This window comes from Pseudoalteromonas peptidolytica, from assembly GCF_012641745.1.
GTDB classification, from domain to species: Bacteria; Pseudomonadota; Gammaproteobacteria; order Enterobacterales; family Alteromonadaceae; genus Pseudoalteromonas; species Pseudoalteromonas peptidolytica.
In genome coordinates, this window is sequence record NZ_WEHZ01000032.1 from 1 (window position 1) to 53,751 (window position 53,751).

A 53,751-nucleotide genomic window follows, 5' to 3' on the forward strand; every position below is an offset into this window, starting at 1 on the left:
TAAAGTACTTCCATGTAGTATTTCCCCTTCGCGTATCCATGCGCTCACTTCCTCGAACTGGAAGCGTTGCTTCGGTTTCTTGTGACCCAAACTCAGAAGTGAAACAAAACAGCTCGAAGGCGAGCCCCGCGAAGGGTCGGTCCCGGTCAATGATAGTGTGGGCTTCCCATGTGAAAGTAGAACATCCTACTTCGTAGCGAGCCAGGGCCTTATAAAAGGCCGATTAACCGCATTCATCCATGAATCTAATCGAAATTAGTGCATCCATGTACGTCAAACCTGTTGCAGCAATGCGACGGGTTTTTTGCTATGTGGGATTTGAAAAGAAAATCTCACAAGATAATCAACACCTCGAAAAGCAATCAATACATTACAAAACAATCAACACATCGCGAGGTAAACTCGCTCCCACCACGACACCACCATAGTGCAGCACTGGTAGGAGGCGGTTTACCCGCCGAGCTGTTGGGTCTCTCAAACAAAAAGAATAAAACAGTCTACTCTGTAACATCGCGAAGTAAACTCGCTCCCACCACGACACCAGCAAAGTGCAGCACTGGTAGGAGGCGGTTTACCCGCCGAGCTGTTCCTCGAACTGCGAAGCGTTGCTTCGGTTTCTTGTCACCCAAACTCAGAAGTGAAACAAAACAGCCGAAGGCGAGCCCCGCGAAGGGTCGGCCCCGGTCAATGATAGTGTGGGCTTCCCATGTGAAAGTAGAACATCCTACTTCGTAGCGAGCCAGGGACTTATTAGAAAAACCCGTTGCAGCAATGCGACGGGTTTTTTGCTATGTGGGATTTGAAAAGAAAACCTCACAAGATAATCGACACCTCGAAAAGTAATAAACACCTCGCGAGGTAAACTCGCTCCCACCACAACACCAGCAAAGTGCTGCACTGGTAGGAGGCGGTTTACCCGCCGAGCTGTTGGGTCTCTCAAACAAAAAGAATAAAACAGTCTACTCTGTAACATCGCGAAGTAAACTCGCACCCACCACGATATCAACAAGGTGCTGTACTTTGTAGGAGGCGGTTTACCCGCCGAGCTGTTAGGTCTATCAAACAAAAAGAGTAAAACAGTCTACTCTGTAACATCGTGAGTAAAGTTCACTCCCACCACAACATCAACAAAGTGCTGCATTGGTAGGAGGCGGTTTACCCGCCGAGCTGTTAGGTTTGCCAAACAAAAAGAATAAAACAGTCTACTCTGTAACATCGTGAGTAAAGTTCACTCCCACCACAACATCAACAAAGTGCTGCATTGGTAGGAGGCGGTTTACCCGCCGAGCTGTTGGGTTTGCCAAATAAAAAGAATAAAACAGTCTGCTATGTAACATTGCGAGGTAAACTCGCTCCCACCACAATATCAACAAAGTATTGCACTGGTAGGAGGCGGTTTACCCGCCGAGCTGTTGGGCTTGCCAAACAAAAAGAATAAAACAGTCTACTCTGTAACATCGCGAGGTAAACTCGCTCTCACCACAATATCGACAAAGTGTTGTATTGTTAGGAGGAGGTTTACCCGCGAATATTACTCTGAGTACTAGAGCGTACAATTGGCTACACTAGGAGAAAACAACCGTTTTATCTCCATTAATGAAGAGCTTGTGTTCACAAGCTAATTGCAAGGCATTGCAGAACACCGTTTTTTCTATATCCCTACCAATTTTAGCCATTTCTTCTGCGCTATGTGCATGACTTACTTGTGTAACATTCTGTGCAATGATAGGTCCTTCATCTAGCTCATCATTGACGAAGTGTGCAGTTGCACCAATGATTTTCACACCACGTTTAAACGCTTGATGGTATGGTTTTGCGCCAATAAAAGCTGGCAGTGTCGAGTGATGGATGTTGATAATTCTACCATCAAAGCGAGAGACAAACTCAGGAGTAAGAATGCGCATATATTTAGCTAGACCAACTATATCAGGGTTATATTGCTCTATGAGATCTGCCATGGCTGCGTCGTGTTCTGCTCTGCTTAAGCCTTCATGAGAAACTAAATGGAAGGGAATACCAAAACTACTTACCAGCGGTTTTAAAGTATCGTAGTTTGCTATCACAGCTTGTACTTCGATATTAAATGCCTGTTCATACTGTTTTAGTAAAACTCCTCCTAGGCAATGAGCTTCTTTTGTAGCTAATAGGACTACTTTAGTGCGCTCTTGAGCATGGAGGTTCAGCTTTGCCCCTTTTGGTAGAGTTTGTTGAAGCTGTGTTAAAAAGTCACGACTTGGGCTACCGCTGAGTTCTGTTCGCATAAAGAACCTTTGGCCTTCTTTATCGACAAATTCATTATTGCGCGTAATATTAAAACCATGTTCATGGCATAGGCTAGTTATTTTAGCGATCAGCCCTATATCATCCTTACACTCAGTGGTTAGTATATAACTCATTTCCTCATTCCTATTTGTGTAAACGAGCCTTCAGAATACTTGGAATAACGTTTGAGATAAATCTTTTGCAATAAAAAATACCGCTATTGCTATCGTATTCAATCTTGGCTCATTCACTAACGACCGTGATTGAGCAGTGCTTTTAACTTTGCAGGTTTTACAGGCTTTGACAGATAGTGAATATGGTTACTCTTTGCTATCACTTTTACTTCCTCATCTCTGACGGCTGTGATTAAAATAGCTGGTATTGTTGTTTTCCATATTGTGCGTAGGTTTTTAATCAAAGAGATACCATCATGATGATCGTTGAGCTGGTAATCCATTAAGATAATATCTGGTGCTGCATTAGACTTCGCATATGCGAGGGCTTCTTCAGCTTTGGAAAAGAGCAGGTAGTGACAAGACCATTTATCTAAAAGGCTGGACATCGCCTCTAGATTTTTTGGGTCGTCATCTACAGCAATTATATTGAGCTGTGTTTTACTCATCGGTTTTTGATTAATGTCTTCTTTTGTTTGTAACAGCTCGGCATTGCCATAAGGAATATCAATACTGAATCGACTACCGTGATTTACCATTGAGTTTACGGAAATGGTAATTGATAACAGATCACATAAACGTTTCACTACACCGAGGCCAAGCCCCACACCTTTGTTATCACCTGATTGGATACGATAAAAATCATTAAAAATTTTATTTTGTTCATGCTCAGATATACCCGGGCCTGTGTCCCAGACCTCGAGTCTGAGACTATGCTTTCGGCAGCGACATGCAATTAGCACTTTACCGCTTTCTGTATACTTCACAGCGTTAGACACTAAATTTTGAATAATACGGCGTAAATACGTTGTATCGCTGTGCACTACACTATGAGAGCTTCTGACTTTCAGCACCAAACCTTTTTCTTTAGAAATGATGGCATACTCATTAGCCAGTGGCAGTAAAATATCATCAATATTAAAGTGTCTTGGAGTGGGTTTCATGGCCCCTTGCTCTAATTTTGCGATATCTAGTAAAGCGCTCATGAGATGGACAGTGGAGTCTAGACTATCTGTCAGCTTTTCGAAGTTACTTTGATCTTTGTTGTTGAGGTTATAGGTATCTATTGCAGCTAAATATAAGCGAGCAGCATTGAGAGGCTGTAAAATATCATGACTTGCCAGTGCCAAAAATCGGGTTTTACTCTCGTTAGCTTGCTCTGCTTCTTTCTTAGCTGCCATCAATGCTTGTTCGGTTTTTTGCCTACTTGCGATTTCAGCTTTAAGATCTAGGTTGATGGCGCGGATTTCCTGAGTGCGAGCTTCAATCCGGTTCTCCAGATCCATATTGATTTCTTCAAGTGCATTTTGTGTTGCTATATGAGTAGTAATATCTGAAAAGCTGGTTACAAAGCCACCCTCAGGGAGAGGGTTGCCTGTCATCTCAAATACCTCGCCATTACGACGATGACGAATAAAGTGATGAGGCGTACCATTTTTAAGGTGCTGAACTCGCTTATCTACATGTTTGTCAATTTCGCCGGGGCCGCACTCTCCACGCTCTGCATTAAAGCGGATCACTTGCTCAATGGGTTGTCCCACTTCTAAAAATCCATCTGGATAGGCAAACATTTCGTTATAGCGTTTATTCCATGCGACTAATTTTAGATCTTTATCGACGACAGAAATACCATGACTTAAATTTTCTAGCGAGGTGAAAAGTAAGTTTTGGTTAAACTGAAGCGCTTGCGTCGTTTCATCAAAAAAGTTGACGACTTCTTCGAAAGCCATTTGTCTACCAGATGATACCGTTCTGATCAGTGCTTGTGCGGATGAGGCTCCCAATACACCAGTAAGTGCCCGTTCACAAAATGAGATAAACTCAGGGTTAGGATAGGCATCATTATCTTCGAGAATGTTATTTTGTGCATAATGCCCTAACAACTGTTGGCTGCGTTGTACCCCTAAAAATGTTTGTAGTAATACTTTGAAATCATACACAGTGGCACGAACTTGCTTATTTACTCTTTTCGCAAGTCTTGTTTGATCTTTTGGGTTTACAAAAGCAGCAGCTTGGATGCGGTCGACAAGGCGCTCTTGTGCACCAATAGAAAAACTGATGTAGCAGCTGATATTGGCTAAAAGCGCAAGGAGTGTACCTCTGGTAATAATTGTTTGGCGCGTCTCATAGTCGAGAATGTTGCCAGCTTCGAGGATGGGGAACATCAAAAATAACATCCAGCAAATGAAACCCGCTATCAGTCCTGCATATACTCCGTACGCATGGCCTTTGCGCCAGTAGAGTCCACCAATAATAGCTGGCAGTAATTGAGTAACTAATGAAAAGGCAACTAACCCCATATTCGCTAGGGCTTCCCCATGACCAAACCATTGTTGATACATATAAGACAGCAGCAAAATTGCAGCAATAACAAATCGACGTACCAAAAGTATTTGTGTTTTGAAGCTGCTATTTAAAATATTCTTTTTGAATTTGCGCTTAAACAGTAAAGGCAGTATTACGTCATTTGATAGCATCGTACTGAGAGTAAGCGTTGCGACGACAATCATTGCTGTCGCAGCAGATAAGCCACCGATGAACACAAAGGTCGCTAAAACTGGGTGATTCAACATAATGGGCAGTGCTAGCACAAAGCTATCGGGTGCTGCACCTGCACCTATTTGAGGGTGTATAGCTGCTGTTGCAATAGGGATTATCATAGCGGCAATTAACAATAGGTACAGAGGAAAAGCCCAGCGTGCTGTCTTTAGGTGTGAAGTATTATGGTTATCCACAACGACAACGTGAAACTGTCTTGGCAAGCATACGATGGCTGCTGCGGCCATCAAGGTTTGACCAACGAAATTAAAATTGAAAAAGTCAAATGACTGCCAATGCTTACTTAAGTTTGCAGTTAAGCTAGGGGCTTGAGTAAGTGACTGCCATGCCAGAACTGCGACCATACCAAGTGCGAGCAGTTTGACTATAGATTCGAATGCGACAGCTAACATTAGGCCTGAACGGTATTCTGTGACATCAACTTTTCGAGTGCCGAAAAAAATAGCAAATATAGCCATAATTAGCGTAACAGCCAATGCCAATACCGTACCTGATACCTGCCCGTCTCTTTGCAACAGTAAAAAGCTACTACTCAATGCCTTTAGCTGTAAAGCAATGTACGGTATCGTTGCAAGTAACGCTATCATGGTAACCATCACCGCTGTTGTTTGGCGTTTGCCATATCTAGCGGAGATAAAGTCCGCAATGGTGGTGATGTTTTGTTTTTTACTGACTAGGATCAGTTTACGTAGAAAGCCATGACCAAAGATGAACAATAAAATAGGGCCAAGCAAGATAGGAAAGTAGTGCCAACTGCTTGTTGCTGCAGTGCCAACTGAGCCATAATAAGTCCACGAAGTACAGTAGATCCCAAGCGAAAATGCGTAAACAAACGGATGATGACTAAATTTTAGCGCTCGAGGTGTGGTCTTGTCTCCCCAATTGGCGAGCCAAAAAAGTACGCCGATGTAAATGGCTGCAACCAAGAGTAAAATAACGGTCATAGTATTGGGTTCGATTCTTATTATTTATATCATCATACTTTATCAAACAAATACCGCTCATAGTCTAGTTTACATTGGATTTTTATCATATATGAATAAATTTATATTAAACAATATGTTATGTGCTAGCTCAGAGTAGGCTTTAGATCTTTATTCAGCAAATTAGACTAATGTCTTACTACAGGATTAAAACAGAGAAAACATCAAAATTAGCCACTTCTTAAATTCATATCTAATTGTTTATAAAGACTTTTTATTAATAATAACACCCTTTGTTTTGCAGTTTACGTAAACGTAATCTTGGTGTTACGACTAAGGTCTCAATTTCAACTTATCAAGCCATTGCTACTCTCATTAAGGTCTATTAACACTGCTTGCTCTATGTTGGAGCGGGTGATAGGAGATTTAAAATGGCTTTTAAAAGTGAAGAACAAGCGAAAGCATACTGGTCAGAAAATCTCGCCTTGATGTTTAAGCTACTCACTATCTGGTTTGTCGTTTCATTTGGATTTGGCATCCTGTTAGTTGATGTGCTCAACGAAGTTCGTTTTTTTGGATTTAAACTCGGATTTTGGTTTTCTCAACAAGGCGCAATTTATACTTTTGTTGCGTTAATCTTTGTCTATGTTTCTAAAATGAATACGCTTGACAAAAAATATGGCGTGGACGAGTGAGGAGCTAATCGATGGATGTTCAAATTTTAACTTTTATTATCGTCGGCCTCAGTTTTGCGCTCTACATCGGTATCGCTATCTGGGCAAGAGCTGGTTCAACGAATGAATTTTATGTAGCAGGCGGAGGTGTACCTCCCGTTGCCAACGGCATGGCAACTGCAGCAGACTGGATGAGTGCTGCGTCCTTTATTTCAATGGCGGGGATTATTTCCTTCGCGGGCTACGATGGCGGTGTCTATCTTATGGGGTGGACTGGTGGTTATGTACTTTTAGCACTGTGTTTAGCGCCATACTTACGTAAATTTGGTAAGTTCACAGTACCGGATTTTATCGGTGACCGTTACTATTCTCAGGTTGCACGTGTGGTTGCGATACTTTGCGCTATTTTCATCTGTTTTACCTACATTGCTGGTCAAATGCGTGGTGTTGGTGTGGTGTTCTCTCGCTTCTTAGAAGTCGATATTGAAACAGGTGTTTACATCGGTATGGTGATTGTATTCTTCTATGCTGTACTTGGCGGTATGAAGGGGATCACGTATACACAGGTCGCTCAGTATTGTGTACTCGTATTCGCTTATTTGGTTCCTGCTATTTTCATCTCACTGATGATGACAGGCCATTTGCTACCACAAACCGGTTTCGGCGCAACGCTGGCTGATGGCTCGGGCACCTATTTACTCGACAAGTTAGATGGACTCAGTACCGAGCTTGGATTTGCGCAGTATACAGAGGGCTCCAAAAGCATGATTGATGTGTTTGCGATCACAGCTGCATTGATGGTAGGTACTGCTGGTTTGCCGCATGTAATCGTTCGCTTTTTTACCGTTCCCAGAGTAAAAGATACTCGTATTTCAGCCGCTTGGACTTTAGTATTTATCGCTATCGTATATACAACAGCGCCAGCTGTCGCGTCGTTCGCTCGTGTGAACATGATCGACACGATTAACGGTAAAGATGGTAGTGGTACGGTTTATGAAGAAGCACCACAGTGGGTGAAAAACTGGGAAAGAACTGGCTTAATCATATTCAATGATAAAAACGGTGATGGAAAAATGCAGTACTCTGCGGGCAAGATTGATGATCCAGCAAGTGCAAACGAGGTGAAGATTGACCGCGATATCATGGTGTTAGCAAATCCAGAAATTGCGAATCTACCTGCATGGGTGATTGCACTGGTCGCCGCAGGTGGCATTGCAGCAGCGCTCTCAACAACTGCAGGTCTGTTGCTGGTTATTTCAACATCGGTGTCACATGATTTGTTGAAACGTACCATTAAACCAGATATCAACGACAAACAAGAATTGCTGGCTGCGCGTTTAGCTGCGATGGTGGCGATAGGGATATCAGCGTACTTTGGTATTAATCCACCGGGGTTTGTTGCCTCAGTGGTCGCATTTGCCTTCGGTTTAGCAGCGGCGAGTTTCTTCCCAGCGATTATCATGGGTATATTCTCTAAGCGCATGAACAAAGAAGGTGCTATTGCTGGCATGGTAACGGGTATAGGTTTCACCGCGGCCTATATCATCTACTTTAAGTTTGTTAGTCCTGAGCTTAATGCGCCTGCTAATTGGCTATTTGGTATCTCTCCTGAAGGGATAGGCATCATTGGTATGTTGGTTAACTTTATTGTGGCCGCAGTAGTAATGAAAGTAACTGCTGAAACGCCTGAAGAAGTTAAATTAATGGTGGAAGGGATCCGTAATCCGAAAGGGTCAAGTGCAGCTCACGCGCACTAAGCAAAGCTAGCTTAGCTGCCCAGCCCAAGTGCTGGGCAGCTTTGTTTTTGGTAAAGCGAAGTGATTTGGTTGAAAAGGATGATGAGATATGACAGCCGAAATTCAAGATATTTTTCAGTTTGTACTCAAGCAAGCACCTTTCTCTGAGCTACCAGAGTCAGCAGCAAGTTATTTTTCCAAACATATTCAAGTCGTATACCTTAGCAAATCAAATCAACAAGATTGGTTGCAAGACAGCCAGCCTAACCTTTACCTGATCCGTTCAGGTATTATTGATCTTATCTCGGCAAAAGATGAAGTCATTGGGCGCATGAGTGAAGGAGATTATTTTGGTTATCCGTCTTTGTTGACTGGTGATGCAATTCAAAACCATATTGAAGTGCAGAAGGATGGGTTGGTTTACATCTTAAAAGAGCATGATTTTGATTTTTTGCGTCGAGAATATAAGCCTTTCGAGCAGTATTTTGTTAGAGCTCACGCAAATCGCCTATTGGCATCACGTTATAAGCAACAAAGTGAAACTTGGTCTGAACGCAAGATCTCAGAGTTAATGACCAAAGAGGCTGTGACGATAACACCCGATGCAAGTATCCGTGATGCGGCAAGGTTAATAAGTGAGCATCGAGTTTCCTCGATCATGATCACTGAACATGATCGTCTAGTGGGGGTTGTTACTGATAGAGATCTGCGAAACCGTGTCTTAGCGCAGGACCGAGATCCCTGTGCATCACTTGCAGAGATCATGACAAAAAAACCAAAACATATTTTTGAAAACAACCGAGTCTTTTCAGCGCTACATTTGATGTTAAAACACAACATCCATCATTTACCTGTATTAAATGAAGCATATAAGCCGTTAGGCATGCTAACGAGTACAGATCTATTAAGACAACAAAAAAGTGATCCAGTACAGTTGATCGGGCGGATCTACAAAGCGCAGAATCTTTTAAGCATCAAGAACTATGCTCAAGAGATCCCGGATCTATTACGACAATTCTCATATCATATTGAAGACATTTCATTGATAGGGAAGTTATTGAGTGGTCTTACTGATGCTCTGACTTCAAGGCTTATTTATTTATATCAACAACAACACGGTGCGGCACCATGCCGCTTTGCTTGGATCTGTTTTGGTTCTCAAGCAAGAGAGGAGCAGACTCTTCATTCGGATCAAGATAACGGCTTGTTGCTACCGGATAATATTGATGAATCAGCACGCGAGTATTTTGCAAAGCTTGGTGCTTTTGTCTGTGAGCAGCTTAATGAATGTGGGATCCGCTCTTGTCCGGGGAATATCATGGCCAGTAACTCGGAGTGTCGTGGTACGGTTGCTCAGTGGAGCGAGCGATTTAGTCGCTGGATCTTATCACCGACACCCAAAGCAATGCTTAATTGCAAAATTTACTTTGATATGCGCTTCATTGATGGAGCGAGCGACCTATATGCCGCACTAAGTCAATCTTTGGCTAACATTAGCAAAAATGAGCTTTTTTATGCGGCAATGGCAACAGACATTAATGCGAACTCAGTACCTATTGGTATTTTTCAGCAATTTAAGTTGGAAAAAGATAAGGGTAAACATAAATACCTTGATTTGAAAAAGCGGGGAGTAGCAATTATTAATGATGTTGTACGCCTCTATGCTTTAAAAGCTGGGGTGGCTAGAGCCAATACTTTAGAGCGGCTTGAGGCACTGAATAAAGGTGCGCTATTAGCCAAATCAGATATTAATAATTTGAAGGATTGCTGGCGTTTTTTAACTCAACTGAGACTGAAAACTCAAATCAACCGCGAGGGGTTGCCTGGAAATTGTATTAACCCTGAAAGCTTGTCTTCGCTTGAAAAGCATCAGCTCAAAGAAGCATTCTATCTAGTAAAACAAGCTCAACAGGCCAGTGCGTTTAAATTTGCAAGAGGAAGCTTATAAGCGATGGAGTGGCTTTCTCGTTCTCTCGCCAAATGGCGTTACAAGCATTTATTATTTTCACAAGCTGAGTTGGTGGTGCTGGATCTGGAGCTTACTGGGTTGGATCCAAAACAGCATGAAATTGTATCAGCGGGTTGGCTACCCATTAAAAATATGCGGATCGAAGTGAAAGACGCTCAGCATTACCTTAATAAAGAAGTGCAATCACTTGAGCAAAGCCCTGTATATCATGGTATAGATAGCGCACAGCTGGCGTCTGGGTATTCGTTAAAAACACTGTTGCTCGCACTACAACAAGCGATTCATGGCAACGTTTTAGTTGGTCACAATGTGCAAATGGATTGGGCTTTTTTGAAAACCGCTTTTCAGCAGTTTAATTTGAATGTCAAACCGGCTTTGATGCTAGATACAATGCAAATTGATAAACGCCGGGTGTTAAAGCAGGGGTATCCGTTAGCGCAAGACGCATTAACACTCAATGCTTGTCGAATGCGCTATGGGCTACCACTACATCAACTTCACGATGCCTTGGGAGATGCACTTGCCACAGCGGAGCTACTACTCGCACAATCTCAAGCGATATGCCTCGGTGGCAAATGCAAAATAGCGGATTTAACTTGAATAGGTAAATTCGCTGGTTCCTAAAATAATGCTTTATGAACGCCTTGGGTTCTTTTTGAGAAGGAAAAAATTGATTAAGCCTCTTACACATTTATCCTAGGTCGATTACAATAGCGCCATCAAAACGAAGGGTAGCTTTCGTACTTGCGACTTAATGGATTTTCAATTTAATGACAATCAAGCTTGCAATAAACGGCTTTGGGAGAATAGGGCGTAATATCGTCAGGGCGCTCTACGAATCCGGTCGTGATCAACAAATAAAAATTGTAGCCATCAATGAACTCGCGGATCCGCAAGGGATCGCACATCTACTTAAATATGATACGTCACACGGGCGTTTTGGTTTTCCCGTTTCCTTGACAGAGTCTTTCTTAGAAGTAGCAGGCGATAAGATCCAGCTATTCTCCGAACCAGATCCTAGCCACCTACCGTGGCGTGCACTCGATGTTGATGTAGTATTAGATTGCACTGGTGTGTATCACTCTCGCCAACATGCACTAGCGCATATTCAAGCTGGTGCAAAAAAAGTGCTCTTTTCACATCCGGCGGATGCAGATGTTGACGCGACCGTTATCTTTGGGATTAATGAAGACGTACTGACCCCTCAACATACGATAGTGTCAAACGGTTCTTGCACAACAAACTGTATTGTCCCTGTGATAAAAGTGTTAGACGATAACTTTGGGATTGAGTCAGGTGCGATCACCACCATTCATGCTTCGATGCACGACCAGCAAGTGATTGATGCTTATCATAGTGATTTACGCCGCACACGCGCGGCAAGTCAATCCATCATTCCTGTTGATACCAAACTAGCTCGTGGTATTGAGCGAATTTTACCGCAATTTCAAGGCCGCTTTGAAGCAATCGCTGTACGTGTACCTACCATCAATGTGACCGCAATGGACTTAAGTGTAACCCTTAACCAAGATGCGACTATTGATGCCGTAAACTCAGTCTTGCAGGACGCTGCCAGTGGCCGGTTAGAGGGGATATTAAGCTATACCGAAGAGCCACTTGTATCAGTCGACTTTAATCATGATGCACATTCTTGCATTATCGATGGCACCCAGACCCGTGTAAGCCATAAACGCTTGGTTAAATTATTAGTATGGTGTGATAACGAGTGGGGCTTTGCTAACCGCATGTTAGACACGGCTGGCGAGATGATGAGAAGCTAATAATTTTAGAAATACGCTGTTATAATCAAAGCTGCTGCATAAAATTAAAACAAAAATTCAAATTTAGGTGATTAGAGTAACTTCAGTCGCCTTGTAGACAATAAAAGTATCGTTCTTAAAGGAGATGTCCAATGTCAGTCATTAAGATGGCGGATTTAGATTTAAACGGCAAGCGTGTATTGATCCGCGAAGACCTAAATGTGCCAATTAAAGATGGCAAAGTTGCGTCAGATGCACGTATTCGTGCAGCATTACCAACTATCAAACTAGCACTTGAAAAAGGTGCCAAAGTAATGGTTATGTCTCATCTTGGTCGTCCAACTGAGGGTGAGTTCGATGCGCAATACTCTATGCAGCCTGTAGTGGACTATCTTAATGATGCTCTGTCTCAAGAAGTCCGTTTGGTGACGGACTATCTTGACGGGGTTGACGTCAGCGACAATGAAGTAATCGTATTTGAAAACGTACGCTTTAACGTGGGTGAAAAGAAAGATGATGAAACCCTTGCAAAGAGGTTAGCTGCCCTTTGTGATGTTTATGTAATGGATGCCTTTGGTACTGCACATCGTGCTCAAGCGTCGACACATGGTGTAGGCCTCTATGCTGAAGTGGCTTGTGCAGGTCCATTGCTTGCCGCCGAGCTTGAAGCGCTTGGTAAAGCGCTAGATAATCCAGCTCGTCCTTTGGTTGCTATTGTTGGTGGCTCAAAGGTATCAACAAAACTCACCGTACTAGATTCGCTATCTAAAGTTGTTGACCAACTCGTTACCGGTGGCGGTATTGCCAATACTTTTATTGCAGCAGCAGGTAACCCCGTTGGTAAGTCATTGTACGAAGCTGATTTGATACCAGAAGCGAATAAACTTGTCGCCGCTGCGAGAGCAAATGATGGTGATATTCCAGTTCCGACTGATGTGGTTGTAGGTAATGAGTTTTCAGAATCTGCGGTTGCAACTATTAAGGATGCGAGCGAAGTTTCAGACGAAGACATGATCTTCGATATAGGTCCTGACACCGCAACGCAGCTCGCTGAAATCATTGCAAGCGCTGGCACTGTTGTATGGAATGGTCCTGTGGGCGTGTTCGAATTTGATCAATTTGGCAATGGCACTGAAGCAATTGCCAATGCAATTGCTAAATCGTCAGCATTTTCAATTGCTGGTGGCGGTGATACGTTGGCCGCGATTGACAAATATGGTGTTGAGCAAGATATCTCTTATATCTCAACAGGTGGTGGTGCTTTCCTTGAATTTCTTGAAGGTAAAACCCTACCAGCAGTTGCTATGCTTGAACAGCGAGCTAAAGACTAAAGTTGATTGAGGCAGCTTCGCGCTGCCTCTTTTACTACCTAGCAATCATCACTCTCTCACTTATTTGATGATTGCTTGGCGACGCTCAATGGCGTCAGGTTAACCTCGATGAGGGTTAATCACACCAGCACGGCTGGTGTATATATATTATCCGTTCAAACCGATAGCGGTGGCTATCAACAATTGGAGAAAAGCAATATGGCTTTAATCAGTATGCGTCAACTTCTCGATCATGCAGCTGAGCATGGTTATGGCGTTCCTGCATTTAACGTGAATAACCAAGAGCAAATGCGTGCGATCATGGAAGCTGCGGACAAGACTAACAGTCCGGTTATCGTACAAGGTTCTGCTGGCGCGCGTAAATATGCTGGTGCACCGTTTATCCGCCACATGATTTTAGCAGCGGTTGAAGAATGGCCTCATATTCCAGTTGTAATGCACCAAGATCACGGTACTTCGCCTGCGGTATGTCAACGCTCAATTCAACTTGGTTTTTCATCAGTGATGATGGATGGTTCATTGCTAGAAGATGGTAAAACACCGTCGAGCTATGAGTACAATGTCGATGTAACACGCCGTACAGTTGAAATGGCTCATGCTTGTGGTGTGTCAGTAGAGGGAGAGCTAGGTGTACTAGGCTCACTTGAAACTGGTGAAGCAGGTGAAGAGGATGGCATCGGTGCAGAAGGTAAATTAACAGAAGATCAGCTACTTACTGATCCAGAAGAAGCGGCAGACTTTGTCAAGAAAACCAATGTAGATGCGCTTGCTATCGCATGTGGTACATCACATGGTGCTTATAAATTTACTCGTCCACCAACGGGTGATATTTTAGCGATTAACCGCATCAAAGAAATCCACGCACGTATTCCTGATACACACCTAGTAATGCACGGCTCTTCATCTGTGCCACAAGACTGGTTGGCTGTTATTAATGAGTTTGGCGGTGAAATTCCTGAGACTTACGGTGTGCCGGTAGAGCAGATTGTAGAAGGGATTAAGTATGGTGTTCGCAAGGTCAACATAGACACAGATCTGCGTCTTGCATCAACCGGTGCAATCCGTCGCCACTTAGCACAAAACCCTAGCAATTTTGATCCACGCAAATTCTTAGCCGAGGCGACCAAAGCGATGACTGAGATCTGTGTTGCTCGTTATGAAGCGTTCGGTACGGCAGGTCAAGCAGCGAAGATTAAGCCAATTTCACTTGATGATATGCACCTGAAATATTTAACAGGTGAATTAGCTCCAAAAGTAAAGTGATCACAGTACAAGCATAGCTCCGCTTAGACTAGAGCTTCGCTGTCAAAGTAATCCAAAAGCCCCTAGAGTTAGGGGCTTTTTTGGATCAAAAAATCGATCTTGTACACTTTTTATAATAGGTAACTTAATTCAGTCTGTTTACTTTTTGTGATATTAAGTGAGGAAGTTTTTTGTAGATCGATCGGGTTAAGTTGGGATCAGATCTTTACTAACTAACCAGTCTCTAGCATAACACACTGGGTGTTTTAGCCGATATGATCGACGCTTGGGGTAGTGTAGATGTAACTAGTAGTACTAGAATTGCGGTGTCAATTCGCCTTATGTACAGCTCTTCATGATCAGTGTTAGGGGAAAGCTATCTTTAAAAGGTATTGTATGGTTGTGACATTAAATTTATATTAGCAATAAAAACAATATCTTACTTTTTTCTCCCGCAGCTTTAAAACCAACTTACTTCGCGCTTAATGTTCACTTCAGCCGGGATCATTTTTATACCAAGTAAGTCGTCTAACGTGCTGAGATCAATCAATGATGAGATCCTGGATCATTTTTATACTAAGTGAATGTGCGTAAAAGTCAGTTTTAGTTAGTATGAGCGCGATCCCGGCAGTGATCACTTAGTAAAAAAATGATCTTGAGCGTAAAATTCGAAGCAGTTAATAAAATAACGATCCTACATTTTGCTTTCTTGATCTGTGGCTAAAAGAGTCTAACTTTAAAAATATGAGATCAGGACGTGATGAGTTGACTCTCGCCGCTTGCTTTCTAAACCTTGTTGTACTGCGCCCAACTAATCCCCAAGGTGATCAATTATGAAAACGAAATACCTCTATGCAATCTTGCTTTGTGGCAGCTTCGTCAGTATGTATGGCTATGCTAATGACGTCGTGTCTGTATATGGCCGAGCACATGTTGGCATACAAAATACTGACAAAGATGGAGATAGTGACACATCGATTGAAAGTTATAACTCAAGAATGGGGCTCAAAGGATCGACACAGATCAACGAAGGTATTGATGTTTTTTATAAATACGAATTTCAAGTTGAGATCGCAGATCAAGATAAAGATGGTAAGTCTGGAGATAACCTGACGGCAAGATCTCAGTATTTGGGGATCCGAGGTAAATATGGCCAGTTGTTAATCGGCCGCGATGACACGGCAATGAAGAAGTCCCAAGGCAAAGTTGATTTAATGAATGACTTTTCTGGTGATATTAATTCTTTTTTTGTTGGAGAAAACCGACTGGGCGACACCGTGCAGTATTCAACACCAGCAATAAACCATTTGAAGTTTACTGTGAGTTACATTGCTGAAGAGAACAGCAAGCAAAAAGATGAGGATGGACTGTCTTTAGCTGCAAGTTATGGTGATAGTAAGCTCAAGAAAACAAGCATATATATTGCTGTTGCTCATGACAATCAGGTCGCTGGACAAGACATAAATCGTGTTACGGTACAGGGGAAACTGGGGAGCTTTAAAGTAGGGGGAATATACCAACAAAGTGAAGCGATAGACAGTAATGATGAAGTTGATAGCTACATGATAAGTGCCTCGTATAAAGTGAGTGCTTACACTATACTAGCTCAGTATCAAGACTCTGACGGTGCTAATGGTAAGCTCAAGGATTCAGGAAATGCGACGTCTTTTGGAATCGAAAGAAGCTTGAGTAAACAAGCACGTATGTATCTTTGGTACTCTAAGTTTTCGCTTGATAATAATGAAGATCACGACGCAATGGCAGTAACATTACGTTATGACTTTTAATACTTAGCGAGATATTGTATCGACAGTACTTTTTATGTGTATTTGGTTGACGTTTATTCTATTTTAAATGGCATATGATTAGCGAAAACAAAATGAATGTACATATTTTAAAAACATAATTATTCTTCAAAAATAAATTTATTATCTTATTTAATAACATGTACTTATGACTTTGAAAATATTCTTTTTTGCGCTGAAAAAAGAGATTTTTTTGGCTTGTTTTCAGTTTACACGTTACACTTTCATAAAACTGTCATAGTTAGTCATAATAATGACATCAACAACGTCGGTAACGAGAGAACATTGGGAATGTCACGTAAAGTACTTGTAGTTGATGATGAAGCACCGATCAGAGAGATGTTGGTGTTTGTATTAGAACAAAATGGTTTTCAAGCAATTGAAGCTGAAGACTATGATTCAGCGGTGGCTGCTATGGTTGAGCCATACCCCGATATGGTACTGCTTGACTGGATGCTTCCTGGGGGCAGTGGCATTCAAATCGCTAAAAAATTCAAGCAAAGTGAATACACTCGTCAGATACCAATCATCATGCTTACAGCGCGAGGTGAGGAAGAAGACAAAGTGAAAGGATTGGAAGTTGGTGCGGACGATTACGTGACAAAACCTTTCTCTCCAAAAGAGCTTATGGCTCGAATCAAAGCGGTGATGCGACGGGTGTCTCCCACTTCTCTTGAAGAAGCAATAGAAGTTCATGGCTTGCGCCTTGATCCGATATCCCACCGTGTTACTTCTGCTGGTACTGAGCTTGATATGGGACCGACAGAGTTTCGATTATTACACTTTTTCATGACACACCCCGAGCGTGTTTACAGCCGAGAGCAATTGCTTGATCATGTATGGGGAACGAATGTCTATGTTGAAGATCGCACTGTTGATGTACATATTCGACGGCTGCGAAAAGCGATTGCACCTCTAGGCCATGATCGTTTGGTGCAAACCGTGCGTGGTGCAGGTTACCGTTTTTCGAGTAAACTGTAATTGGTACTCCAAAAGAAGCTATATTGTATGGCTTCTAAATGGATTTCTTTATGTATCGAGTAATTGATAAGCAGGCGTTAACTAGACGCCTGTTTTTGTATTTCTTACCTTTAGCGCTTATTGGTTATTTACTCAGTGCGCCTTTTCTATTTCTTTTCATTGGTGCCTTCGTTTTATTGGTTTGGCATTACAAGCAGCTTTATCGTTTAAGTGATTGGCTGATCAACCAGCGCAGCTTCAATCCGCCTGAGGGCAAAGGAGCGTGGGAGCAAGTTTTTGAAGGGATATATCAGCTACAACAGCGAAATCGTAAAAAACGCAATGAATTAGCTGAGCTGATCCGTCGCTTTCGAGAAGGCGCTGAAGCTATCCCTGATGCGGTTGTCGTATTACAACAAGATTTGAGCATCGTGTGGTGTAATCAGCTCGCGTTGAAAGTGCTCGGATTACAATGGCCGACAGATCATGGTCAGAGGCTAGATAACCTTATCCGAGATCCCAAGTTTGTAAAGTATATGAATGAGCATCGTTTTGATGAAGCGTTAGAGCTCGACACTGGACTTGCACATGAGCAAGTATTGGAGATCCGAGTTATGCCTTATGCTGAACAGCTGATGCTGGTGGCACGGGATGTGAGTCGGCTAAAGCAGCTTGAGCAGATGCGCAAAGACTTCGTCGCTAACGTTTCTCATGAACTACGAACGCCTTTAACTGTGATGGCTGGCTATTTAGAAATGATGGACAGCGATAATATGCCTCCGCCAGCAATGTGGGCTAAAGCTCATGGCACCATGATAGACCAATGTAAACGAATGGATAGTCTCGTCAATCAGCTACTTTCTCTATCTCGCATCGAGGGAGCTAGGAAGCAAGATAATGATAAAGCTGTCAATATTCCAGCTATGTTAGAGTTGATCCACACCGAGGCTAAGTCTCTCAACCAAGACAAAGGACATACACTAACGTTTGATATTGATCAGACATTAGATATCAAAGGGGCGGCGGATGAATTGCGTAGCGCATTCTCAAATTTAGTGTTTAATGCTATCCACTATACCAAGCCTAATGGTCGGATCCATGTGCGGTGGTACCTTGAAGATGAAAAACCAACATTTTGTGTAATAGACAATGGTGACGGTATTGCACCGGAACATATCAATCGCCTCACTGAGCGCTTTTATCGTGTCGATAAGGCACGCAGTAGAAAAACTGGTGGCTCAGGACTCGGTTTGGCTATTACCAAACATGTGCTTTCTCGACATGATTCAGCGCTTCGCATCGAGAGTAAAGTCGGTGAAGGTTCTCGATTTTGGTTTTCTTTTTCAAAGCAAAAACGCATTTTTATGACAAATGATGAAAGTCATAAAAGTGTAATTTAAAGGTAATTTTATTGTCATTTTATCGCTGCACAATGAGCAGCGTAAAATAACTGGGACCAACAATTGGAGTGACCCCAATGAAATTTAAAAGCTTAGTTGCCGCAATGGGTGTGGCCGTTACTACATTAGTTTCTACTCAAGTATCTGCATTAGATGAAAAGTTACCTGAGTATAATAAAACCAGCGGTATCTCAGGAAACTTCTCATCAGTTGGTTCTGATACGCTTGCAAATATGATGACGTTTTGGGCAGAAGAGTATAAAAGAATATACCCTAACGTTAACATCCAAATTCAAGCGGCAGGATCATCTACTGCGCCTCCAGCATTGACAGAAGCAACGGCAAACTTCGGTCCAATGAGTCGTAAGATGAAGTCAAAAGAGATTGAGGCTTTTGAAAAGCGCTATGGTTATAAACCGACAGAAGTTCGTGTGGCAATTGATGCACTTGCCGTATTTGTACACAAAGATAACCCAATCGAAGGTCTAACGATTGAGCAAGTAGATTCTATTTTCTCATCAACCCGTAAGTGTGGTGCTCAAGCGCAAGCAAATCGTTGGAGTGATATCGGCTTGACTGGAGATTGGGCTGCCAAAGACATCCAGCTATATGGTCGTAACTCAGTGTCTGGAACATATGGATACTTCAAGAAAAAAGCATTATGTAAGGGGGATTTTCGCAATAATGTAAATGAGCAACCAGGCTCTGCTTCTGTGGTACAGTCTATCTCTTCTTCAGTGAACGCGATTGGTTACTCTGGTATTGGTTATAAAACTTCGGGTGTACGTACTGTACCTTTGTCTAAAAAGGGTACGAATTATGTTGACGCAACACTTGAAAATGTAGCTCAAGGAAAATATCCACTGTCGCGTTTCTTATATCTATATGTTAACAAGCATCCAAACAAAGAATTATCACCGATTGAGGCCGAATTCTTAAAAATGGTACTTTCGAAAGAAGGCCAAAAAATCGTAGAGAAAGACGGCTATGTGCCAATGTCTAGTGAAATGGCTACGCGTGAGCTGAAAAAGCTAGGACTATTATAATCCCAACCAAATAGCCAAGTACTTGTTGTTATTAATGCCGCTTTCATGCGGCATTTTTTGTTGCTACAACTCAATGTCCCCTTATTAAATAATTTGTCTAAATATTCATCTTAACGCAGCAAAAAAGCTGGAAATATTCTATATTTAGTTAAAATTTATAATAAATCAGTCGATAATGAACTCGTCTTACTTCAAAAGGTGTATATATGAGTCTAGGTACTGCTTTTGCTGATCTAAGTATCACCAAAAAGATCCATGCAATAACGCTCGTTGCGGTTATCGCTTTTGTGGTTATCGTGTTTGTTAACTATAACGCTATAAGTTCTAATCAGAGGGCACTTAATGAGCTGGAACAGCAAACATATAAAATCCTGAACCTAACAACGGAGAATGCCAATAAATTACAAAATTTAGATGAGTTGTTCACGCAGGCGGTCACTTTTGGCGATGCTGAATTATTAGATAAAGCAAAAGAGCATCGGCAACAGATCCAAGATAATCTGCAGAAAATAAATGAAATCCAAAGTGGGTTTATACCATCAGATAACAGAGATGAACTTACTCAGTATGCAAAAATTGCGCAGCGAATTGCATCAGGCATGATTGACGGAACCGCTGATTTTACCCGCATTCAAGAAGACGCTAAAAACAAAACTGCAATTTATGAAGCACTGGTAAAAGATTTTACGACCGCCAAAGAAAATGCGAATGACCGCTTTGTTGAGTTGTTACAAAATACAGAAGCTCGCTCCTCAAATGCCCTAACTATCATGTTAATTGTGGCTGTTATCTCGTTAATCGTGCTGATTTTACTCGCTGTTATCATCGCGCGGGGCATAGGTAACTCAGCTAAAGATGCAGCCCAAAATCTTAAGTTACTCGCTCAAGGTCAAGGGTCATTATCTACTACTTTGAATGTTCGATCTCACGATGAGATTGGCCAAGTATCAATAAACTTTAATGATTTTGTAGGCCTACTTAAAGGGGCAGTTGTTGAAGTGATGAATGTAGTTGAGCCGTTAATGCAGGACTCAAGTCGCTTGGTTAAAGGCATGGAAAAAGCGGAAGGTGCTACCAATCAACAAACGCATGATGCTGAAGTGGTGCGTCAATCAATGGAAGAGATGCGCTTAAGCGTTGGTGATATTTCCAACTCGGCATCACAGGCATCTGATGCTGCTCAGCTTGCTGAGCAGGAAGTTGAGCAGAGTAAGCGTCAAATACAAGTATCAGTAAATGAATCTCAAGCTCTGAGTGAAGAGATCAATCATGCAGCAGAAACCATTAATAAGCTCGCTGATGATACTCAAAATGTGACACAAATACTGAATGTTATTACGTCAATTGCTGAGCAGACTAACTTGCTTGCTCTCAATGCTGCAATAGAGGCGGCACGCGCCGGTGAGCAAGGGAGAGGCTTTGCGGTTGTTGCTGACGAAGTAAGAGAGCTGGCTTCTCGAACTGCTAAGTCAACGAATGAGATCAGGGAACTACTCAATGTCTTAACAGAAGCTGCCAATCAAGCGGTTAAGGCGATGACAAGTGCCAGTAGTATGGCCATTAATAATGCAGAAGCAGCCGCGCAAACAGGACAGTCAATTGAGCAAATTGCCGAACAAATTTTATCTATAAATAGTATGAATGGTCAGATTGCAGCAGCAACAGAGGAGCAAACTTCGGTTGCTGCGATGGTTGTGAATAATGTAACTTCTATGCACCAATCTTTCCAAGACACGATGCAAGCGCTAAATGAAGTGCAGGATGTTGCTGAGAACCTGCATGTGTTGTCGGATAACTTAAAAGATGCAACCTCTAAATTTAGAGTATAGAGGTAATGTAACTACCACAAAATAAAAAACAGCCACTTAAGTGGCTGTTTTTTATTTAACCTGAGCTCAGGGTAAGAAGTTAGTTAATCAACTAAAATACCCAAGCTCATAGGCATAATATCATTCTGGCCAGTTTTAGCGCTAACTGAGTTAAATTCACTTCCAATAGTCCGCTATTGGTGCGTAATACCAATTGCCTTGTCTGCAGGATGTAGATACCTTAGCGAGAGCAGGACGCGGAAGCGGTATTTCCCTAAAACTCTTTGGCTAGATAAGTAAAAAACTAAGCTGTGATTTAGCAACAATGAGTTGGAACATGTCTTATCCAAATCTCAGGTTAAATCGCTTAACCCACATTAGTACTTCCCAACTACTTTGACCGCGTCCGTCACTTTGCTTGCGTCAATATAGCCTATCGCATCAGCATTTTTTGAGACAAATTCAATGATTGCTTGGTCGTTAGCTAGTTTTTTTGGTGGTGTCCCTTTACCTGTAAATACGAGCTTAGACCAATGCGCATTTAGCTGAGAACTTGATTTACCGATTACTTTGTCGTTGAACTCATCAAATGTCGCATTGCCATCTTGATTGACTGGGTTTGCACTGCTGCCATCAGCAAATGACTTGCTTTTGCCAAGATACAGCTTTTTTATCACAGCCTCGTCTACGCTTGTATTGTTGGCTGTATTAACAATAACGGCGATATCAGCAAGTGCTATTTGACTGCTCAGCAGCAGACCTAAAGTTATAATTTTCTTAATCATGTGCGACCTCTATTAGAATACTAAATCGATACCGAAGCTTAACAATTCAACTTTTTGATCCGTTAGCTGGTTGTCAAATTGATTTAATTCAACTTTGAATGCCGCTGATGGATGAAAGTCGTATCGCGCTCCAACACTCCAGGTTTCAGACTCAGCTCGGGCATCCGAAAGCGCGCCATTTACAAGCGTTTGTAAGTAAGGTGCATTTGGATTAGTTGGATCTGTAGTAACAGGAATTGTGACACCATTAGGTGCTGTGATCGTAAGTGGAACAGAATTAAACTCGTCGTTTGCATTCTTATCTTTGTTGTGTTCGTAAGTCAAATGTACAGTCCATTCATCCATTCGATAACCGACAGAAGCGTAATACTGTTGCTGCTTTGCTAGTATGCTATCGTCTACTTCGAATTGTGTGAATTCAGCATCAAATAACACATCATTGTAATCAATAGAAATACCAAATGCGGCAAAATAGGCATCGTCTTTCTCGACGGCTAAATCTTCAGCTTGCTGCGTGAGACCATAGCCAGCCAGCCCCGCCAATAACCCTGAAAGCTCTGGACTGTTTGCTGCACTGATACTCGCTTCTGTAGCAAAATATGCCATGCGCATACTGAACCAATCACGACTAAGCGTCCAGTTGGCACCTACAGTGTTGTTCAACTCAGCTTCGTCAGAATAAGTAATCGCGATAATATCATCATCGACGCTACCCAATGCAAATTGTACTGTGCTATCCCACTGGCCTAAAGTGGCATTGTGAATGTAACTAAGCCCGTTATATGTACTAAAGCTGAGGTTGTAGACAGACTGAGGTGGCTTTATCCAGCGGTAAGCATAACCTACATCCAGAAAATCAGAATATCGATAAAACGGAATTCGCATTTTACCAGCGCTGATCTGTGCGGAATCCGAAATAGTATAGGTTAAATATGCCCATTCGAACTCTGCATCAAAATCATTTGCTCCTCGGCCGACGATTTGTGCCGTAGCACTAAGGTTATCTTGCAAATCAGCCGCTAGCTGTAATGCAAATAAGCTACGATTTTCCATATCAAAATCGTTATCGTAACCAAAAAGTGTATCATCACTATCCAGCGTTTGGCCGCCAATTATAGAGGCAAAACCATTAATTCTGATTTCAGCAGCGCTATTGAAACTTATTGTGCCTAGTGCTATCGCTAAAGCAATTGCTGATTTTTTCATATTGATTCCCATTTTCTTTGCAAAGAGTCATATTAAGAATGTGTACCTATAAAGGGTGATTCGCCGATTTAGTTCACATTACTTTGTCTTAGAGGTTAGTGTAAAAACTTGAAATAACAAGTTACTAACAATACATAACTGTGATAATCAAGCGCATAATTTCAATTACTAGGGTAATACCAATTTGACTTAATACTTGCTCAATTTGAAGGCGTAAATCTGACGCTAACCGCGTTAAAAATTTCTTATTTAGAACAACTAAATAGCAAAATTTTTGCCTGGTTATCGACAAGATTTTCTGGCTTCAAAATAGACCACTTAATTAAGATAATCGGTATAAGATACACTCACCTCATCTGACCACTCAAATTGTATCGTAAATTATTCCAAGGTTACGAATAAAAAATAGCAGAAATAATGATAAAGCTTGGGGAAATAATAACTAGGAAGTACAAAGAGTAAGCTAGCGCTTACTCTTTGTGATTTTTTCGGCTTGTATTTTACAAGCATTATGCTGCTCAATGCACTTATCAGTACACAACTGTAATGACATTGTTTCTGGTGTATTTTGCATTTCACAGCTGCGTTCACATTGATAGTGCTGTTGAGCACATTGGTTTAATTCAGGTGAGAGTGTACTCGTACAACCAAGCATTGTGGATGCTAAGACTAATAATATGAACACAGTTTTCATCATAAATCCTTAAAGGGAAACTTGTATATTGTCAATCAACCTGACTTTCCCAAGAAATGCAGCGGCAAGAATCACCAGCCTGTCATCTTCGAGTGTAGCAGGTCTTAGGGTATCTTTTTGACAAATATTGAAATAGTCCAACTTTAAGCCTTCATTATGTAGCATATCTATGGCATTTTTTATGATCAGATCAAAGTCTTTTTCGCCTTGCTCTAGTGCTGAAGCTGCCTTTTTCAGTGCTTGAAAAAGTACTTTTGCCGTTTCTTTTTCTGACTCAGAGAGATAGCCATTCCTTGAGCTCATAGCAAGTCCTGATACCTCTCTTTGAGTTGGCACTCCGATGACTTCAACTGGAATAGAGAGATCTTTGACCATTGTTTTGATGACTTGTAATTGCTGAAAGTCTTTCTCACCAAAACAGGCGAAATCTGGCTGGACTAAATTAAATAGCTTAGTGACAACTGTCGCAACGCCACGAAAATGGCCAGGGCGCGCACCACCGCAATGACCTTCAGACACACCGGGGACGTCAACAAAGCTTTGTGCTTCCAGTCCGCTGGGATAAATAGTATCAACGCTTGGGGTAAACAAAATATCGGTTTCTAGTTCTGCAAGTCCCTGTTTATCTTGTTCTAACGTACGAGGGTAGCTATCAAGATCTTCATTCGCACCAAATTGCATTGGATTAACAAAGATGCTAACGACAACTTTATCTGCGAGTGTTTTTGCTTTTTCTACCAAAGAGAAGTGACCTCGATGAAGGTTACCCATTGTAGGTACGAAAGCGATACTTAACCCTTGTTGGCGCCACGCTTTAACTTGGCTTCGAAGAGACTTTATCTCAGTAACTGATTGCATGTTGTACTCTAACTTAAAAATAAATGTACCAATTCAATATTGGGCTGGAATTGGGGGGGAGCGGTGAATAGTGCACACCGCAAGTTATATCATTTTATCTTAATATCCGCCCAGTTTGAGGAAAAAAATTAGGTACCTACTACATTAACCGTTTTTTATTTAGAACAATTAAGTAGCAAAATTTTTGCCTGCATGTATAGATATAGGAGCTTTGGCGATAGTAAGCGCGCTAGCCATGTTATCGACAAGATTTCTTCGCCTCAAAATAGATCGTTTAATTAAGCTGGTTGATATTAATTAAACTCGTGCTCAGCTGCCGGAAATTCACCCGATTGTACATCGGCACAAAACTTCTTAACGGCATCTGGCATGTTACCTGTCTCTAGTAAAAAGTTTTTTGAAAATTTAGGAATATATCCAGCAGAAATACCAACCAAGTCATGCATCACTAGGATTTGGCCATCAGGTTCTTTTCCTGCACCAATACCGATGACCGGGATTGAGACTGCATCAGTGATACGCTTTGCTAGTGCTGAAGGTACACATTCAATCACGATCATTTGAGCACCTGCACGTTCTAGTGCTTTTGCATCATCGACCATCTTTTGTGCTTGTTCTGCTTCACGGCCTTGGATTTTGAAACCACCAAAAACATGAACAGACTGAGGGGTTAGGCCTAAATGACCACATACAGGAATACCTTGCTGTGTGAGCTTTTCAATGCTTTCATATAGCCACTCTCCACCCTCAAGCTTTACCATATTTGCACCTGCACGCATTAACTTCGCTGCATTTTCACAAGTGGACTGTGGATCTGAATAGCTCATAAAAGGCATATCAGCTATCACAAATAGCGCTTTACTTCCTGCTCTTACACAACGGGTGTGGTAGGCGATATCTTCAGTGGTTACTGCTAGTGTGTCTTCACCGCCTTGTAAAACCATACCTAAAGAATCACCCACCAGGATGACATCGACACCGTTGTCGTGAAATAGCTTTGCAAAACTTGCATCATATGCAGTGAGGGCTGTTATTTTTGTTCCTTCACGCTTCATTTTGGCAAGTGTTGATACAGAAATTTTTGCCATATTGAACCCCTTGGGTTGAATTAATTAAGGATGGTTAGTCCGTTAAGTGGTAACTGTTCTGCCAAAGACTCAAGGGTAGTACCATCAGGTAGTTTGAGTGTTGGCGCAATTTCTAATAATGGATAAACGACGAACTCTCGCTTCGTTAGGCCATAATGTGGCACAACCAGCCTCTCACTCGCAATGATTTCCTCATTGAAAAGCAGAATGTCCAAATCAAGAGTGCGTGGTCCCCAGCGTTCTGACTTTCGTACTCTCCCGTGTTCAAGTTCTATCTGTTGCAGAACATCTAATAATGCTTCGGCAGCTAAAGATGTTTCCAACTTAGCTACTGCATTAACATAGTCAGGCTGATCTTGAGGCCCCATAGGCTTGGAGCCATATAAACTAGAGTGATGAATAACAGATAAAGCAGGGTGAGAGGCGAGCACAGTTAGCGCTCGCTGTAGTTGTGTCATCGGTTCGGATAGGTTTGCGCCCAATCCAATGTACGCAGTATTCATTTAATCTTCTTTTGGTTTTCTTTTTGGTTTTCGTCGTGGGCGACGTTTTGGTTTGTTCTGACTACCTAAATTGCGCACCATCTCTTTTTGGCCATTGACATCGCTTTTAAGATATTCAGTCCACCATGTTGCAAGGTCAGATTGATCTTGTTCGCCACTTTCTACACGCAGTAACAAGAAGTCATAAGCGGCCTTGAATCTAGGCTGTAAACTTAAGCGATAGGCACGTTGACCCGCACGTTTATCCAAGCGTTGCTGAATATGCCAAATGTCGCGAGCACCCAAAGTAAATCGCTTGGGAACCGCAACATGCTTCGCGTTATCAGCAAGTATGTGATTGATAGCTTGCATAAACGCGTCGTATTCATTCATTCCATCTGCGGCTAAAGCATGGCTTTTCTCTAAAATTGGAAACCATAAAAGTGCTGCATAAATAAAAGCAGGGGTCACTTTTTTATTGGCGTTAATACGGCTGTCCGTATTGGCAAACATTTGTTGAATAAAGCGACGCTCAAATTCACTTTCCGGTCTTGCTAAAATTTTGTCGAGTGCAGGAAACAACTGAGAAAATAAGCCGTATTCACGCATTTGCAGAAAGTTCTCTTCTGCCTTGCCATTGAGAAATAACTTGAGTGTTTCTTCAAATAATCGTGCCGCGGGAATATGACCCAACAATGGTGCCAAGTCTTTGATCGGTGTGCGCGTTGGTGTTGCTATTTCCATTCCTAGCTTTGTAGCAAATCGAATAGCTCGGAGCATACGTACGGGATCTTCACGGTAGCGCGTTTCAGGATCGCCAATTAGCTCAATTTTGCGTGCCTTAATATCGCTAACACCACCGGCAAAGTCTCTTAATGTAAAATCATTAATAGAATAATAAAGCGCGTTAATGGTGAAATCACGACGCTCTGCATCTTCTTCTATGCTGCCGTAAACATTGTCACGTAAGAGCTGTCCATGTTCGCTTGCTTGGCTGGTAGTTGCACAAGAATCGTCGCTTTGGTGGTGACCACGCATCGTTGCCACTTCGATAATTTCACGGCCAAACACAATATGTGCAAGGCGGAAGCGGCGGCCAATTAAACGACAGTTACGAAATAATTTTTTAATTTGCTCTGGTGTCGCGTTCGTTACCACATCAAAGTCTTTAGGCTCTATTCCGAGCATAATGTCTCGGATACAGCCACCAACCAAATAGGCGTCGTAACCACCATCTTTTAATCGGTACAGTACCTTGATAGCATTAGGGCTAAATTGTTTACGAGATATACCATGCTCGCTGCGAGGAATAATCACAGGTGTCGGGCTGGTCTTTTTCACCGTCTCATCGCCTTTTCCAGTTACGAACTGGCGGCAAAAGTTTACAAGCTTGGAAATAATAACTCGTCTCCTGAGCAATCAAGTTTTCGATTTTAGTGGTTATAAAGCCCTGCTTTGGTGTTAAAACAGGTCATATTTAAGGCTCGCTATCATATACTCAAATGAGACTAAATTGAAGTACTTGAAAACAGCGGGCGAAAAGCAAATTCACCATTTTCTAATGAGTTTAGTTGAATTTCTTGTACTTTAGGGATGGAATTAAGGTTAAAAACATCGACAGCATGTTCTAGCAACGCGTCAATATTTTGATAGTCAGCCATTGAACCTACAGGTACATTCAAATACCGTAGCGCGGCATGGAGTGTCGGGAGTGGGTGATGAGTATCAATTGCAGGTGCATGATTTTGTTTTGATAATTTGAAGCCTGGAGCTGCTACAGCAAGTGGAAGATGTGCATACTCAGGTACAGACTGGTTTAGCTGTTGGAACAAACTAATTTGTCTAGCGGTAGGTGCTAAAAGGTCGGCTCCTCGTACGACATGACTGATCTGTTGTTCAATATCGTCCACAACAACCACTAGCTGATAAGCAAATAAACCATCTCGACGTTTAGTAATATAATCTTCATGGGCAATCGCATTGGGAATAACGACAGCACCTTGTATCTTGTCATTAAACTCGGTAACAGAAAAGCGCTGCTGTAAGCGCAGTGCATTGCCTTGCAGACTTAAATTCAGATCACGGCAATGATTATTATAAAATCCACCCATGGCTTTAATCTGTTTTCTGGTGCATTGGCACGCATAAACAAGCTCGTTGGATGTTAATTCATCAAGGTAAGACTGATATAAAGTGTGGCGCTGAGATTGATAGACAACCTCTTCATCCCAATAAAGGCCGTATGCTTCAAGAGTTGCCAATATATTTTCGGTAGCACCGGATACCACTCTTGGCGTGTCTATATCTTCAATACGAACGAGCCACTGACCACGATTGGCTTTTGCATCTAAGTAACTGCCTAACGCTGCGACTAAAGATCCGAAATGAAGCGGCCCAGAAGGCGAGGGAGCAAATCGACCGCGATAGCTCCCAGATTGCTTTAAGCTTGGGGACACAGAGCTGAGGTTATCCTCTGCCTTGTTGTTTTTCTTTAATTTCTGCGAGAGATTTACAATCTACGCATAAATCGGCAGTTGGTCGCGCTTCAAGGCGACGAATACCAATTTCAATACCGCATGATTCGCAAAAACCAAAGTCGTCATCTTCAATTAGCTGAAGTGTTTTCTCAATTTTCTTGATTAGCTTACGCTCGCGGTCGCGAGTACGCAGTTCAAGAGAAAACTCCTCTTCTTGCGCTGCACGGTCCACAGGATCAGGAAAGTTTGCCGCTTCATCTTGCATGTGTGTTTTAGTACGATCTACTTCGTTACGTAGATCGGCACGCCATGCTTCTAATATTGCTTTGAAATGAGCACGTTGTGCTTCATTCATGTATTCTTCGCCTGGCTTTTCTTGATAAGGTTCTACACCGGCTTGAGCCAATAACCCTAGTTTTTTCTGGTCTGGCATACCATTCTCCTAAATCCTTAATACATAACCCCAGCTTTCGCCGGCGGGTATAAATAGCAAAATCTTTACCCCTTAGCAAACACTTTTTTAGTGCGAATGTCAGCCTCTTTTTTCAAAGTTTAGCCTTTTTGGGGGAGAAAATTATCACGGCTATATGTGGGCGGCATGAAAAAAGTCAAGCGCAGTCAAAAGGAATTTCTTCAATTAATTGTACTTGGCGATCATCAACGTGTGCTCGGTAGGCGATAATTTCAACCCCATGAGAGATTGCTTCTTTTATTAATGCTGCGTACTTTTGGTCAATATGGGCTGCGGGTCTCACATTCTTAATGCCGGTATGTAGAGCCGCAAACAGTAGCACAGCACGATGGCCTTGTTGTTTTATTTGGATTAATTCTCTTAAATGCTTTTGGCCTCTTGCCGTTTCAGCATCGGGAAAAAAACCTTGCTGCTGCTCGAGTAGAGTTACAGACTTTACTTCAACGTAGCATAAGTGTGGAGGTTGTCCATTTTCATTGCTACTTAATAAAATATCAATGCGACTATTTTCAGCACCGTACTTTATTTCTGTTTGCAGCGTATCATAGCCGTTTAACTGCGTGATTATCCCGCGCTCTATTGCTTCAACGGCAACTTTGTTTGCCACGGCTGTGTTGACGCAAATAAAGTGACCCACTTGATCTTGGGTAAGCTCTAAGGAGTGCATATATTTTCGCTTGGGGTTGTCACTGGTTGAGTAATAGGCAGTAAAGCCAGAGTCAGCACAATTCGTCATTCTCCCCGTGTTGGCACAGTGCACGGTAAATTCCTCGCCATCAGCGGTACGTAGATCAACGAGAAAGCGCTTGTAGCGTTTTAATAAGGTGGCTTGCTGTAATTGGCTAGAAAAGTTCATTGGTCGCTTTCGGTTGGGTGAATTTAAGGGCTAGTGTACACTTAAGCACACGTATAAGCACAAGAGTGAAAAATAGAATGTCAGAGAAATTTATTGTACGACTGAGCGAAGCAGCAAAACCCGCATATTTATCAGCGGGTGCAGCCCTGTCGTTTGAAAAGGACGGTGCTTCAATTCATTTGCAACAAGATGAAACGCTAAAAAATATCCAAAAAGCGGCACGTAGTATCGCTCAGCAAGGAATTAAACAAGTACACCTTGAGGGTGAGTTGTGGTGCACTGAATCACAATGGGCATTTTATCAGGGGTTTGTCTCGCCTAAAGCACTAGATGGTGTGGTTTTTACCGATAATGATCAGTCAGATTTAAAAGAACTAGCTGCATTGCAGTCATCAGCCACTTGGATGCGCCAAATGATCAATGGCACTGCGGAAGATATTTACCCTGAGAGCCTGGCGGGTAAAGCGGCTGAGTTTATTCAGTCTCTTGCTCCTGAGCATGTGAGCTACCAGATCATTAAAGGTGATGCGCTATTAGAGCAGCAATGGATTGGTATTCATGAAGTTGGACGCGGTAGTGAGCGCCCTCCTGTATTGCTTGAACTGGACTATAATCCAACAGGGAATGACGAGGCACCAGTGAGTGCTGCGTTGGTTGGTAAAGGGATCACGTTTGATTCGGGCGGCTACTCAATTAAGCCAAGCGAAGGCATGCTTACAATGAAGTGCGATATGGGCGGTGCAGCTACCGTAACAGCAGGATTAGCTTTAGCTATCCAGCGAGGTTTTGACCGTCGAGTTAAGCTATTCTTATGCTGCGCTGAGAACCTTATTTCAGGTCACGCTTATAAATTAGGTGATATTCTTACATATAAAAATGGTACCACAGTTGAAATCGTGAATACTGATGCCGAGGGTCGTTTGGTACTTGCTGACGGCTTGATGGCTGCTGGTGAAACTGGCGCTGAACTTATCATTGATGCAGCTACGCTGACAGGGGCTGCATTAGTCGCCGTAGGCCAAGAGTACAACGCGCTTTTTGGACTTGATAAAGCATTAGTCAATGATGTACAGCAATACGCTAGCGAGGAGTTTGAGGCTGCATGGCCACTGCCGCTTGAAAAATGGCACCAAAATAATTGCCCATCACCATACGCTGATACTGCAAACAGTCGTGCACAAAAAGGTGGCGGCTTTGGAGGCGCATCTAATGCAGCTGGCTTCTTATCTCGTTTTGTTCCAAATGAAGGTCAAGGCTGGGTGCATATTGATCTTGCTGCTTCATTCCAGAATAGTGCTGGCGGTCAATGGTCTGCTGGTGCCACAACGCTTGGTATGAGAACGGTTGCAAGAACATTGCAAGAAAAAGCATAACGGCTTACCAACTGAGGCTGCTCCGCTCATGGAGCAACCTCATTATTTTCAAGACAGCAGTGCCGCAGCCAGACGAACAAAATCTGAAGATGTGAGTATGCCAACCAGCTTGTTTTGCTTATCTACCACCGGCATACAGCCATGTCGATTATCAACAAAAAAACGTACCACATCTTGTAGTGATTGATCCGGTTGCACACTTGCAAAATCTGTTGCCATAATATCCAAAACTTTAGTTTGCTTTTCTTTACGAGCTAGTGCATTTGCGCCATAGGTGGCCATAATTCCCATGACTTTGGCAATCATGATCTTTTGAGTCAGCATGCCTACCAAAGTACCGCTTTGGTCAATCACCGGAATATGACGAACATTTTTCTCTTTCATTAAGTTATGCGCATCTTGCAAGGTATTCTCAGCACTAACGGCGAATGGATCTGGTGTCATTAAATCAGCTACGGTTTGAGTCATTGGTTACTCCTTTTCACTACACAGTCTTACCATTGAGTGTAGCTTGATTCGACTTTAATGTACGGCATTGAGATCAAGTTTTGAACTATTTGTCGTGCCTTAGTTCTTATTAAAATAACAATAAAAAGGATAACCCGATGAAAAAGTTACTGATGTTAGTTACTGCTGCGAGTTTGCTTTGCAACTCAGTTTTTGCAGCCGAGCGAAGTGTGGAATATAGCGAAATTAATAAAATTCTAGATTTAATTGCCAACAAAGCGCAGTCGCAATATATCTTGTCTAAATTTACCGTAGAAGTGAAGCAGCCAGAGCTCAAACTAGAAGAGGTTAAACTTTGGCTCGAGCACGATGGTAAAGTCATTGCCAATGGCACCATAGATAAAGATGGCAATATCGATTTGCCTATTCTACCGCAGCCCCGCGCAGATGAAGTCAACTTAGTGATCAACCAAGAAAAAGACGCTGTTGCGATTATGGTTAATACCGATATAGCGCCGCTGACTAGACAGCAGGTTAAATATCGCGATTTGTTTATCCTTTTGGAGGATATGGACGCTTTTGTTGAGCTGATGGCAGGCAGTTTGTCTTGGCTTGCTCCTAATTTTGATGAACTGGAATTTACATTTTCTGAACCTGCATCAATTCAGTTTGTGGATGCAAAAGGTAAAACTCAACAGTTTATGACGGATGATGAGTTTAAGATCCAAATTCCTAACAAGAAAAAATGGATGCAGCAAAACCCATCCTTGCAATTTAGTGTTTTACCAAAACAGTTTGCGCCCATTGACTAGAGAAGAGGGCTTCTATGCCTGCTAGCGGGTAGGCATAACTTTTTCCATTAGGTAATTAGTTAGCACTTCGCCACGAACATTCACCTGCTGTTCTTTTATCACATCAAAACCAAAACGCTCGAAGAAAGGCTTAGCCGTTTTGCTAACATGGGAAAATAAGCGCGTTATGTTGGTTGTTCTGCTGTGTTCTAAAAGTGCGAGCATAAGTGCTTTCCCTATGCCTTGGCCTTGATGTTCTGCATGACAAAAAAAGTGATCAATCAGTCCGTTAGCTTGGATATCAGCAAAACCAACAATTTTACCCTTCAGCACGGCCACAAGGGGCTGATTACTCCTTAATCGGTCTTGCCAGCTCTCATCAGCTATGTCGCTATGTGCCCATGCTTTGACTTGGTTATCGGAGTAATGCTTGATAGTGACAGAGCGTATCGTGTCAAACATAAGCTTACGTAATACGGCTTCTTCGCCGCATTGAAACTGTCTGATGGTAATCATTGTTAGTCTTTATTCCTGAAGTCGTAATTGTCCGGAAATAGCATGTTGCTCAGCAGTTTCCGCCAGTCTTACGTATTTTTGTTCAACCAGTTGAGACACAGGAACTAATTCGATGTCAGTACTTTCAAGCTCAGCTAATTTGGTTGCAAGGAATGCAGCTGTTTCCTTGTATGGGTGTGCAATAATAATAACTTGTTGATGGCTTTCAAGTAATTTAAGCATCTTTTGCCACTGGGTATTAAGTGCAACAGCGGATACATCATTGTCCAAAAAGACTTGTCGAGCGATGTTTTTTACTCCATATAGGTTGGCTGCATACTGCGCCTGACTGTGGCTGGTGGTACGGCTATCTAAAAAGTATAGACTACGTTTTTTTAGTATTTCCATCGTCCATTTCATGGGAGCAATTTGTTCTGTTAATGCTGACCCCATGTGATTATTCACACCCTTTACTTGGGGCAGGGTAGATAATGCGTTACCAAGTGTCATTTGTAGCTGCCACTTTTCCATACCTACCGTTAAAGCGCCGGGCCCTAATGTCTTGTTAGGGTCTTTTGCCTGCATAGGAACATGAAGCATGAGTTCTCGCTGTTGACGGCTGGCGGCAAATGCAAATTGCTGAGAATAAGGCGTGTGAGGCAGAATCGAAAAAGTGATCCCACCTGGTAGAGAGAGTAATTCTAAATCACGTTGATGATTTCCAATATCATCAATCACAATAGCAAATTGTTTTGCTGGCACTGCGAATGTTATACAGGCCAGCATTAACCCGATAATTTTTATTAGCACACGATCTTATTGTTGTAGTTTACCGCCTTACTTAGCGGCTTTTCATTATTGTGATTGAACTAATGCAAACGCCTTTGGCCAATGTGATGCAAGTTGTTCAATGCCATTTTTTTTGATGGATTCTTCACCAGTGATTATAGCGCTTTTATCGAGCAGGGAAAGCGCTTGTTTGGTGAAATATACATCAGGCTCTACACCCGTGCCCTCTATTGATGTCCCTGTGGGCGTATAATATCTGGCTGTGGTTAATTTTAGTGCGGTGGTGCCATTTCCGATAGGGATAAGAGACTGCACTGAGCCCTTACCATATGAGCGCAACCCTACAACCAGTGCTCGTTTATTATCCTTTAGCGCAGCTGCCAATATTTCAGCAGCAGAGGCTGAGTTGTTGTTTATCAACACCACAATAGGGGCACCATTGAGTATGTCTCCTTGTCTTGCGAAGTAGGCTTGATTAGCATCGAAGAAGCGCCCTTTAGTTGTGACTATTGTGCCACTGTCCAGAAATAAATCTGATATTGCAACCGCGCTGTTTAAAGTTCCACCTGGGTTATCTCTTAAGTCAATGACGAGCTTTTTCAAGGCGTCACCATATTGCAACTGTAAGTAGTTTATTTGTCTTGCAACATCGTGGTACGTATGGTGATTAAAGCTATTTACACTCAAAAAACCGGTGCCATCTTTGAGTAGTTTACTGGCAACACTTTCGAGCACGATCTCTTGTCGTTTTAATGCGATATTGACTGCGCTTGAGCCTCTTAGTACCACCAACTGCAGCTGGTTTTTGTTAGCAGCTTTTAGTAGCGCGGAAACTTCGGCTATTGTCTTTCCGGTGACGTCAATGTTATTAATCAATGAGAGCTTATCGCCGCGCTCAATACCAGCTATCTCTGCCGGAGAATTAGGGAGCGTATCTACAATGGTTACATAATTCCCTTGTTCTTCTACTTCAATACCAAGCCCTGTATAGCGACCGTTTGCAGCGCTGAATATGGCTTCTAATTCTTCTGAATCTAAATATTTAGAGTAAGGATCTAGGTTGTCAAACAAACTGGAAAGGTTACTTTGGTTGTAACGGCTAAGTGGTAAATCCTCAACGTAATAGGTATGAATATGATAAAGGATCTCATCCATTTCTTGAGCGGAAAACTTTTTTGCAGGTGTTTGACTTAGCGCGCTAAAGCTTAGTAACAGTAAAATACCTAACAGTGCGACATAGCGTGCCGCAAGCGCATAGAAACGAGTTTGTCTATTCATGTGCTGCTCCTCATCAAGGTGCAGCACGGGTTAATCAGTTAACTGGATCTGCACCATTTTATCGGATCGACAGCGCTTCCTTTATGCCGTATCTCGAAGTATAGACCAGGATCTCTTTGTCCGCCGCTTTGTCCAACTAAAGCGATAACTTCGCCACTGCGAACTTGATCGCCAACATCAAACAACAGTGTTTGGGCATGACCGTACAGACTCATAAAGCCATGACCATGATCCAGTACCATGACCCAGCCAAAGCCATTTAACCAATCGGCGAATACGACTTGCCCTGGAGCGACACTGGTTATGTCTGCACCTTCTTTTGCTCCTATTAGTACGCCTTTCCAATTCATTCCAGCATGCTTACGTTGGCCAAATCGATGTTGAATACGCCCTTTCGCCGGTAGATGTAGCTTGCCTTTTAATTGCGCCAAGCCATCTAGTCGTATTTCGGCAGCTTGCTGAGCTTTAGCAAGCTCTGCTAACGTTTGGATCAAAGTTTGCTCATTTTCTTTGAGGTAGGCTATTGCTGAACGCGTTTCTTTGAGTTGATTGTGTAAGTCCGCAAGTTGACTCTGCCGTGCTTGTTTGGCTTTTCTCAGAGCTTCAAGGCGTTCTTTTTGATGACGTCTCAGCGCCTCAAGCTGGGACTGGCTGCGTGTGAGTTCGGCTTGGGTATTGGCTAAGGCTTGGCGAACGACTTTAAGCTGCTCTAACTGCTCAATTCTGGCTTTGTTTAAATAATCGTAGTAAGCAATCGTGCGCTCTAGCTTGGTTGCATGCTCTTGATTGAGTAACATTCTTGAGTAATCATGAGAGCCAGTCATGTAAGCGCTTTTTAACTGAGCTGCGAGCTGCTTTTCAAACTTGCTTTTATCACTTAAAAGAGCGTCTTTTTGTCGTTCTAATGTCGTTTGCTCTGTTTTATTTTCTTTAATACCGGCTTCAGTGAGCGAGATTGCTTTGGCACTTTTTGCTATATCAAGTTCAAACGCTTTGAGCTTAGCTTCTTGTGACTTAATTGTACTGCGCTGTTTTTCGAGCGCTTGTTGGCTGGCTTTAAGCTGCTGCTGTACTTCGCTTAAATCTTGCTTAGTGCGTGACTCATTGGCACTAACAGGAGCTATTAACATTAACAATGCTGCACTGAGTAGTGCAGCATAAGAGAGCGTCGTTTTTAACGGCATAAAAGTGAGCCGCTATTTTAAACGCATTATTGGAGTGCCCGTCATCTCGCTAGGCTGCTCCATGCCAAGTAAATGTAGCATTGTCGGCGCAACATCGCTTAGTGCTTTTCCTGCTTGTGGCTCTGCATCACGACCAACATAAATAAATGGTACTGGCTCGCTGGTGTGAGCGGTATGAGCTTGACCTGTCTTCGGGTTAAGCATTTGCTCTGCATTGCCGTGATCTGCTGTTATTAATGCTTCACCACCACTTTCTTTTAGCGCAGCAACCACACGGCCAATACATTTATCTACGGCTTCGCATGCTTTTACAGCAGCTTCGAATACACCAGAGTGCCCAACCATATCACCATTTGGATAGTTACAAATAATCACGTCGAATTCACCGCTATGAATAGCTGACACTAATTTATCAGTTAGCATTTCTGAATTCATCTCAGGCTGTAAGTCGTATGTGGCCACTTGTGGTGAAGGAATAAGTTCACGTTTTTCCCCTTCAAATAAGTCCTCACGACCACCGCTAAAGAAGAAGGTAACGTGAGCATATTTTTCTGTTTCTGAGATACGTAGCTGAGTTTTGTTGTGTTTAGCTAGCCATTCACCTAGGACATTGACCAAAGCTTCGGGCGCGAAAGCGATAGGTGCTTTAATGTCGGCAGCGTACTCCGTCATCATCACAAAAGCACTTAGATTTGGCGCTTTGCGTTTTTCAAAGCCATTAAAGTCAGCATCAACAAAAGCACGGGTCATCTGACGCGCTCGGTCAGCTCGGAAGTTCATAAAAATAACTATGTCACCATCATTGATAGTCGCGGCAGACTCACCTTCAGCAGCGATAATAGATGCTTTTACAAATTCATCATTTTCATCGCGTGCGTAGGCAGCTTGTAATGCTTCAACACCGTTTTGGTAGGTAAATTCAGCTTCACCACTGACCATTAGATTGTAGGCTAATTCAACGCGATCCCAGCGGTTGTCGCGATCCATTGCGTAGTAGCGACCAACAATAGAAGCGAGTCGACCACAGTTTAAAGACTGCATCAGGGCTTCTATCTTTTCGATTGACGCTTGTGCGCTGCGTGGCGGCGTATCACGGCCATCTAGAAAGGCATGTAGATATACAGTGGCTCCGCGCTCAGCGGCTAATTTTATCGCTGCAACAATATGGTCTTCGTGACTGTGAACACCACCTGGACTTAGAAGTCCCATTAGGTGAACCGCTTTGTCTTGAGCAACCGCTTTGTCGATATTCTCAACCAGTGCGGGGTTGTGTTCAAACTCACCATCATCAATTGCTTTGGTAATGCGAGTGAAGTCTTGATAAACCACACGTCCTGCACCTAGGTTTACGTGGCCAACTTCAGAGTTACCCATTTGGCCATCAGGTAGGCCGACATCAAGACCAGATCCAGAGATTAAGGTATGAGGAGCTGAGCGCCAGAGTTCGTCTAATACTGGGGTATTGGCTGCCAAAATAGCGTTACTTTCGCTTTCTTCGCGATAGCCCCAACCGTCTAAAATCATTAATACCAATGGCTTTTTCTTAGCTGTCATTTGCGCTCCTGAAATCCTGAATTAGGCACGATGTTGATGGCTCATAACTAGAAACCAGCAATAATATTGAAAAGTTATACTGCGGTACTTGATATAAGCTGCTCTGGTTGTTGACAGTAGAATACCTGTTTTTGTATGAATATTCAGCCCCACAGTGATGAATTATCAGCATACAAATTGATATTTGCGGATGTGAACAAGTCTGTTTTGTCGAGAATAAAGAGGGTATACTTGCTGCCACTTAATGATTTGAAAACTTTTGGTTGAAAAAATTAATGGAACAATACGTTGCGTTTTTAGGTAACCATCCGGTACTTAGCATTATTTGGATTGTGTTAGCCGCGATGCTACTGAACAGCTGGTTTAAGAGCAAATTCTCTAAAATCAGACAGATTAACCCTCAGCAGCTTACTTTGTTAGTAAATCGTCAAGAAGGTCAAGTGCTTGACATGCGAGCGGTAAAAGAATTTAACCAAGGCCATATTGCGGGAGCTGAACAAGTGAATGCTGAAAAGCTTAAGCAAAAAGATTTTGCTGGTCTTGAAAAACATAAATCGAAGCCCATTATATTAGTCTGTAATACGGGTATGACAGCATCCGCTGTGGCTGATAACATGCACAAAGCTGGATTCGAGCAAGTATTTGTATTATCCGGCGGTATTGGCGCATGGCAAAATGCGGGTTTACCAATCTCTAACGGAAAATAATCGAGGTATATGATGAGCCAAGTCGTGATCTACACCAAAGACTATTGCCCATTTTGCCACCGTGCAAAAGCGCTATTGGACGCTAAAGGCGTTATATACACGGAGTATGATATTGGTGCACAGCCTGAACTTCGTGATGAGATGATAGCAAAAGCGAATGGTGGACACACCGTGCCACAAATATTTATCGCTGAACGCCATATCGGCGGATGTGACGATATGATGGCGCTTGAAGCGCGAGGCGAGCTCGACAATTTATTGCAAGCATAATTGATTGAAGAGCGATAAGTTGCGTAACGTAATTTAAATAATGACTGTTAATGAATTAGCAGAAACACAACAGAATTTAGGAAATAATCATGGCAGAACAAAACCAAGCAGCAGAACAACAAGAAGGTGCACAGTTTAATATTCAACGCATCTACACTAAAGATGTGTCTTTTGAAACACCAAACTCGCCAGCTATCTTCCAAAAAGAGTGGACGCCAGAAGTTAAGCTAGACATGGACACTCGTTCTGCCAAGCTTGATGATAACGTATTCGAAGTTGTACTAGCATTGACAGTAACAGCAACAATTGGTGAAGAAACAGCATTCTTATGTGAAATTCAACAAGCTGGTATTTTCGCAATTGCTGACCTTGAAGAGATGCAAATGGCGCACATGCTAGGTGCTTTCTGCCCTAATATCCTATTCCCTTATGCGCGTGAAGCGGTAGCAAGCCTAGTTAACCGTGGTACTTTCCCACAGTTAAACCTTGCGCCAGTTAACTTTGACGCATTATTTGCTCAATATATGCAGCAACGTGCAGCACAAGCACAGCCTGAGCAAACTGCTGACGCATAATTGATGAGTACAGCAAAATCAGCTGTAACAGTATTAGGGGCGGGGTCTTATGGCACCGCCCTTGCTATTTGTTTTGCCCGAAATGGTCATCAAGTGACACTATGGGGACGCAATAGCGAACACGTTGAAGCGCTAGCAGCTGAGCGTAAAAACCAACGTTATCTTCCGGACATCCAGTTTCCAAACACGCTTGACCTTGAGGCTGATTTAGAAACAGCTGTTAAGTCTAGCGAGCGTATTTTGGTGGTTGTGCCAAGTCATGCGTTTGCAGACACGCTAAAGAAGATTAAACCTATGCTACTTGAAAATGCAAAAGTCGCGTGGGCAACCAAAGGGCTCGAACCAAATACCGGGCGACTGTTGCAAGAGGTTGCACTGGATGTGTTGGGTGACGATGTGCCGCTGGCGGTGCTAAGTGGGCCTACCTTTGCAAAAGAAATGGCTGCGGGATTACCCACTGCGATTTCCGTATCTTCTATTTGCGCAAAGTTCCGTGAAGAGCTTGCGGAGTTACTGCATTGCGGCCGCTCGTTTAGAGTGTATAGCAACGAAGACTTTATCGGTATCCAGCTTGGCGGAGCGGTCAAAAACGTTATCGCGATTGGCGCGGGTATGTCAGATGGTTTTGGTTTTGGTGCGAATGCCAGAACGGCGCTGATTACTCGAGGGCTTGCTGAACTTTGCCGTTTAGGGTGTGCGTTAGGGGCGCGTTCTGAAACCTTTATGGGTATGGCGGGGCTTGGTGATCTTATTCTTACTTGTACTGATAATCAGTCACGTAATCGCCGCTTTGGCCTTGCGCTTGGTACTGGGAAATCGGTAGATGAAGCTATGTCAAGTATAGGCCAAGTAGTTGAAGGCTACCGCAATACCAAAGAAGTTTACCTCCTAGCTAAGCGCACCGGTATCGAAATGCCTATTACTGAGCAAATTTATCAAGTCTTATATGAGCAAAAGGATGTGAAAGAGGCCGCAATGGCGCTACTTGGTCGCGAAAAACGAGCTGAGTGAGCTAAGTTGCCTGTGAAAGCCAAAGTCAATTAGACTTTGGCTTTTTAATCAATAAGTAGTAGATTGGATCTCTATTTGAATACTATAAAAAGGAAGATTTATGAAAATTCAATTATTGATAGGTATGTTAATCGTAGCCGCAAGCTGGACTGCAACGGCAAAGACAATATACGCCGACGTAAAGTCAACAGAGCTAAACCCATCTACAGAGACTGCTATCTGGCAAAAAGAAGCTGATAGTACACCTATATATCCAGCTGCATTAGCAAAGCGTAAGCTCGCAGGGTGTAGCGTATTTAAGGTTGTGATTGATGCTAATGGCAACACTGATGAGATTGAGCACGTTACTAGCGCCCCATCTAAAAAATTAGCTAAGCACGCTAAACGACTCATAAAAACTTGGCGATGGTCTGCTATTGATGCGCAGCGCCGCGGGCGGGAAGAAAAGTTGATGAGAATTGACTTTTGCATGGGCGGAGCGGATTTGGCAGATGCGCAAATGCGTTGTGAAGCGCAAGCAAAATTAAACTGTGAATAGGCAACAACCACAGTTCAATGTTTTAAAAATAATGGATTAGAGCACCCTTTATTTAAACCTCAGGTTAGTTAACTCGAGGTTAAGTCTATTTGGAGAGTATGAGCTTCACTCTCCAAATTTAATGTTAAAGCGACGCTTAAACCACAGCCCAAATGGGATCTCCATCACGCTAAACACCACAACAGTAAATACTACCCAGTTGCTGTCAAAAAACACCAAAGAAAATTCAATGTCTTTTCCATAAAATAGACTTCCAGAAACGATTAAAGAAGCCGACGTCACCAATAGATCTTGTTTGCCGATATTGGCAAAGGACTTATCTTGTAATTTTGGATAGACGAAAGCGTAAGCAATAAAAAGAAGGATAAAATTAAGCAGAATAAGCGTTAGCTCAGGTGACATATTAACCTCTGTACCCTGTATTATTTGGCACAAGATAACATACTTTCCTAATTTAATGCGCTAGCAGATAATTTGCTCCTTCAAATGGAGTTGGTATAACCTGAGCTTGGCATAACACCTAGCTAGCGAGATATAACGCTTTTGAGTATGGATATTTTAATTGACTCACTCACTTTCTATCCCAAGTTTAGGTCAAGTAAAATTGGTATTATCGGATACTGAACAGGTATAATGGACAATCCAACTTTTGAGGTGCACATGATCTCCAAGAATCAACAAAAACAACTACGTGCTTTAGGGCAAAAAAAATATCGCAAACAACATGGTCTGTATCTAGTACAGGGCGAAAAAAATGTGATTGAGTTAGTTGATGCAGGATTGGCCATCGAGCAGTTGTTTGCCACCAGTGAATTTTTGACAAAGTATGAAGCCAAGCTCGCCACTACTACCTGCGTGGAGGCTGAAGAGGAAGTGCTGACAAAAGTAAGCACTTTAGTGTCAAATAATGCAGCGATTGCGGTTGTGCCTATGCCATCGGTACAGGAGATTAATACTGATGGGCTGGTGCTGGCATTAGATGGAGTATCAGATCCCGGTAATCTCGGAACCATTATTCGCCTTGCTGATTGGTATGGATTGACGCAGCTTGTCGTGAGTGAAAATTGTGCTGATCAATTTAACCCCAAAGTTATCAGTGCTACGATGGGGTCATTTGTGCGGGTTAATGTAGTGAGAACCGATCTCGAGGCGTTTTTAAAACACTATCAAGGTGAATGCTATGGTGCGTTTCTTGGTGGCGAAAGTGTGCATCAGTGTCAATTTAGTCCCAATGCAGTATTAGTGATGGGCAGCGAATCTCATGGTATTAGCGACCCTATTGCGGCTTGCATCAATAAAAAAGTGACGATCCCTGCGTTTGGCGGTGCTGAGTCATTAAATGTGGCAATGGCTACCGGTATTATTCTTGATAATATTAAACGCTGCCATGCTTAAGCTACAGCCGTTAGCAACGAATTGTGCTTTTATTAAAAATAACAAACATTAATACGAATAAGCTATGCGACTGAGCAGCATCAAACTGGCAGGCTTTAAATCCTTTGTTGAGCCAACCAAGATCCCATTTCCTGATCAGATGACATGTGTCGTTGGGCCTAATGGTTGTGGCAAATCTAATGTAATTGACGCTGTACGCTGGGTGCTTGGTGAAAGCTCAGCCAAAAACCTTCGTGGCGATGCCATGACAGACGTTATTTTTAACGGTTCCACTAAACGTAAGCCGATTTCACAAGCTTCAGTTGAGCTCATCTTTGATAATACTCAAGGCCGGTTACCTGGTACTTTCGCAGATCGTAATCAAATTGCTATCAAGCGTTTAGTTACCCGAGACGGTCAATCCCTTTACTTTTTAAATGGTAGTAAGTGTCGCAAGCGTGATATTACCGATATTTTTCTTGGTACAGGGCTTGGCCCTAGAAGCTACGCTATTATTGAACAGGGTATGATCTCGCGGCTTATTGAGAGCAAACCTCAGGAACTTAGAGTCTTTTTAGAAGAGGCTGCGGGTATTTCAAAATACAAAGAGCGCCGCCGAGAAACACAAACTCGAATTAAAAGTACTCGTGAAAATATGGAACGTTTACTCGATGTTAGGAAGGAGCTACAAGGCCAGTTAGATAAGCTCTCACTTCAAGCTCAACAGGCCAGTGAATACAAATCATTTAAATCTCAAGAGCGTGATCTTAAATCGTGGATAGCGGTGTTAAAGTGGCAGTCGTTGGAGCAGAAGCAAGCGGAAAAAGCGAACGAAATAGCTAAATTAAATGAAAAGTTAGCATTTTTAAATGAGGCTCACAGTGGTCATGACTCTGTGCTAGCAACACTGGAACATGAAATTACCCACCTAAATGATGGCTATGAGCAAGCGCAACATAGTGTTCACCGTATTGAAACTCAGTTAGCAACGCTTGAGCAACAGAAAGTCAATCTAACAGATAAAAAGCGTCTGCTAATTGAGCAGTCTCAAATACTGAAATCACAACAGCAAGAAGTAATTGAGGCGCAAGACGAGCAAGCCGAGTATGTGGCGAGCCGCGCTGAAAAAGTCGATGCAGTTTCTGAACGACTTGAGATTGCACTATTGCAATTGGATGAACTCCAGCTCACAAACGAGCAAAGTGACGCCGAGCAAACTCAATTAGATAAGCAGTATAGTGATGCACAGAAACAGTATCAACAAATACATGCTCAGGTACAGCAAGGAGCAAGTCAATTAACGCAACAACTGCAAGCTAAACTGCATATAGACAAGCGTCAGGCTGAACTGCTGGAACAGGCCGAAGCGCATCACGCCTCTATGTTGGAAAATGACTTGGCTGACGCTCAGGATGCACATCATCAGCTGGTTCAAGCGATGGCTAAATTACAAAGCCAAGCTGGTATGTTGCAAGGTCAAGAACAAACCAATAAAGGAGAAATCTTACAGGCACAGACTCATGCCCAAAAAGCGCTTCAGGCCTTACAAGAAGTGCAATCTGAAATAAAAGCGTTATCACGCTGGGCAGAGGAAACGTCGGAGGCTTCTGCTGCGACTATGTTATCGCAGCTTGTTGTTGAGTCAGGGTATGAAGAATGCGTTGAAGCGGCATTGCTTGGGTTGACGCATTTAGTCGTTGAGCAAAACGAAATAAATACGTTATGGCCCATCGAACTCGAAGTTCCCGTTGATTCCGTCGCGACAAAAATAAGCTCAGGGCTGTTCCCCAGCTTTTTAACTAAAATAAAATTATGTGCTGAATCTACAGATTTTAAATCGTGTGAACAATTCCTTCTCGGCGTGACGGTCAATGGCATTATTGTAGGTGATAACTTTAAGGCAAAGGCGAAAAGCAATGAAGAGAGTGGCGCATTAAAACGCTATGCCCAATTGCAGTCATGCCATACTCAACTTCCTCATTTGCAACAACTCGCTGAAGAGGCCGAGCAGGTTGTAGCACAAAAACGTATTGCCCTTGAAGACACACAAGCTGACTTATTAGAAACACAGCAATGCGTTCACGAAAAAGCACAAGCAATCGCCAGCCATAAAACCAAAATTGAAATGCTGGATGAGAATCTGAGCGCTTGGCGTGAGCAAGGACAAAAAATTCAAGAACAGCTTGATGTTATTGCTCAAGAGCGAGCCGAGGCCATCGCACAACTTGAACTTGATACGGAACAGCAATTACAACGTGATGAGTTGCTAGCGCAAGCACAAGAAATACAACAACTAGCCGAGGCCAAGTTGACTGAGTTTAAACAACATAGTCAATCTCGACGCGCCGCATTACAAGAGGCGCAGCAATTAGTTCATACCACTACGCTTGCATCACAGCAAGTTGACAGTGAATTACAGCTTAGTAAATCTAAGCTAGAGCATTTAGCGCATCGTCATGATGAAATAACCTTGCGTATCGAGCAGGCGCAAGAAGATATTTTACTTTGTGATGAGCCGCTTGCTGAGGTCAGTGAGGAGATTGAGTCCTTATTGGTAAAACACCTAGAAGCGAAAGCACAAAAACAAACGATGCTTGATGCGCTTAAGCAAGCAAAAGAAAATTTAAGTCAAAAGAAAGCGGTATTAAAAGACGCTGGAGGGGAAGTTAATAAACTTAATGGAACCTTGCAGCAGCTAAAGCTAGATGAACAAAGCCTTATGCTAAAAGCGCAAGCTGCACTTGAGCCTTTGGAAGCGCTGGGTCGTACTTTAAAAACAGAGTTAGAGCAGCTACCACAAGATGCTAATCTTGGGCATTACCAAGCTAATTTGAGTCAAGTGAGTAATAAGCTGAGTAAATTAGGTGCGGTAAATCTAGCGGCAATCGAAGAATTTGAAGAGGCGAGTGCACGTAAATTGTATCTTGATACGCAACTAGATGATTTGAGCAATGCCCTCGCCACGTTAGAATCGGTAATTAGAAAAATAGATAAAGAGACCAAAACTCGCTTTAGTGCGACCTTCAACCAAGTAAATGAAGACTTAGCTGAGTTGTTTCCTAAGGTATTTGGCGGAGGCAGTGCATACCTTGAACTCACTAGTGATGATCTGCTTGAAAGTGGTGTTTCTATCATGGCAAGACCGCCAGGTAAGAAAAACTCGACAATTCATCTGTTAAGTGGTGGAGAAAAAGCGCTGACCGCATTATCATTGGTATTTTCAATATTTAGGCTGAATCCAGCCCCTTTTTGTATGCTGGATGAGGTAGATGCGCCGCTTGATGATGCAAACGTAGGACGATTTTGTCGTTTGGTTGAAGAAATGTCGCAAACGGTACAATTTATTTATATCAGTCATAACAAAGTCGCCATGGAAATGGCGGGTAGACTGACGGGGGTGACCATGGCTGAACCTGGGGTATCGCGTATGGTTGCCGTAGATATAGAACAAGCAGTGCAAATGGCACAGGCATAACAACAAAAAGGTGAGCAATGGCCACAGAGTTAAGATGGGCATTAATCGTGATCAGTGCATTGGTCATAGGCGGGTTACTCATTCATGGGCTTTGGTCTGTTCGAAAGAAGGGCAGTGAAAAGCAGTCATCGGAGGTATCTCAAGAACCCAAAACGCAAAACTCCGACAAAGAGCCAGACGAGCCTGAAATTGGTGAAATGACCTTCAGTGCGGTGGATGAAGAGCCTGTTGCTGATGGCGTCTTAGAGTCTGGAAGCGAAGGTAATTCAGCTGAGGCTGACGCCGACGAGCGCGATCTGCAAGACAATGAAGCAAGCGATGCAGTGCTAGAACCGCAGGATTTCATCATTTTGCATGTAGAAATGCCTGAGGGATTAAGTATGGCTGGATCAAAATTATTACCAACTGTCTTAAGTCTTGGTTTTAAATACTCAGATGAAGGCTTTTTTAACCGTCACCTAGAGCCATCTGGTAATGGTCCTGTGTTATTTCGCTTGGTGAATATGTTTAACCCCGGCACATTTGATATCGATAACATGGAACAATTTAACACCGGTGGGATCAGCCTATTTATGACTTTACCTTGTGAAGGTGATAATTTGGCTGCATTTAATATGCTGCATAGCGCATCGAAAAAGCTTGCTGAAGAGTTTGGTGCAACTGTGCTAGATAAAGACCGTCAGCCTTTAACAGTTGAAGCTGTGCGCGGTTATGTTGAAAAAGTGCGTGAATTCGCAGCTTAACTTCTCCTAGAAAAATACTAAGCCACTGGCATTTGCTGGTGGCTTTTTACGTTTAGAGGTCTAAATGTCAAAGAACATCGAAACTCAAGTTGCTGAACTTAGGCTGCAACTCGAAGAATACAATTATCAATATTATGTTTTAGATAATCCTAGCATTCCTGATGCTGAATATGATCGTTTAATGCGCCAATTGATGGCACTTGAACAGCAGCACCCCGAGTTACAAAGCCCTGATTCTCCATCACAGAAGGTTGGAGGAGAAGCGCTTAGCAAGTTTGAGCAGGTAACACATCAGGTTCCCATGTTGTCGCTGGATAACGCTTTTGACGAGAGTGAATTTACGGCATTCAACCGGCGTATAAAAGAGCGCTTGTTAGCGAGTAAAGATGTTTCTTTTTGTTGTGAACCAAAGTTAGATGGCTTGGCCGTATCTATTTTGTATCGCGATGGAGTGCTGGTTCAAGCAGCAACAAGGGGAGATGGTCAAGTTGGCGAGAATATCACTGAGAATGTCAAAACTATTCGAAATATACCGCTGAAACTTCGTGGTGAAAATATCCCTCGTGAAGTCGAAGTACGTGGTGAAGTTTTTATGGATACAGCTGGTTTCAATAAGTTAAATGAGACAGCGCAAGCAAAAGGCGAAAAGACCTTTGCAAACCCTAGAAATGCGGCCGCAGGCAGTTTGCGTCAATTAGACTCTAAGATCACAGCTAAGCGGCCATTGATGTTTTATGCGTATTCAATGGGATTAGTTGAAGGCGGAGCATTAGCTGGTGAACATTATGCGCAATTACAGCAATTGCAAAGCTGGGGGCTGCCGATGAGCCCTGAAACTAAGCTTGTAGAAAATGCGCAACAAGCGCTGGACTACTATCAAGATATTATGACTCGTCGCGCTGACCTTCCCTATGAAATTGATGGTGTTGTAATTAAAGTAAATGACAAAGCGCAGCAAGAGCAACTAGGCTTTGTCGCTCGCGCGCCGCGCTGGGCGATTGCGTTCAAGTTTCCGGCGCAAGAAGAGATTACACAGTTACTTGATGTTGAGTTTCAGGTTGGTCGTACTGGCGCAATCACGCCTGTTGCACGCTTGGAGCCGGTATTTGTCGGTGGCGTTACCGTATCAAACGCAACGCTTCATAATGGTGATGAAATAGCACGTTTGGGTGTTAAAATTGGCGATACGGTTATTGTGCGTCGGGCTGGTGATGTTATCCCTCAAGTGACGCAAGTAGTTCTAGATAGACGTCCTGACGATGTTAAAGAGATTGAGTTTCCTGACACTTGCCCAGTTTGCGATTCGCATGTTGAACGTGTTGAGGGCGAAGCGGTTGCGCGTTGTACCGGTGGTTTAGTGTGTCGTGCACAACGTAAAGAAGCAATAAAACATTTTGCTTCAAGAAAAGCGCTAGATATTGATGGTCTTGGTGACAAGATAGTTGAACAGCTAGTAGAACGTGAGCTTATCAAAACGCCTGCTGACCTATTCGTTTTGAAGCAAGGGCATTTTGAGTCTCTTGAACGCATGGGCCCTAAATCAGCTAAAAACTTGGTTACGGCGCTGGAAACTGCAAAGCAAACAACGTTGGCCAAATTTTTGTACTCGCTTGGGATCAGAGAAGTTGGTGAAGCGACAGCACAAAACTTGGCAAATCACTTCCTGACGCTTGAAAAAGTGATGGCCGCCTCAATTGATACTTTACAACAAGTCAGTGATGTTGGTGTTATTGTGGCACAGCACATTCACAGTTTCTTCGCTGAGCAGCATAATCAAGAAGTGGTAACTGCATTGATTGAAGTAGGTATTATGTGGCAAGAGGTTGCAGCTGTGCCTAAAGATGCTCAGCCGCTCACAGGGCAGACGTTAGTGTTAACAGGAACATTAAGTCAATTGAACCGCAACGATGCTAAAGCGAGATTGCAAGCACTTGGCGCTAAGGTCGCGGGTAGTGTGTCGAAAAATACGGATGCAGTTTATGCCGGCGAAAAAGCAGGCTCTAAGCTCGCCAAGGCACAAGAGCTAGGTATTGACGTGTTCGATGAAGAGGCGCTGATCGCACTATTAAATAAATACGAGTAGTCAAATGAAGTCAGTAACACGATACGGCCCTGAATATTGGGATAAATATGGCGTTTATCGTACGCCAATCGCTTTTAATTTAGCGCTGGTCGTGTTACTTCGCCCATTGCTTATTTGGGCTTTCTCTGCACTTACAAGGCGCCCAGACTTAGATTTAATGTCGCTATTTTTTGAATCTAAACAACATTTTTTTGTTGCGATAGGGATCGCTTGTATCGCGCTTATACCAACTGTTGTATTTTCTCTTAGGCGGCCAACAAGTTCTCCAAAGCTCGCTGTTGTCTGGCGTTATATGCGTTTGCCACTAATATTAACTGCGGTGTTTGATTTAGCATGGTTAATTTTGCAAGCTGGGAAAACCCATTATAGTTTTTCTCCTTATATTGCCGTACAAATTGTGTTGGTGAGTTGGGTACTTTTATATTTGATTAAAAGCCGCTATCTAAGTTGCTTTTTTGGCGATTGGCCACTTCCTGTTGAAGAACACAAGACAGAAGTAAACAAGAGAGAGAATTAAGATGTTAAAGTGGTTAGATATATTAAACTTTGCCAGAAATGGTAATCCTACTGCTCCTCGCAGAGTTGAAAAATCGGATCAGCAATGGCAATCAGAACTTGCTCCAGAAACTTACATTATCACCAGGAAAAAGGGGACTGAGCGCCCGTTTAGCTCACACAGTTGTCAGCTTTTTGAACCTGGTAAATACTACTGTGTATGCTGTGACGAGTTGTTATTCGATGCCGAAGAAAAGTTTGATAGTGGCTCTGGTTGGCCTTCGTTTACACAGCCTGCAGCAGTGGAAGCGGTGGCGTATCATGGCGATAAGAGCCATGGAATGACGCGCATCGAAATCACTTGTAATATTTGCGATAGTCACCTAGGTCATGTTTTCCCAGATGGTCCTGCGCCAAGTGGGTTGCGTTATTGTGTTAATGCACTTTCAATGAAAAAGCAATAAGGCCAGAATATTTATTGGTTGGCTACTCAAAGTCGAGCTTCATTTCACTTAATTTAGCTTTTAATTTTCCAAAGCGGATTTGCTGTTCGCTGTCTAATTCAGCTTGATTTAGCAAGGTGGTGCAGCGTTTGGCTAAATTTGAGTTGAATGTGGCACTTGTTTTAGCGCAGTGATCGCTCATACATTGCAGTAGATTCAGTGCGATGCCTGCATTTTTTGGCATCACTCGAAATGCCTGTGTAAAGGCCTCTAAGGCAGTCTCATACTGACCTTTATTAAATTGTGTTACCGCATGGTTATTAAGCTCTCTAGGCCCCATCGTAATTTCTTTTTTCTCTTGCTGTTGCTGGTAGAGATAACGCATGGTGATTGGATCTGCTGCTGAACGGTGGCGCTCACAGTGTGCGATAACTTGGTTAAATAACTCCTGCGCTTTATGGTTTAGTCCTACCTCATGCAGTGCTTTAGCTTTGTCTAATGTTGAGTCTACGGAACGAATTACAGTCTCATCTTCTAATTGTTCTAACAATTGCTTTGCTTTGTGATGTTCGTCTTTCAGGTAGTGGACTCGTGCATTGAGCACATCAATTTGAGCTTGATTTTGAGCACTCGGAAATTGACTCTTTAAGTCATTGAGATACTTTTGAGTTTGGCGGGTGAGGCGAGTTACTTGATCGGATTGGTCTGTACTGAGAGCAAAGTCGATACCGGCTCTTGCGGCATTTAGGTATACTTCGGGGCCGTCGTGAATAGAGTACCTAGCAAATGCTGCTATATCTTTATGCGCTTTATAACTGGCTTCATAATCATGATTAATTTGAGCTACACGGCCTAAGGACTGCTGCCGGTTTATATTTCTCGGCGCCATTTCAATAGCCTGCTGCAAGAGTTGTTGAGCGTTCTCATATTGATTGAGCTTTATTTCGAGTTTACTAAGCAAATCTAGCGCTGCTAATCGTGTCTCTGAACGTTCAATCAAAGTTTTCAGCATTTTTTGGGCAATAACGTCCTCGTTATTGCTAATAAGTGCTTCTACTAGCCCAAGCTTCGCCCAAGTAAACTTTTGTAAGGCTAATACTGATTTATAGAAAGATTTTGCCTCTTCTAAATGATTAAGTTTTAAGAGTAATTCTCCTTTCAATTTGAGCAATAGGGAAGTGTAGTTATGTTCTTTTTTATCAAGCTCAAGATCGAGCACTTTCAGTGCTTTAGAGTAGTTTTTATCGTCTATGAGTGTATTTATTTGTTTGAGTGCTTGTTTACGCTTGAGTACTCGTTCAATACGGTATTGTAATTCTTTTATTGAAAAAGGTTTTACCAAGAAGTCATCTGGCTGTAGCTCAATAATGCTATGAACTAGCTCAGGGCTGGTTTCTGAAGAAATAAAAATAAAAGCGGTGCTTGAGCGAATTAACTGTTTAGCACGAAGCTCTTCATAAAACTGATAGCCATTTTGTTTCTTTGTTAAACCAAAAGAGCAGACGATAAGATCAAATTTATTAATGGTACAGAGCTCTTTAGCTGCATCTGCACTTTCTGCAAACTTTAAGTTTCTAAAATCTAGCTGCTCCAAAGATTGTTTCATATAGCTCAATGCTAATGGTTGATCTTCAACGATTAGCATTTTGGCGTTTTGAATAGTTGGTGCTGGCATAGAGGCGTTTATTAGACATCGGATTTGCTTTTAGTCTAGTACTTAAGGATAGCTTTGAAAACAAAAATTAGCTAATTTCTAATGAGTTAGTCTATTCAACTTATACTAATTATTCATTATGGTTGGTGACGAAATAGTTAAAAAATCAAGTTTGAATTTAAGGCATTAGATAAGATTTGAGGTTATACCAATTATCTTAATTAAATGATCTATTTTGAGGCGAGAAAAGCTTGTCGATAACTAGGCAAAAATTTTACGCAGATTAGGTATGATGAGAAGACTTTATATATAAGCCTTAAGAGATGCTGGGTTGTACTGGACTTGAACCGGTTACCCTTGCCTTGCTTAAATTTGGCGCGATGCTTTGCATCGGTTAGTTCAAGTAAAGCCGTATATGGTGGGTTGTACTGGACTTGAACCAGTGACCCTCGCCTTGTAAGGGCGATGCTCTCCCAACTGAGCTAACAACCCGAATTGTGTTTCAATTTATACTCTTGAATAGAGTTTATGGTGGGTTGTACTGGACTTGAACCAGTGACCCTCGCCTTGTAAGGGCGATGCTCTCCCAACTGAGCTAACAACCCGAATTGTGTTTCAATTTATACTCTTGAATAGAGTTTATGGTGGGTTGTACTGGACTTGAACCAGTGACCCTCGCCTTGTAAGGGCGATGCTCTCCCAACTGAGCTAACAACCCAAATTGTGTTTCAATTTATACTCTTGAATAGAGTTTATGGTGGGTTGTACTGGACTTGAACCAGTGACCCTCGCCTTGTAAGGGCGATGCTCTCCCAACTGAGCTAACAACCCAAATTGTATTACAACGTCTGGCGTTGTGGGGCGGTATTATAGGTTTAGTTTGAAAAGAGTCAACACTTAACTTTAAAAAACTATGCTGTGTGATGTTTTTATGCTCAACGTTTTAAGCTCTTCATTATAGAAGAGGTGAGGGTGCTTATATTTTTGGTACTAGAATCATCTTAACTTGGGGAAGGTAAGCTGCTGAGCTTTGCATGTTATAGCTCGGGATCAAGCTGGATTAGGTACCATGCTGAAAAGAAAAGAGCCGTGAATCACTCTGGCCTAATTGGATTTAAAGTAAAAACGTAGAGGTGCGGTAACTGTGTGTTTTAAATTGTGTAATAAACAACCCAATTCAGGGTGTTAGGCTTGCAAAGGGGAGTGGTTTGGTTATATTCTACGCTTCTTGGTTTAAAATGAATCAGTTAGAAAAAACTTTCATAAAAGTTATTGACTTTATTTTTGCTCCTGCATAGAATGCGCCCCGCACTCAGCGATACAGGCTAGCAGTTTAAGTCTGACTTAATGGGGCTATAGCTCAGCTGGGAGAGCGCTTGCATGGCATGCAAGAGGTCGACGGTTCGATCCCGTCTAGCTCCACCAAAAAATCGTCAGTGCATATGTCCTAGTACATAATTCAAAAGGTAACGCCTCGAGTGCCAAGCTTTTTGTATTTGTGTCCCCTTCGTCTAGAGGCCTAGGACACCGCCCTTTCACGGCGGTAACAGGGGTTCGAATCCCCTAGGGGACGCCACTTACTTTTGGTAAGTAACTCGGTTAGCAAGAGAATAAACAGCTAAAAAAGTCCTAGTGACACATCTGTGTCCCCTTCGTCTAGAGGCCTAGGACACCGCCCTTTCACGGCGGTAACAGGGGTTCGAATCCCCTAGGGGACGCCACTTACTTTTAGTAAGTAACTCGGTTAGCAAGAGAATAAACCGCTAAAAAAGTCCTAGTGACACATCTGTGTCCCCTTCGTCTAGAGGCCTAGGACACCGCCCTTTCACGGCGGTAACAGGGGTTCGAATCCCCTAGGGGACGCCACTTACTTTTGGTAAGTAACTCGGTTAGCAAGAGAATAAAC

Annotated in this window: 44 protein-coding genes and 8 tRNA genes; 29 read left to right on the forward strand and 23 right to left on the reverse strand. The window is 42.6% G+C overall.

What is annotated here, in order from left to right; all coding sequences use genetic code 11:
- Window positions 1–1,565: 1,565 nt before the first annotated feature.
- Window positions 1,566–2,396 (reverse strand): formyltetrahydrofolate deformylase, encoded by an 831-nt coding sequence (gene purU, locus F9Y84_RS17610; RefSeq protein ID WP_125253341.1) that lies wholly within the window; start codon window positions 2,394–2,396, stop codon window positions 1,566–1,568.
- Between the two features lie 116 nt (window positions 2,397–2,512).
- Window positions 2,513–5,938, reverse strand: a complete 3,426-nt coding sequence (locus F9Y84_RS17615; protein WP_147390511.1) for a PAS domain-containing hybrid sensor histidine kinase/response regulator — start codon at window positions 5,936–5,938, stop codon at window positions 2,513–2,515.
- A 410-nt stretch (window positions 5,939–6,348) separates the two neighbouring features.
- On the opposite strand from F9Y84_RS17615, the gene F9Y84_RS17620 reads away from it, so the two are divergent.
- From F9Y84_RS17620 to F9Y84_RS17675, 12 genes are all read left to right on the forward strand, one after another.
- Window positions 6,349–6,612 (forward strand): DUF4212 domain-containing protein, encoded by a 264-nt coding sequence (locus F9Y84_RS17620; RefSeq protein WP_125253339.1) that lies wholly within the window; start codon window positions 6,349–6,351, stop codon window positions 6,610–6,612.
- A gap of 11 nt (window positions 6,613–6,623) precedes the next feature.
- Window positions 6,624–8,348 carry a sodium:solute symporter family protein gene (locus F9Y84_RS17625; RefSeq protein ID WP_147390512.1) on the forward strand — a complete coding sequence of 575 codons (1,725 nt, stop codon included), beginning with the start codon at window positions 6,624–6,626 and terminating at the stop codon, window positions 8,346–8,348.
- 88 nt (window positions 8,349–8,436) lie between these two features.
- Window positions 8,437–10,275 (forward strand): DUF294 nucleotidyltransferase-like domain-containing protein, encoded by a 1,839-nt coding sequence (locus F9Y84_RS17630; protein WP_147390513.1) that lies wholly within the window; start codon window positions 8,437–8,439, stop codon window positions 10,273–10,275.
- Between the two features lie 3 nt (window positions 10,276–10,278).
- Entirely contained in the window at window positions 10,279–10,896 is a 618-nt protein-coding gene (locus F9Y84_RS17635; RefSeq protein ID WP_128729653.1) for a 3'-5' exonuclease, read from the forward strand.
- A 170-nt stretch (window positions 10,897–11,066) separates the two neighbouring features.
- Window positions 11,067–12,077, forward strand: coding sequence for an erythrose-4-phosphate dehydrogenase (gene epd, locus F9Y84_RS17640; protein WP_147390514.1), 1,011 nt, complete (start codon window positions 11,067–11,069; stop codon window positions 12,075–12,077).
- A 131-nt stretch (window positions 12,078–12,208) separates the two neighbouring features.
- Window positions 12,209–13,387: a phosphoglycerate kinase gene (locus F9Y84_RS17645; protein ID WP_147390515.1), complete on the forward strand. Its 1,179-nt coding sequence runs from the start codon at window positions 12,209–12,211 to the stop codon at window positions 13,385–13,387.
- 198 nt (window positions 13,388–13,585) lie between these two features.
- The gene (gene fba, locus F9Y84_RS17650; RefSeq protein WP_147390516.1) at window positions 13,586–14,650 is read left to right on the forward strand and encodes a class II fructose-bisphosphate aldolase; all 1,065 of its coding nucleotides are present in this window, start codon (window positions 13,586–13,588) and stop codon (window positions 14,648–14,650) included.
- 812 nt (window positions 14,651–15,462) lie between these two features.
- Window positions 15,463–16,416 (forward strand): porin, encoded by a 954-nt coding sequence (locus F9Y84_RS17655; protein ID WP_147390517.1) that lies wholly within the window; start codon window positions 15,463–15,465, stop codon window positions 16,414–16,416.
- Between the two features lie 309 nt (window positions 16,417–16,725).
- Complete coding sequence (phoB, locus tag F9Y84_RS17660) at window positions 16,726–17,415, forward strand: phosphate regulon transcriptional regulator PhoB (RefSeq protein ID WP_010378755.1); 690 nt, start codon at window positions 16,726–16,728, stop codon at window positions 17,413–17,415.
- Window positions 17,416–17,465: 50 nt separating this feature from the next.
- Window positions 17,466–18,794 carry a phosphate regulon sensor histidine kinase PhoR gene (gene phoR / locus F9Y84_RS17665; protein WP_125253331.1) on the forward strand — a complete coding sequence of 443 codons (1,329 nt, stop codon included), beginning with the start codon at window positions 17,466–17,468 and terminating at the stop codon, window positions 18,792–18,794.
- Window positions 18,795–18,871: 77 nt separating this feature from the next.
- Window positions 18,872–19,840 carry a PstS family phosphate ABC transporter substrate-binding protein gene (locus tag F9Y84_RS17670; RefSeq protein ID WP_125253330.1) on the forward strand — a complete coding sequence of 323 codons (969 nt, stop codon included), beginning with the start codon at window positions 18,872–18,874 and terminating at the stop codon, window positions 19,838–19,840.
- A 206-nt stretch (window positions 19,841–20,046) separates the two neighbouring features.
- On the forward strand, window positions 20,047–21,669 hold the full coding sequence (locus F9Y84_RS17675; protein WP_128729649.1) for a methyl-accepting chemotaxis protein: 1,623 nt from the start codon (window positions 20,047–20,049) through the stop codon (window positions 21,667–21,669).
- 356 nt (window positions 21,670–22,025) lie between these two features.
- Here F9Y84_RS17675 and F9Y84_RS17680 read toward each other — a convergent pair whose 3' ends face one another.
- From F9Y84_RS17680 to sfsA, 9 genes are all read right to left on the reverse strand, one after another.
- On the reverse strand, window positions 22,026–22,433 hold the full coding sequence (locus F9Y84_RS17680) for a type 2 periplasmic-binding domain-containing protein (protein ID WP_128730529.1): 408 nt from the start codon (window positions 22,431–22,433) through the stop codon (window positions 22,026–22,028).
- Between the two features lie 12 nt (window positions 22,434–22,445).
- Window positions 22,446–23,639, reverse strand: coding sequence for a porin (locus F9Y84_RS17685; protein WP_125253327.1), 1,194 nt, complete (start codon window positions 23,637–23,639; stop codon window positions 22,446–22,448).
- 703 nt (window positions 23,640–24,342) lie between these two features.
- Complete coding sequence (gene panC / locus F9Y84_RS17690) at window positions 24,343–25,191, reverse strand: pantoate--beta-alanine ligase (protein WP_147390168.1); 849 nt, start codon at window positions 25,189–25,191, stop codon at window positions 24,343–24,345.
- A gap of 293 nt (window positions 25,192–25,484) precedes the next feature.
- Window positions 25,485–26,279, reverse strand: coding sequence for a 3-methyl-2-oxobutanoate hydroxymethyltransferase (panB, locus tag F9Y84_RS17695; RefSeq protein WP_147390167.1), 795 nt, complete (start codon window positions 26,277–26,279; stop codon window positions 25,485–25,487).
- A 20-nt stretch (window positions 26,280–26,299) separates the two neighbouring features.
- Window positions 26,300–26,782, reverse strand: coding sequence for a 2-amino-4-hydroxy-6-hydroxymethyldihydropteridine diphosphokinase (folK, locus tag F9Y84_RS17700; RefSeq protein WP_128730534.1), 483 nt, complete (start codon window positions 26,780–26,782; stop codon window positions 26,300–26,302).
- Window positions 26,783–28,102 (reverse strand): polynucleotide adenylyltransferase PcnB, encoded by a 1,320-nt coding sequence (gene pcnB, locus F9Y84_RS17705; protein WP_176033803.1) that lies wholly within the window; start codon window positions 28,100–28,102, stop codon window positions 26,783–26,785.
- 167 nt (window positions 28,103–28,269) lie between these two features.
- Entirely contained in the window at window positions 28,270–29,217 is a 948-nt protein-coding gene (gluQRS, locus tag F9Y84_RS17710; protein WP_147390166.1) for a tRNA glutamyl-Q(34) synthetase GluQRS, read from the reverse strand.
- A 10-nt stretch (window positions 29,218–29,227) separates the two neighbouring features.
- Window positions 29,228–29,671 (reverse strand): RNA polymerase-binding protein DksA, encoded by a 444-nt coding sequence (gene dksA / locus F9Y84_RS17715; RefSeq protein WP_017216564.1) that lies wholly within the window; start codon window positions 29,669–29,671, stop codon window positions 29,228–29,230.
- Window positions 29,672–29,846: 175 nt separating this feature from the next.
- Window positions 29,847–30,566, reverse strand: coding sequence for a DNA/RNA nuclease SfsA (gene sfsA, locus F9Y84_RS17720; RefSeq protein WP_147390165.1), 720 nt, complete (start codon window positions 30,564–30,566; stop codon window positions 29,847–29,849).
- Between the two features lie 77 nt (window positions 30,567–30,643).
- Between sfsA and pepB the strand changes: the two genes are divergently transcribed.
- The gene (pepB, locus tag F9Y84_RS17725) at window positions 30,644–31,939 is read left to right on the forward strand and encodes an aminopeptidase PepB (RefSeq protein WP_147390164.1); all 1,296 of its coding nucleotides are present in this window, start codon (window positions 30,644–30,646) and stop codon (window positions 31,937–31,939) included.
- A gap of 48 nt (window positions 31,940–31,987) precedes the next feature.
- Here pepB and F9Y84_RS17730 read toward each other — a convergent pair whose 3' ends face one another.
- Window positions 31,988–32,407, reverse strand: coding sequence for a CBS domain-containing protein (locus F9Y84_RS17730; protein ID WP_125253319.1), 420 nt, complete (start codon window positions 32,405–32,407; stop codon window positions 31,988–31,990).
- A 137-nt stretch (window positions 32,408–32,544) separates the two neighbouring features.
- On the opposite strand from F9Y84_RS17730, the gene F9Y84_RS17735 reads away from it, so the two are divergent.
- Window positions 32,545–33,198: a DUF2987 domain-containing protein gene (locus F9Y84_RS17735; RefSeq protein WP_147390163.1), complete on the forward strand. Its 654-nt coding sequence runs from the start codon at window positions 32,545–32,547 to the stop codon at window positions 33,196–33,198.
- 21 nt (window positions 33,199–33,219) lie between these two features.
- On the opposite strand, the gene F9Y84_RS17740 is transcribed toward F9Y84_RS17735, so the two are convergent.
- From F9Y84_RS17740 to gpmM, 5 genes are all read right to left on the reverse strand, one after another.
- Complete coding sequence (locus F9Y84_RS17740; protein ID WP_147390162.1) at window positions 33,220–33,693, reverse strand: GNAT family N-acetyltransferase; 474 nt, start codon at window positions 33,691–33,693, stop codon at window positions 33,220–33,222.
- A gap of 9 nt (window positions 33,694–33,702) precedes the next feature.
- Window positions 33,703–34,446, reverse strand: a complete 744-nt coding sequence (locus tag F9Y84_RS17745) for a divergent polysaccharide deacetylase family protein (RefSeq protein WP_147390170.1) — start codon at window positions 34,444–34,446, stop codon at window positions 33,703–33,705.
- Between the two features lie 81 nt (window positions 34,447–34,527).
- Entirely contained in the window at window positions 34,528–35,739 is a 1,212-nt protein-coding gene (locus F9Y84_RS17750) for a S41 family peptidase (protein WP_147390161.1), read from the reverse strand.
- 38 nt (window positions 35,740–35,777) lie between these two features.
- Window positions 35,778–36,923, reverse strand: coding sequence for a murein hydrolase activator EnvC family protein (locus tag F9Y84_RS17755; protein WP_147390160.1), 1,146 nt, complete (start codon window positions 36,921–36,923; stop codon window positions 35,778–35,780).
- Between the two features lie 12 nt (window positions 36,924–36,935).
- The gene (gene gpmM, locus F9Y84_RS17760; RefSeq protein WP_147390159.1) at window positions 36,936–38,477 is read right to left on the reverse strand and encodes a 2,3-bisphosphoglycerate-independent phosphoglycerate mutase; all 1,542 of its coding nucleotides are present in this window, start codon (window positions 38,475–38,477) and stop codon (window positions 36,936–36,938) included.
- Window positions 38,478–38,752: 275 nt separating this feature from the next.
- Here gpmM and F9Y84_RS17765 point away from each other — a divergent pair, with 275 nt between their 5' ends.
- The 5 genes from F9Y84_RS17765 (at window position 38,753) to F9Y84_RS17785 (ending at window position 41,578) form a co-directional block, all read left to right on the forward strand.
- Window positions 38,753–39,184, forward strand: a complete 432-nt coding sequence (locus F9Y84_RS17765) for a rhodanese-like domain-containing protein (protein ID WP_125253314.1) — start codon at window positions 38,753–38,755, stop codon at window positions 39,182–39,184.
- Between the two features lie 12 nt (window positions 39,185–39,196).
- Complete coding sequence (grxC, locus tag F9Y84_RS17770; protein WP_167508272.1) at window positions 39,197–39,454, forward strand: glutaredoxin 3; 258 nt, start codon at window positions 39,197–39,199, stop codon at window positions 39,452–39,454.
- 89 nt (window positions 39,455–39,543) lie between these two features.
- Window positions 39,544–40,029, forward strand: coding sequence for a protein-export chaperone SecB (secB, locus tag F9Y84_RS17775; protein ID WP_125253312.1), 486 nt, complete (start codon window positions 39,544–39,546; stop codon window positions 40,027–40,029).
- A 3-nt stretch (window positions 40,030–40,032) separates the two neighbouring features.
- The gene (gene gpsA / locus F9Y84_RS17780; RefSeq protein ID WP_125253311.1) at window positions 40,033–41,040 is read left to right on the forward strand and encodes an NAD(P)H-dependent glycerol-3-phosphate dehydrogenase; all 1,008 of its coding nucleotides are present in this window, start codon (window positions 40,033–40,035) and stop codon (window positions 41,038–41,040) included.
- A 100-nt stretch (window positions 41,041–41,140) separates the two neighbouring features.
- Window positions 41,141–41,578: an energy transducer TonB gene (locus tag F9Y84_RS17785; RefSeq protein ID WP_125253310.1), complete on the forward strand. Its 438-nt coding sequence runs from the start codon at window positions 41,141–41,143 to the stop codon at window positions 41,576–41,578.
- A 105-nt stretch (window positions 41,579–41,683) separates the two neighbouring features.
- Here the strand turns inward: F9Y84_RS17785 and F9Y84_RS17790 are convergent, their stop codons facing one another.
- Window positions 41,684–41,980 carry a hypothetical protein gene (locus tag F9Y84_RS17790; RefSeq protein WP_147390158.1) on the reverse strand — a complete coding sequence of 99 codons (297 nt, stop codon included), beginning with the start codon at window positions 41,978–41,980 and terminating at the stop codon, window positions 41,684–41,686.
- Between the two features lie 258 nt (window positions 41,981–42,238).
- Between F9Y84_RS17790 and F9Y84_RS17795 the strand changes: the two genes are divergently transcribed.
- From F9Y84_RS17795 to msrB, 6 genes are all read left to right on the forward strand, one after another.
- Window positions 42,239–42,973, forward strand: coding sequence for a TrmH family RNA methyltransferase (locus F9Y84_RS17795; protein ID WP_185745607.1), 735 nt, complete (start codon window positions 42,239–42,241; stop codon window positions 42,971–42,973).
- Between the two features lie 64 nt (window positions 42,974–43,037).
- Window positions 43,038–46,427, forward strand: coding sequence for an AAA family ATPase (locus tag F9Y84_RS17800; protein ID WP_147390157.1), 3,390 nt, complete (start codon window positions 43,038–43,040; stop codon window positions 46,425–46,427).
- A 17-nt stretch (window positions 46,428–46,444) separates the two neighbouring features.
- Window positions 46,445–47,170, forward strand: coding sequence for a cell division protein ZipA (gene zipA, locus F9Y84_RS17805; RefSeq protein ID WP_147390156.1), 726 nt, complete (start codon window positions 46,445–46,447; stop codon window positions 47,168–47,170).
- 64 nt (window positions 47,171–47,234) lie between these two features.
- Entirely contained in the window at window positions 47,235–49,253 is a 2,019-nt protein-coding gene (gene ligA, locus F9Y84_RS17810) for an NAD-dependent DNA ligase LigA (RefSeq protein WP_128730547.1), read from the forward strand.
- A gap of 4 nt (window positions 49,254–49,257) precedes the next feature.
- Entirely contained in the window at window positions 49,258–49,770 is a 513-nt protein-coding gene (locus tag F9Y84_RS17815; protein ID WP_147390155.1) for a DUF2919 domain-containing protein, read from the forward strand.
- Between the two features lies 1 nt (window position 49,771).
- Window positions 49,772–50,212: a peptide-methionine (R)-S-oxide reductase MsrB gene (gene msrB / locus F9Y84_RS17820; protein WP_147390154.1), complete on the forward strand. Its 441-nt coding sequence runs from the start codon at window positions 49,772–49,774 to the stop codon at window positions 50,210–50,212.
- 22 nt (window positions 50,213–50,234) lie between these two features.
- Here msrB and F9Y84_RS17825 read toward each other — a convergent pair whose 3' ends face one another.
- The 5 genes from F9Y84_RS17825 to F9Y84_RS17845 all read right to left on the reverse strand — a co-directional run bounded on the left by F9Y84_RS17825 (window position 50,235) and on the right by F9Y84_RS17845 (window position 52,676).
- The gene (locus tag F9Y84_RS17825; RefSeq protein ID WP_125253302.1) at window positions 50,235–51,866 is read right to left on the reverse strand and encodes a response regulator; all 1,632 of its coding nucleotides are present in this window, start codon (window positions 51,864–51,866) and stop codon (window positions 50,235–50,237) included.
- A gap of 395 nt (window positions 51,867–52,261) precedes the next feature.
- A tRNA-Val gene (locus F9Y84_RS17830) sits at window positions 52,262–52,337 on the reverse strand.
- Between the two features lie 37 nt (window positions 52,338–52,374).
- Window positions 52,375–52,450, reverse strand: a tRNA-Val gene (locus tag F9Y84_RS17835).
- Between the two features lie 37 nt (window positions 52,451–52,487).
- Window positions 52,488–52,563: transfer RNA gene (locus F9Y84_RS17840), tRNA-Val, on the reverse strand.
- Window positions 52,564–52,600: 37 nt separating this feature from the next.
- Window positions 52,601–52,676 (reverse strand) — tRNA-Val (locus tag F9Y84_RS17845).
- A 518-nt stretch (window positions 52,677–53,194) separates the two neighbouring features.
- On the opposite strand from F9Y84_RS17845, the gene F9Y84_RS17850 reads away from it, so the two are divergent.
- The 4 genes from F9Y84_RS17850 to F9Y84_RS17865 all read left to right on the forward strand — a co-directional run bounded on the left by F9Y84_RS17850 (window position 53,195) and on the right by F9Y84_RS17865 (window position 53,711).
- A tRNA-Ala gene (locus F9Y84_RS17850) sits at window positions 53,195–53,270 on the forward strand.
- Window positions 53,271–53,345: 75 nt separating this feature from the next.
- Window positions 53,346–53,421, forward strand: a tRNA-Glu gene (locus F9Y84_RS17855).
- A 69-nt stretch (window positions 53,422–53,490) separates the two neighbouring features.
- Window positions 53,491–53,566: transfer RNA gene (locus tag F9Y84_RS17860), tRNA-Glu, on the forward strand.
- Between the two features lie 69 nt (window positions 53,567–53,635).
- Window positions 53,636–53,711, forward strand: a tRNA-Glu gene (locus F9Y84_RS17865).
- Window positions 53,712–53,751 lie beyond the last annotated feature (40 nt).

What these genes read in the sequence shown, in the direction of transcription:
- F9Y84_RS17730 (WP_125253319.1), bottom strand. Translation starts at nt 32,407, where the DNA reads ATGACTCAAACCGTAGCTGATTTAATGACACCAGATCCATTCGCCGTT.
- F9Y84_RS17825 (WP_125253302.1), bottom strand. Translation starts at nt 51,866, where the DNA reads ATGCCAGCACCAACTATTCAAAACGCCAAAATGCTAATCGTTGAAGAT.
- fba (WP_147390516.1), top strand. Translation starts at nt 13,586, where the DNA reads ATGGCTTTAATCAGTATGCGTCAACTTCTCGATCATGCAGCTGAGCAT.
- ligA (WP_128730547.1), top strand. Translation starts at nt 47,235, where the DNA reads ATGTCAAAGAACATCGAAACTCAAGTTGCTGAACTTAGGCTGCAACTC.
- epd (WP_147390514.1), top strand. Translation starts at nt 11,067, where the DNA reads ATGACAATCAAGCTTGCAATAAACGGCTTTGGGAGAATAGGGCGTAAT.
- F9Y84_RS17790 (WP_147390158.1), bottom strand. Translation starts at nt 41,980, where the DNA reads ATGTCACCTGAGCTAACGCTTATTCTGCTTAATTTTATCCTTCTTTTT.
- gpsA (WP_125253311.1), top strand. Translation starts at nt 40,033, where the DNA reads ATGAGTACAGCAAAATCAGCTGTAACAGTATTAGGGGCGGGGTCTTAT.
- panB (WP_147390167.1), bottom strand. Translation starts at nt 26,279, where the DNA reads ATGGCAAAAATTTCTGTATCAACACTTGCCAAAATGAAGCGTGAAGGA.
- F9Y84_RS17615 (WP_147390511.1), bottom strand. Translation starts at nt 5,938, where the DNA reads ATGACCGTTATTTTACTCTTGGTTGCAGCCATTTACATCGGCGTACTT.
- dksA (WP_017216564.1), bottom strand. Translation starts at nt 29,671, where the DNA reads ATGCCAGACCAGAAAAAACTAGGGTTATTGGCTCAAGCCGGTGTAGAA.
- F9Y84_RS17670 (WP_125253330.1), top strand. Translation starts at nt 18,872, where the DNA reads ATGAAATTTAAAAGCTTAGTTGCCGCAATGGGTGTGGCCGTTACTACA.
- F9Y84_RS17645 (WP_147390515.1), top strand. Translation starts at nt 12,209, where the DNA reads ATGTCAGTCATTAAGATGGCGGATTTAGATTTAAACGGCAAGCGTGTA.
- purU (WP_125253341.1), bottom strand. Translation starts at nt 2,396, where the DNA reads ATGAGTTATATACTAACCACTGAGTGTAAGGATGATATAGGGCTGATC.
- F9Y84_RS17625 (WP_147390512.1), top strand. Translation starts at nt 6,624, where the DNA reads ATGGATGTTCAAATTTTAACTTTTATTATCGTCGGCCTCAGTTTTGCG.
- grxC (WP_167508272.1), top strand. Translation starts at nt 39,197, where the DNA reads ATGAGCCAAGTCGTGATCTACACCAAAGACTATTGCCCATTTTGCCAC.
- F9Y84_RS17655 (WP_147390517.1), top strand. Translation starts at nt 15,463, where the DNA reads ATGAAAACGAAATACCTCTATGCAATCTTGCTTTGTGGCAGCTTCGTC.
- folK (WP_128730534.1), bottom strand. Translation starts at nt 26,782, where the DNA reads ATGAATACTGCGTACATTGGATTGGGCGCAAACCTATCCGAACCGATG.
- zipA (WP_147390156.1), top strand. Translation starts at nt 46,445, where the DNA reads ATGGCCACAGAGTTAAGATGGGCATTAATCGTGATCAGTGCATTGGTC.
- F9Y84_RS17785 (WP_125253310.1), top strand. Translation starts at nt 41,141, where the DNA reads ATGAAAATTCAATTATTGATAGGTATGTTAATCGTAGCCGCAAGCTGG.
- F9Y84_RS17755 (WP_147390160.1), bottom strand. Translation starts at nt 36,923, where the DNA reads ATGCCGTTAAAAACGACGCTCTCTTATGCTGCACTACTCAGTGCAGCA.
- F9Y84_RS17675 (WP_128729649.1), top strand. Translation starts at nt 20,047, where the DNA reads ATGAGTCTAGGTACTGCTTTTGCTGATCTAAGTATCACCAAAAAGATC.
- pepB (WP_147390164.1), top strand. Translation starts at nt 30,644, where the DNA reads ATGTCAGAGAAATTTATTGTACGACTGAGCGAAGCAGCAAAACCCGCA.
- phoR (WP_125253331.1), top strand. Translation starts at nt 17,466, where the DNA reads ATGTATCGAGTAATTGATAAGCAGGCGTTAACTAGACGCCTGTTTTTG.
- msrB (WP_147390154.1), top strand. Translation starts at nt 49,772, where the DNA reads ATGTTAAAGTGGTTAGATATATTAAACTTTGCCAGAAATGGTAATCCT.
- F9Y84_RS17735 (WP_147390163.1), top strand. Translation starts at nt 32,545, where the DNA reads ATGAAAAAGTTACTGATGTTAGTTACTGCTGCGAGTTTGCTTTGCAAC.
- F9Y84_RS17800 (WP_147390157.1), top strand. Translation starts at nt 43,038, where the DNA reads ATGCGACTGAGCAGCATCAAACTGGCAGGCTTTAAATCCTTTGTTGAG.
- gpmM (WP_147390159.1), bottom strand. Translation starts at nt 38,477, where the DNA reads ATGACAGCTAAGAAAAAGCCATTGGTATTAATGATTTTAGACGGTTGG.
- panC (WP_147390168.1), bottom strand. Translation starts at nt 25,191, where the DNA reads ATGCAATCAGTTACTGAGATAAAGTCTCTTCGAAGCCAAGTTAAAGCG.
- F9Y84_RS17765 (WP_125253314.1), top strand. Translation starts at nt 38,753, where the DNA reads ATGGAACAATACGTTGCGTTTTTAGGTAACCATCCGGTACTTAGCATT.
- F9Y84_RS17630 (WP_147390513.1), top strand. Translation starts at nt 8,437, where the DNA reads ATGACAGCCGAAATTCAAGATATTTTTCAGTTTGTACTCAAGCAAGCA.
- F9Y84_RS17750 (WP_147390161.1), bottom strand. Translation starts at nt 35,739, where the DNA reads ATGAATAGACAAACTCGTTTCTATGCGCTTGCGGCACGCTATGTCGCA.
- sfsA (WP_147390165.1), bottom strand. Translation starts at nt 30,566, where the DNA reads ATGAACTTTTCTAGCCAATTACAGCAAGCCACCTTATTAAAACGCTAC.
- F9Y84_RS17795 (WP_185745607.1), top strand. Translation starts at nt 42,239, where the DNA reads ATGATCTCCAAGAATCAACAAAAACAACTACGTGCTTTAGGGCAAAAA.
- secB (WP_125253312.1), top strand. Translation starts at nt 39,544, where the DNA reads ATGGCAGAACAAAACCAAGCAGCAGAACAACAAGAAGGTGCACAGTTT.
- F9Y84_RS17620 (WP_125253339.1), top strand. Translation starts at nt 6,349, where the DNA reads ATGGCTTTTAAAAGTGAAGAACAAGCGAAAGCATACTGGTCAGAAAAT.
- F9Y84_RS17680 (WP_128730529.1), bottom strand. Translation starts at nt 22,433, where the DNA reads ATGATTAAGAAAATTATAACTTTAGGTCTGCTGCTGAGCAGTCAAATA.
- F9Y84_RS17740 (WP_147390162.1), bottom strand. Translation starts at nt 33,693, where the DNA reads ATGATTACCATCAGACAGTTTCAATGCGGCGAAGAAGCCGTATTACGT.
- phoB (WP_010378755.1), top strand. Translation starts at nt 16,726, where the DNA reads ATGTCACGTAAAGTACTTGTAGTTGATGATGAAGCACCGATCAGAGAG.
- F9Y84_RS17685 (WP_125253327.1), bottom strand. Translation starts at nt 23,639, where the DNA reads ATGAAAAAATCAGCAATTGCTTTAGCGATAGCACTAGGCACAATAAGT.
- F9Y84_RS17635 (WP_128729653.1), top strand. Translation starts at nt 10,279, where the DNA reads ATGGAGTGGCTTTCTCGTTCTCTCGCCAAATGGCGTTACAAGCATTTA.
- F9Y84_RS17815 (WP_147390155.1), top strand. Translation starts at nt 49,258, where the DNA reads ATGAAGTCAGTAACACGATACGGCCCTGAATATTGGGATAAATATGGC.